The 54,608-nt window shown below is 69.9% G+C and carries 58 protein-coding genes and 1 pseudogene (2 of these 59 running past the window's edge); 28 read left to right on the forward strand and 31 right to left on the reverse strand.

Features of this window, described 5'->3' with window-relative positions:
• Window positions 1–1,274 carry the 3' portion of an ABC transporter ATP-binding protein gene (locus ABD355_RS15420; RefSeq protein ID WP_344400848.1) on the forward strand. The gene continues 517 nt to the left of window position 1, outside the view, so the window shows 1,274 of its 1,791 coding nt (coding positions 518–1,791); the start codon falls outside the window, past its left edge; the stop codon is at window positions 1,272–1,274.
• 122 nt (window positions 1,275–1,396) lie between these two features.
• Here the strand turns inward: ABD355_RS15420 and ABD355_RS15425 are convergent, their stop codons facing one another.
• Window positions 1,397–1,663, reverse strand: a complete 267-nt coding sequence (locus tag ABD355_RS15425) for a GlsB/YeaQ/YmgE family stress response membrane protein (RefSeq protein ID WP_115910834.1) — start codon at window positions 1,661–1,663, stop codon at window positions 1,397–1,399.
• Window positions 1,664–1,908: 245 nt separating this feature from the next.
• Here ABD355_RS15425 and ABD355_RS15430 point away from each other — a divergent pair, with 245 nt between their 5' ends.
• The 4 genes from ABD355_RS15430 (at window position 1,909) to ABD355_RS15445 (ending at window position 6,574) form a co-directional block, all read left to right on the forward strand.
• Entirely contained in the window at window positions 1,909–2,982 is a 1,074-nt protein-coding gene (locus ABD355_RS15430) for a TerD family protein (RefSeq protein ID WP_344400849.1), read from the forward strand.
• A gap of 135 nt (window positions 2,983–3,117) precedes the next feature.
• A complete protein-coding gene (locus tag ABD355_RS15435; protein ID WP_344400850.1) occupies window positions 3,118–3,480 on the forward strand; it encodes an ArsR/SmtB family transcription factor in 363 nt (120 codons plus the stop codon).
• A 135-nt stretch (window positions 3,481–3,615) separates the two neighbouring features.
• Window positions 3,616–4,287, forward strand: a complete 672-nt coding sequence (locus ABD355_RS15440) for a transglycosylase SLT domain-containing protein (RefSeq protein WP_344400851.1) — start codon at window positions 3,616–3,618, stop codon at window positions 4,285–4,287.
• A 589-nt stretch (window positions 4,288–4,876) separates the two neighbouring features.
• Window positions 4,877–6,574, forward strand: a complete 1,698-nt coding sequence (locus tag ABD355_RS15445) for an LCP family protein (RefSeq protein WP_344400852.1) — start codon at window positions 4,877–4,879, stop codon at window positions 6,572–6,574.
• Window positions 6,575–6,631: 57 nt separating this feature from the next.
• Here ABD355_RS15445 and ABD355_RS15450 read toward each other — a convergent pair whose 3' ends face one another.
• From ABD355_RS15450 to ABD355_RS15460, 3 genes are all read right to left on the reverse strand, one after another.
• Window positions 6,632–7,291 carry a double zinc ribbon domain-containing protein gene (locus ABD355_RS15450; RefSeq protein WP_344400853.1) on the reverse strand — a complete coding sequence of 220 codons (660 nt, stop codon included), beginning with the start codon at window positions 7,289–7,291 and terminating at the stop codon, window positions 6,632–6,634.
• 139 nt (window positions 7,292–7,430) lie between these two features.
• The gene (locus ABD355_RS15455; RefSeq protein WP_425585752.1) at window positions 7,431–7,646 is read right to left on the reverse strand and encodes a hypothetical protein; all 216 of its coding nucleotides are present in this window, start codon (window positions 7,644–7,646) and stop codon (window positions 7,431–7,433) included.
• A 25-nt stretch (window positions 7,647–7,671) separates the two neighbouring features.
• Window positions 7,672–8,082 carry a sec-independent translocase gene (locus ABD355_RS15460; protein WP_344400855.1) on the reverse strand — a complete coding sequence of 137 codons (411 nt, stop codon included), beginning with the start codon at window positions 8,080–8,082 and terminating at the stop codon, window positions 7,672–7,674.
• Window positions 8,083–8,235: 153 nt separating this feature from the next.
• On the opposite strand from ABD355_RS15460, the gene ABD355_RS15465 reads away from it, so the two are divergent.
• Window positions 8,236–8,811: a TerD family protein gene (locus ABD355_RS15465; RefSeq protein ID WP_344400856.1), complete on the forward strand. Its 576-nt coding sequence runs from the start codon at window positions 8,236–8,238 to the stop codon at window positions 8,809–8,811.
• A gap of 137 nt (window positions 8,812–8,948) precedes the next feature.
• On the opposite strand, the gene ABD355_RS15470 is transcribed toward ABD355_RS15465, so the two are convergent.
• Window positions 8,949–9,596 carry a phosphatase PAP2 family protein gene (locus tag ABD355_RS15470; RefSeq protein WP_344400858.1) on the reverse strand — a complete coding sequence of 216 codons (648 nt, stop codon included), beginning with the start codon at window positions 9,594–9,596 and terminating at the stop codon, window positions 8,949–8,951.
• Window positions 9,597–9,776: 180 nt separating this feature from the next.
• Here ABD355_RS15470 and ABD355_RS15475 point away from each other — a divergent pair, with 180 nt between their 5' ends.
• Window positions 9,777–10,160: a BlaI/MecI/CopY family transcriptional regulator gene (locus ABD355_RS15475; protein ID WP_344400859.1), complete on the forward strand. Its 384-nt coding sequence runs from the start codon at window positions 9,777–9,779 to the stop codon at window positions 10,158–10,160.
• A 5-nt stretch (window positions 10,161–10,165) separates the two neighbouring features.
• Complete coding sequence (locus ABD355_RS15480) at window positions 10,166–11,131, forward strand: M48 family metalloprotease (RefSeq protein ID WP_344400860.1); 966 nt, start codon at window positions 10,166–10,168, stop codon at window positions 11,129–11,131.
• 182 nt (window positions 11,132–11,313) lie between these two features.
• On the opposite strand, the gene ABD355_RS15485 is transcribed toward ABD355_RS15480, so the two are convergent.
• Entirely contained in the window at window positions 11,314–13,011 is a 1,698-nt protein-coding gene (locus ABD355_RS15485) for a purine-cytosine permease family protein (protein ID WP_344400861.1), read from the reverse strand.
• Window positions 13,012–13,414: 403 nt separating this feature from the next.
• The gene (locus ABD355_RS15490; protein ID WP_344400862.1) at window positions 13,415–14,518 is read right to left on the reverse strand and encodes a substrate-binding domain-containing protein; all 1,104 of its coding nucleotides are present in this window, start codon (window positions 14,516–14,518) and stop codon (window positions 13,415–13,417) included.
• An 89-nt stretch (window positions 14,519–14,607) separates the two neighbouring features.
• Here ABD355_RS15490 and ABD355_RS15495 point away from each other — a divergent pair, with 89 nt between their 5' ends.
• Window positions 14,608–15,066 carry a MarR family winged helix-turn-helix transcriptional regulator gene (locus ABD355_RS15495; protein ID WP_344400863.1) on the forward strand — a complete coding sequence of 153 codons (459 nt, stop codon included), beginning with the start codon at window positions 14,608–14,610 and terminating at the stop codon, window positions 15,064–15,066.
• A gap of 369 nt (window positions 15,067–15,435) precedes the next feature.
• Here the strand turns inward: ABD355_RS15495 and ABD355_RS15505 are convergent, their stop codons facing one another.
• From ABD355_RS15505 to ABD355_RS15520, 4 genes are all read right to left on the reverse strand, one after another.
• Complete coding sequence (locus ABD355_RS15505; protein WP_344400864.1) at window positions 15,436–15,714, reverse strand: hypothetical protein; 279 nt, start codon at window positions 15,712–15,714, stop codon at window positions 15,436–15,438.
• A gap of 91 nt (window positions 15,715–15,805) precedes the next feature.
• Window positions 15,806–16,099, reverse strand: coding sequence for a hypothetical protein (locus ABD355_RS15510; RefSeq protein ID WP_344400865.1), 294 nt, complete (start codon window positions 16,097–16,099; stop codon window positions 15,806–15,808).
• Window positions 16,100–16,122: 23 nt separating this feature from the next.
• Window positions 16,123–16,779: a hypothetical protein gene (locus tag ABD355_RS15515; protein WP_344400866.1), complete on the reverse strand. Its 657-nt coding sequence runs from the start codon at window positions 16,777–16,779 to the stop codon at window positions 16,123–16,125.
• 20 nt (window positions 16,780–16,799) lie between these two features.
• Window positions 16,800–17,933 carry a hypothetical protein gene (locus ABD355_RS15520; RefSeq protein ID WP_344400867.1) on the reverse strand — a complete coding sequence of 378 codons (1,134 nt, stop codon included), beginning with the start codon at window positions 17,931–17,933 and terminating at the stop codon, window positions 16,800–16,802.
• A gap of 1,367 nt (window positions 17,934–19,300) precedes the next feature.
• Here ABD355_RS15520 and ABD355_RS15525 point away from each other — a divergent pair.
• Complete coding sequence (locus ABD355_RS15525; RefSeq protein ID WP_344400868.1) at window positions 19,301–19,972, forward strand: DedA family protein; 672 nt, start codon at window positions 19,301–19,303, stop codon at window positions 19,970–19,972.
• 239 nt (window positions 19,973–20,211) lie between these two features.
• Here the strand turns inward: ABD355_RS15525 and ABD355_RS15530 are convergent, their stop codons facing one another.
• The 3 genes from ABD355_RS15530 to ABD355_RS15540 all read right to left on the reverse strand — a co-directional run bounded on the left by ABD355_RS15530 (window position 20,212) and on the right by ABD355_RS15540 (window position 21,934).
• The gene (locus ABD355_RS15530) at window positions 20,212–20,775 is read right to left on the reverse strand and encodes a hypothetical protein (protein ID WP_344400869.1); all 564 of its coding nucleotides are present in this window, start codon (window positions 20,773–20,775) and stop codon (window positions 20,212–20,214) included.
• A 64-nt stretch (window positions 20,776–20,839) separates the two neighbouring features.
• Window positions 20,840–20,989, reverse strand: a complete 150-nt coding sequence (locus ABD355_RS15535) for a hypothetical protein (RefSeq protein ID WP_344400870.1) — start codon at window positions 20,987–20,989, stop codon at window positions 20,840–20,842.
• A gap of 216 nt (window positions 20,990–21,205) precedes the next feature.
• Entirely contained in the window at window positions 21,206–21,934 is a 729-nt protein-coding gene (locus tag ABD355_RS15540) for an MgtC/SapB family protein (protein ID WP_344400871.1), read from the reverse strand.
• A 397-nt stretch (window positions 21,935–22,331) separates the two neighbouring features.
• On the opposite strand from ABD355_RS15540, the gene ABD355_RS15545 reads away from it, so the two are divergent.
• Entirely contained in the window at window positions 22,332–22,493 is a 162-nt protein-coding gene (locus ABD355_RS15545; RefSeq protein ID WP_344400872.1) for a hypothetical protein, read from the forward strand.
• A gap of 18 nt (window positions 22,494–22,511) precedes the next feature.
• Here the strand turns inward: ABD355_RS15545 and ABD355_RS15550 are convergent, their stop codons facing one another.
• From ABD355_RS15550 to ABD355_RS15575, 6 genes are all read right to left on the reverse strand, one after another.
• Window positions 22,512–23,237: an N-acyl homoserine lactonase family protein gene (locus ABD355_RS15550; protein WP_344400873.1), complete on the reverse strand. Its 726-nt coding sequence runs from the start codon at window positions 23,235–23,237 to the stop codon at window positions 22,512–22,514.
• Between the two features lie 267 nt (window positions 23,238–23,504).
• Window positions 23,505–26,012 carry an ATP-binding protein gene (locus ABD355_RS15555; RefSeq protein ID WP_344400874.1) on the reverse strand — a complete coding sequence of 836 codons (2,508 nt, stop codon included), beginning with the start codon at window positions 26,010–26,012 and terminating at the stop codon, window positions 23,505–23,507.
• Window positions 26,013–26,127: 115 nt separating this feature from the next.
• Window positions 26,128–26,937, reverse strand: coding sequence for an intradiol ring-cleavage dioxygenase (locus ABD355_RS15560; RefSeq protein ID WP_344400875.1), 810 nt, complete (start codon window positions 26,935–26,937; stop codon window positions 26,128–26,130).
• Between the two features lie 161 nt (window positions 26,938–27,098).
• Window positions 27,099–27,773: a pyridoxamine 5'-phosphate oxidase family protein gene (locus tag ABD355_RS15565; protein WP_344400876.1), complete on the reverse strand. Its 675-nt coding sequence runs from the start codon at window positions 27,771–27,773 to the stop codon at window positions 27,099–27,101.
• 23 nt (window positions 27,774–27,796) lie between these two features.
• Window positions 27,797–28,093 carry a hypothetical protein gene (locus ABD355_RS44695; RefSeq protein WP_425585740.1) on the reverse strand — a complete coding sequence of 99 codons (297 nt, stop codon included), beginning with the start codon at window positions 28,091–28,093 and terminating at the stop codon, window positions 27,797–27,799.
• Between the two features lie 56 nt (window positions 28,094–28,149).
• Entirely contained in the window at window positions 28,150–28,743 is a 594-nt protein-coding gene (locus ABD355_RS15575; protein WP_344400877.1) for a VOC family protein, read from the reverse strand.
• A gap of 167 nt (window positions 28,744–28,910) precedes the next feature.
• Between ABD355_RS15575 and ABD355_RS15580 the strand changes: the two genes are divergently transcribed.
• The 10 genes from ABD355_RS15580 (at window position 28,911) to ABD355_RS15620 (ending at window position 37,222) form a co-directional block, all read left to right on the forward strand.
• Window positions 28,911–29,456: a TetR/AcrR family transcriptional regulator gene (locus tag ABD355_RS15580; protein ID WP_344400878.1), complete on the forward strand. Its 546-nt coding sequence runs from the start codon at window positions 28,911–28,913 to the stop codon at window positions 29,454–29,456.
• 101 nt (window positions 29,457–29,557) lie between these two features.
• Window positions 29,558–31,003, forward strand: coding sequence for an MFS transporter (locus ABD355_RS15585; RefSeq protein ID WP_344400879.1), 1,446 nt, complete (start codon window positions 29,558–29,560; stop codon window positions 31,001–31,003).
• Between the two features lie 285 nt (window positions 31,004–31,288).
• The gene (locus tag ABD355_RS44700; protein WP_425585741.1) at window positions 31,289–31,570 is read left to right on the forward strand and encodes a hypothetical protein; all 282 of its coding nucleotides are present in this window, start codon (window positions 31,289–31,291) and stop codon (window positions 31,568–31,570) included.
• 76 nt (window positions 31,571–31,646) lie between these two features.
• Window positions 31,647–31,943 (forward strand): RICIN domain-containing protein, encoded by a 297-nt coding sequence (locus tag ABD355_RS44705; RefSeq protein WP_425585742.1) that lies wholly within the window; start codon window positions 31,647–31,649, stop codon window positions 31,941–31,943.
• A 256-nt stretch (window positions 31,944–32,199) separates the two neighbouring features.
• Window positions 32,200–32,532: a carboxymuconolactone decarboxylase family protein gene (locus tag ABD355_RS15595; protein WP_344400880.1), complete on the forward strand. Its 333-nt coding sequence runs from the start codon at window positions 32,200–32,202 to the stop codon at window positions 32,530–32,532.
• A 76-nt stretch (window positions 32,533–32,608) separates the two neighbouring features.
• The gene (locus ABD355_RS15600; RefSeq protein WP_344400881.1) at window positions 32,609–33,016 is read left to right on the forward strand and encodes a (R)-mandelonitrile lyase; all 408 of its coding nucleotides are present in this window, start codon (window positions 32,609–32,611) and stop codon (window positions 33,014–33,016) included.
• Window positions 33,017–33,044: 28 nt separating this feature from the next.
• Entirely contained in the window at window positions 33,045–34,061 is a 1,017-nt protein-coding gene (locus tag ABD355_RS15605) for a zinc-dependent alcohol dehydrogenase family protein (protein ID WP_344400882.1), read from the forward strand.
• A 75-nt stretch (window positions 34,062–34,136) separates the two neighbouring features.
• Window positions 34,137–34,508: a DUF2255 family protein gene (locus tag ABD355_RS15610; RefSeq protein WP_344400883.1), complete on the forward strand. Its 372-nt coding sequence runs from the start codon at window positions 34,137–34,139 to the stop codon at window positions 34,506–34,508.
• Between the two features lie 67 nt (window positions 34,509–34,575).
• Window positions 34,576–36,162, forward strand: coding sequence for a Na+/H+ antiporter (locus ABD355_RS15615; protein WP_344400884.1), 1,587 nt, complete (start codon window positions 34,576–34,578; stop codon window positions 36,160–36,162).
• Between the two features lie 73 nt (window positions 36,163–36,235).
• A complete protein-coding gene (locus ABD355_RS15620) occupies window positions 36,236–37,222 on the forward strand; it encodes an aldo/keto reductase (protein WP_344400885.1) in 987 nt (328 codons plus the stop codon).
• Between the two features lies 1 nt (window position 37,223).
• Here ABD355_RS15620 and ABD355_RS15625 read toward each other — a convergent pair whose 3' ends face one another.
• Entirely contained in the window at window positions 37,224–37,931 is a 708-nt protein-coding gene (locus ABD355_RS15625) for a B3/B4 domain-containing protein (RefSeq protein ID WP_344400886.1), read from the reverse strand.
• Window positions 37,932–38,183: 252 nt separating this feature from the next.
• Here ABD355_RS15625 and ABD355_RS15630 point away from each other — a divergent pair, with 252 nt between their 5' ends.
• Window positions 38,184–38,768 (forward strand): helix-turn-helix domain-containing protein, encoded by a 585-nt coding sequence (locus ABD355_RS15630; RefSeq protein WP_344400887.1) that lies wholly within the window; start codon window positions 38,184–38,186, stop codon window positions 38,766–38,768.
• 51 nt (window positions 38,769–38,819) lie between these two features.
• Complete coding sequence (locus ABD355_RS15635; protein WP_344400888.1) at window positions 38,820–39,737, forward strand: DUF6891 domain-containing protein; 918 nt, start codon at window positions 38,820–38,822, stop codon at window positions 39,735–39,737.
• 101 nt (window positions 39,738–39,838) lie between these two features.
• On the opposite strand, the gene ABD355_RS15640 is transcribed toward ABD355_RS15635, so the two are convergent.
• The 4 genes from ABD355_RS15640 to ABD355_RS15655 are packed head-to-tail and all read right to left on the reverse strand — an operon-like array spanning window position 39,839 to window position 42,977.
• Entirely contained in the window at window positions 39,839–41,083 is a 1,245-nt protein-coding gene (locus ABD355_RS15640; RefSeq protein ID WP_344400889.1) for a cytochrome P450 family protein, read from the reverse strand.
• Window positions 41,084–41,125: 42 nt separating this feature from the next.
• A complete protein-coding gene (locus ABD355_RS15645; protein WP_344400890.1) occupies window positions 41,126–41,599 on the reverse strand; it encodes a hypothetical protein in 474 nt (157 codons plus the stop codon).
• The gene (locus ABD355_RS15650) at window positions 41,596–42,459 is read right to left on the reverse strand and encodes a metallophosphoesterase family protein (protein WP_344400891.1); all 864 of its coding nucleotides are present in this window, start codon (window positions 42,457–42,459) and stop codon (window positions 41,596–41,598) included. Before ABD355_RS15650 ends, ABD355_RS15645 begins: the two co-directional genes overlap by 4 nt.
• Entirely contained in the window at window positions 42,456–42,977 is a 522-nt protein-coding gene (locus ABD355_RS15655; RefSeq protein ID WP_344400892.1) for a cupredoxin domain-containing protein, read from the reverse strand. The genes ABD355_RS15650 and ABD355_RS15655 overlap by 4 nt, the downstream gene beginning before the upstream one ends.
• 265 nt (window positions 42,978–43,242) lie before the next feature.
• Between ABD355_RS15655 and ABD355_RS15660 the strand changes: the two genes are divergently transcribed.
• The 3 genes from ABD355_RS15660 to ABD355_RS15670 are packed head-to-tail and all read left to right on the forward strand — an operon-like array spanning window position 43,243 to window position 45,131.
• Window positions 43,243–43,842 carry an RNA polymerase sigma factor gene (locus tag ABD355_RS15660; RefSeq protein ID WP_344400893.1) on the forward strand — a complete coding sequence of 200 codons (600 nt, stop codon included), beginning with the start codon at window positions 43,243–43,245 and terminating at the stop codon, window positions 43,840–43,842.
• Complete coding sequence (locus ABD355_RS15665; protein WP_344400894.1) at window positions 43,839–44,546, forward strand: Rieske (2Fe-2S) protein; 708 nt, start codon at window positions 43,839–43,841, stop codon at window positions 44,544–44,546. The genes ABD355_RS15660 and ABD355_RS15665 overlap by 4 nt, the downstream gene beginning before the upstream one ends.
• Before the next feature lie 42 nt (window positions 44,547–44,588).
• The gene (locus ABD355_RS15670; RefSeq protein ID WP_344400895.1) at window positions 44,589–45,131 is read left to right on the forward strand and encodes an MOSC domain-containing protein; all 543 of its coding nucleotides are present in this window, start codon (window positions 44,589–44,591) and stop codon (window positions 45,129–45,131) included.
• A gap of 27 nt (window positions 45,132–45,158) precedes the next feature.
• Here the strand turns inward: ABD355_RS15670 and ABD355_RS15675 are convergent, their stop codons facing one another.
• The 3 genes and pseudogenes from ABD355_RS15675 to ABD355_RS15685 all read right to left on the reverse strand — a co-directional run.
• On the reverse strand, window positions 45,159–45,824 hold the full coding sequence (locus tag ABD355_RS15675; RefSeq protein WP_344400896.1) for a TetR/AcrR family transcriptional regulator: 666 nt from the start codon (window positions 45,822–45,824) through the stop codon (window positions 45,159–45,161).
• A 15-nt stretch (window positions 45,825–45,839) separates the two neighbouring features.
• Window positions 45,840–46,598: an SDR family NAD(P)-dependent oxidoreductase gene (locus tag ABD355_RS15680; RefSeq protein ID WP_344400898.1), complete on the reverse strand. Its 759-nt coding sequence runs from the start codon at window positions 46,596–46,598 to the stop codon at window positions 45,840–45,842.
• Between the two features lie 173 nt (window positions 46,599–46,771).
• Window positions 46,772–47,101, reverse strand: a pseudogene (locus ABD355_RS15685) (glycoside hydrolase family 3 N-terminal domain-containing protein); the annotation flags it as partial.
• A gap of 91 nt (window positions 47,102–47,192) precedes the next feature.
• On the opposite strand from ABD355_RS15685, the gene ABD355_RS15690 reads away from it, so the two are divergent.
• Window positions 47,193–48,125 (forward strand): NADP-dependent oxidoreductase, encoded by a 933-nt coding sequence (locus ABD355_RS15690; protein ID WP_344401224.1) that lies wholly within the window; start codon window positions 47,193–47,195, stop codon window positions 48,123–48,125.
• A gap of 109 nt (window positions 48,126–48,234) precedes the next feature.
• On the opposite strand, the gene ABD355_RS15695 is transcribed toward ABD355_RS15690, so the two are convergent.
• Both ABD355_RS15695 and ABD355_RS15700 read right to left on the reverse strand, forming a co-directional pair.
• A complete protein-coding gene (locus tag ABD355_RS15695; protein WP_344400899.1) occupies window positions 48,235–49,086 on the reverse strand; it encodes an SCO6745 family protein in 852 nt (283 codons plus the stop codon).
• A 400-nt stretch (window positions 49,087–49,486) separates the two neighbouring features.
• The gene (locus tag ABD355_RS15700; protein ID WP_344400900.1) at window positions 49,487–51,787 is read right to left on the reverse strand and encodes an alpha-L-fucosidase; all 2,301 of its coding nucleotides are present in this window, start codon (window positions 51,785–51,787) and stop codon (window positions 49,487–49,489) included.
• Between the two features lie 396 nt (window positions 51,788–52,183).
• Between ABD355_RS15700 and ABD355_RS15705 the strand changes: the two genes are divergently transcribed.
• On the forward strand, window positions 52,184–53,620 hold the full coding sequence (locus ABD355_RS15705; RefSeq protein ID WP_344400901.1) for an RICIN domain-containing protein: 1,437 nt from the start codon (window positions 52,184–52,186) through the stop codon (window positions 53,618–53,620).
• 30 nt (window positions 53,621–53,650) lie between these two features.
• On the opposite strand, the gene ABD355_RS15710 is transcribed toward ABD355_RS15705, so the two are convergent.
• On the reverse strand, window positions 53,651–54,608 hold the 3' portion of the coding sequence (locus ABD355_RS15710) for an aspartate ammonia-lyase (RefSeq protein ID WP_344400902.1). Its footprint extends 458 nt past the window's final position; 958 of the gene's 1,416 nt are visible here — the last part of the coding sequence; its start codon lies off the right edge, out of view; the stop codon is at window positions 53,651–53,653.

Genomic DNA, 54,608 nt, shown 5'->3' on the forward strand with positions numbered 1-54,608 from the left:
CATCGCTGGCGATGCTGCCCGTCTTCGTCTGGATCAGCCGATCGGTCGGTGCGGAACGGCGGGCGATCACCCGCCGCCGCCAGGGACAGCTCGCCGCGCTCTCCTCGTTGGTCCAGGAGTCGCTCTCGGTCGACGGCTTCCTGCTCGGCCGGGTGCTGGGCCGCCGGGCAGCACTCACCGAGGAGTTCTCGCTCGAGTCGGAGCGCCTCACCGATCTGACCATCCGCTCCAGCATGGCAGGGCGGTGGCGGCAGTCGGTGATCCAACTGATCATGTTCACCATGCCGATCACCATCTACTGGCTGGCCGGTCTGACCGCGTCACACGGGGTGCCCGCGCTCTCCGTCGGCACACTGGTGGCCTTCACCTCCCTGCAGCAGTCGCTGTTCGCGCCCTCGGTACAGCTGCTCCAGACCGGAGTTGCCGTGCAGAGCTCCCTCTCCCTCTTCGAGCGCGTCTTCGAATACCTGGACCTGCCGGTGGACATCCCGGAACCCGAGCGGCCGGTGCCGCTGCCTCGCCCGCTCGGTCACGTCCGCCTGGAAGGCGTGAGCTTCGCCTACGGGGAGCGCACGGTGCTGCGCGACATCGATCTGGACCTCCCGCCCGGCACCCACCTGGGGGTCGTGGGCGCAACCGGCGCCGGGAAGACCACTCTCGGCTACCTTGTGCCGCGCCTGTACGACCCCCTCGCCGGCCGGGTCAGCATCGACGGCGTCGACGTCCGCGAGCTGAGCCTGGCCACGCTCACCGCCACCGTCGGCGTGGTCACCCAGCACACCTTCCTCTACCACGCGAGCATCGCGGACAACCTGCGCGCCGCCCGCCCCGATGCCACCGACGCGGACCTGGCCGCTGCGGCGCGCGCGGCGCAGCTCCATGACCTGGTGGAGAGCCTGCCGGAGGGCTACGACACCGTCGTGGGCGAGCAGGGGTACCGGTTCTCCGGCGGCGAGAAGCAGCGGCTGGCCATCGCCCGCGTGCTGCTGCGCGACCCCCGAGTGCTGGTACTCGACGAGGCCACCAGCGCGCTGGACACCCGCACCGAGCGGGCGGTCCAGGAGGCGCTGGACCGCTTGGCCGCCGGACGCACGACCATCACCATCGCGCACCGCCTCTCGACCGTGCGCCACGCCGACCAGATCGTCGTCCTCGACCAGGGCCGCATCGTCGAACGCGGCACCCACGCCGAACTCCTCGCCCTCGGCGGACGTTACGCCGCACTGGCCCGGTCCGCACACGACGAAGACGCCGCATCGGACACCTTGGTGTAGGACACAACGAGCTTCCCGGACCTGATGGTCCATCGCATCCCCTGTGCAGGGATGTCCGCCGGCGGACGTTGCGGGATCTGCTGCCGGCCATCTGTGACCGGGACGGCGGGCCGGTACGCGGGTCAGTCGCGTGAGTTGCCGAACAGGATCCGGTAGGCGATGAGCAGGACCAGGGAGCCGCCGATGGCCGCGCCCCAGGTGTAGAGGTCGAAGAAGTTCTTCTCCACCGGGCGGTCGAGGAAGCGCGCGGAGAGCCAGCCGCCGACGAAGGCACCGGCGACGCCGATGAGGGTGGTGCCGATCAGACCGCCCGGGTCGCGGCCGGGCAGCAGGATCTTCGCGATCGCTCCGGCGAGCAGGCCGAGGATGATCCAGCTGATGATGCCCACGGTGTTGTCCTCCAGTCGGGTCGGGCCGGGCGTGGTCCGCCGGGTCCCGATGCTGCGTGTTGCTCGTTTGCGCAAGCCTAGGAACAGTCGCGGCGCGTTGACGAGAGCCGGCTGGCCACTGCAGGCGAGCCGTTGAGGTTCTGTCACCTGATCAAGACATTTGCGCAATCCGGCAAGTGAAAGGGTTAGGGTCGAGTCGACCAGGAGGACCGCGGAAAGCGGAACGGCAACTGCGGAGGACGTGCATGAGTGTGTCCCTGACCAAGGGCGGCAACGTGTCGCTGAGCCAGCAGGCCCCGGGCCTGACTGCGGTGACGGTCGGGCTGGGCTGGCAGGCGAACACCGGCTACGACCTGGACGCCAGCGCACTGCTGTGCGACCAGTCCGGGAGAGTGCTTTCCGACCGGCACTTCGTCTTCTTCAACAACCTGACCAGCCCCGACGGTTCGGTCCGTCACTCCGGTGGCGGCAGCGCGGTCGGCGGGGACGACCAGCAGATCCAGGTCGACCTCGCCCTGGTCCCGGACCGGGTCACGAAGATCGTCTTTCTCGTCTCCCTCTACGAGGCCGCCTCCCGCGGCCAGAGCTTCGGACAGGTGCACCGCGCCCACATCCGCGTCCTCGACCGGGAAGCGGGCACCGAACTGGCCCGCTACGACCTCGCCTCCGGCGGCCTGTCGAGCGAAACGGCTCTGGTCGCGGGCGAGTTGTACCGGCACGGGGCGGAGTGGAAGTTCCGAGCGGTGGGCCAGGGTTATGCCTCCGGGCTGGCCGGCATCGCCACCGACTACGGCGTCGACGTCCTGCGCGACACACCGCCGAGCCCGGCTTCCGGCCCCGCCGTGAAGGTGAGCACTCCTGCTTACGTGCCGCCCGCGGCCCCCACCCCGACCGTCGTCTCCCCGCCGCCACCGGCGTTCGCCCCCACCCCACAACCCAGCGGGAGTTCACCCATGACGTGCTTCTTCGACCCCAACCACGGCCCCGGCACGACGACCGTGACCTGGTCCCCGCAGTGGGGCGTGCCCCGGCCGATCCAGGCGTGCGGCGGTTGCGCGCAGCGCGTGCAGAGCACGCCGCCGCCCTTCTACACGCCGCCCCAGCAGGGCTACCCGCAGCCCGCGCCGCAGGGCTATCCCCAGCAGGGCTACGGGCAGCCGTACGCGGACCACCAACAGCAGCAGGGCGGCGGTCGCCGCTTCGGCGCCGGAGCACTCATCGGCGCCGGTGCGGCCGGTCTGGTCGGCGGCGCGCTGCTGAACGAGGCGTTCGACGACGACGAACCGGACGTGATCGTCAACAACTACTACGAGGAATGACCGGCGGACTGCGGCCAGCCCGGCCTCCCATGGGGACGGCCGGGCCCCCGGCACTACCTGTACACCGAGGCGGTACGCCTACACTGGGTGCGCGCGTGTGCGGGCACTGTGACGAGGTTGGGGCGGGAGACGACTGTGGCGCAGAACGTCGGTGGCTGTGAGGATCCGTCCGCCGAGCTCCTGGCGGAGGCGGCCGAGGCGTTCGGACTGCTCGCCTCGTCGGCCCGGCTGCACATCATGTGGGCGCTGTCCCAGGGCGAGAGCGACGTCACGCATCTTGCCGACCGGGTCGGCGGTGCGCTGCCCGCGGTCAGCCAGCACCTGGCGAAGCTGAAGCTCGCCGGGCTCGTCCGTGCCCGCCGCGACGGCCGCCGGCAGGTCTACTACGTCGACGACCCGGACGTCGTGACCGTGGTCCGCGTGATGGTCGGGCAGCTGACCGCCCGGACGCGCAAGGCCGCCGCACCGGTGCGCCGGCTGAACGCGGCAGGTGTCTGAGACCACCGCGGCCGTTACGGCGGGGCCGAGCCGGACCATGCTGTGGCGCGGACACAGCGGCGCCTCACGCAGGTCTTAACGGGCCTGTTGTAGAAGGGTGCTGGCCAACGGGGCGGGGTGCAGGAGAGGCGAGGCATGTCCGAGTCGAAGACGCCGAAGCGCTGGCGGTGGCTCCCCGTTGTGGTCTTCGCTCTGGCGCTGTACGTCATGGTGCGTGCGGCCGGGACCCCGCAGGGCGACGCGCAACCCCGGGCACGAGCATCCGTCTCCACTCCGGCGGCTACGGCGGCTCCTTCGACCTCGGCGACGACCGCCTTCTCGTACGACCCTGCCGACTACGCCTCCCAGGTCCGCGCCCGGGCTCGACAGACGGGTGTCAGCGCCCAGTTGCTGATGGCGATCCTCTACAACGAGTCGTACAAGCCCCACGACCCGTCCCTGGAGCGGGCCTGGCAGAAGTACAAGCCGGACGCCGCCTTCGGCATCGCGAACATGCACCGCGCCACCTTCGAGGGGGTCAAGAAGGGCCGGGACTTCGCCGACCGGCGATGGGAGGAGCTGCCCGACGACCGGGACCTCGCGATCGAGGCCGAAGCCTGGTACCTGCACGACCTCGCGGCCCAGCTGCCGGCCACCTGGCGCGGCGCGTACACCAAGAACGAGCTGCTGGCCCTCGGCTACAACACGGGCGCGGGCAACATGCTCGCCTTCGCGCGCGGCGCGACCCCGGGCAGCCAGGCGCAGTCCTACCTGGACAAGCTGAACGCCAACTGGGCCAAGGCGGGTGGCGCGGTCGCAGCCGGCTGAAGCCGCGAGGGACACCGGCCCGGACGAGGCGGCAGTCGCGCGTTCTTCCTGATACGGGCCGGTTAATTGCAACATTGCGCAATAATCGAAGTGAACGGGGGTCGAGCCCGGTGTCGGGGGAGGAGGGCGTGCATGCCGCGCGGGGAGATTCAGCGAGTGCGGGCTGTGAATCTGCGGCTGGCCGCCGCCCTGGCCGAGGTCGAAGGGCTCTATTCGGCCTTACTGAGGGCGAGTTCTTCCAGGCGGCGCCGACGGCTCCGGGCGGAACTGGCGCGTGCCGCCGGCCGTCTCGCCGTACTGGCCGCCGAGCCGCCGACGCCCCGGTCCTCCGTCGTCGCCGTGCGGCGCTCACGCAGGGGGCGGCGCCGGGCTCTGGCCGAGCGTGGCGCCGCGTGGATCATCGCCCGGTATCAGGGTGGCGCACCTCCTCGGGCATGAGATCCCTCACCTGTGAATACGCCAGGATCTGGGCTGTACTGGCCATAAATTTGCTAGATTGCGCAACTATGCAATCGAGGTGGGATCCCTCTCACCTGCCCATACCCCGACGGCCCCCTCTGCCGGGCCCGACCCTTCATGGGAGTTGGAGATGAGTGACCCGTGGGACGGGCCGGGCGGTCGGGCCACGCGTAGCCGCAGCGGCCGGGTGCCCGGGCAGCGCGGGCCGGACGGGGCGCGCCCACGCGGCCCTGCGGCCTCCCACCCGCGCGGCCGTAGGGACTCGCGGCGCCCGGCCCGGCTGACGGGCCGCGGCAGGCGGGTGCTGAAGATCGCCACGATCTGCCTGTCCGTCCTGATCCTGGCCACCGCAGGCGCCGGCTGGTGGTTCTACCAGCATCTGAACGGCAACATCAACAGCGTCTCGCTCGACGGCAAGGGCGGCACGGAGAAGGCGGACGCCTTCGGCCGTACCCCGATCAACATCCTGGTGATGGGCTCCGACGGCCGGACCAGCGCGGTGGACTGCAAGCTCGGCGGCGGCTGTTCGAAGACCGGGGTGCAGACCGGCCACGGGAACGCGGACGTGGAGATGGTGGTGCACGTCTCCGCGGACCGTTCGAACGCCACCGTGATGAGCATCCCGCGGGACACCATGACCCACGTCCCGGGCTGCAGGGACAGCGTGACCGGCCAGTCCACGTCCGGCTACTACGGCCAGATCAACAGCGCGCTCCAGTACGGCCCCGCCTGTCAGGTGGCCACCGTGCACCAGCTCACCGGCATCCCCATCGACCACTTCGTCGAGCTCGACTTCTCCGGCGTGGTCAAGATGTCCGACGCGGTCGGCGGCGTCGACGTCTGCGTCAGCGACAACGTCTACGACACCTACTCGCATCTGAAGCTGTCCAAGGGCACCCACACCCTGAAGGGCGTCGCGGCCCTGGAGTTCGTCCGCTCCCGGCACGGCTTCGGGGACGGCAGCGACCTCGGCCGTACCGTCTCCCAGCACATCTTCCTGAGTGCGCTGATCCGCAACTTCAAGAGCGCGGGCACACTCACCGACCCCACCAAGGTCTACGACCTCGCGGACGCCGCCACCAAGGCGCTGACCGTCGACGACGGCCTCGGCAGCGTCAGGAAGCTGATCGCGCTCGCGGCCGACGTGGACAAGGTCCCCACCAAGCGGATGACGTTCACCACCATGCAGACCGCCCCCGACCCGGCCAACAGCGACCATGTGCTGGTGGGCGCGGGCGCCAAGAGCCTGTTCTCCACCATCGCGGGCGACCAGTCCCTGACCACCGGCTCCGGCGGCAGGTCCGCGGCGGCCTCCGCGACCGCGAAAGCCACCGCGACCGCCTCGGCCGTGCCCCCGTCGCAGATCGCCGTGACGGTGGAGAACGGGACCACGATCACCGGCCGCGCCTCGACGATCGCGAGGGCCCTGACCGACCAGGGCTTCAGCTCCGGCACGACCACGGCCAACGCCCCGAGCGCCGCGAACACCACCACCCTGACCTACGGCACGGGCCTGCAGACCGAGGCCCAGACGGCCGCCAAGGCGCTGGGGCTGTCCTCCTCCCACCTGAGGCAGGGCACAGGAACGGGGCTGACGCTGGTCATCGGCAGCGACTGGCCGAGCGGTGACAGCTATCCGGGCGGCACGTCCTCGCCCGCGCCCGCCGACACACAGGCCGCGGTCTCCAACGCGCACGCCTCGACCGCCGACCAGGCCAAGACCTGCGCCAAGGTCAGCCCCTACAAGACGGTGCAGATCAACGGCGTGCCGATGACCCCGGCGCAGGCGTACGCGGCTGCCAGGGCCGAGCCCGACTCCGACGCGTGAAGCGCGCGGGTCCGGTTGGGCCCGCCGCCGCGCGCGAGCGTTGAAACCGGCCGGCGGCTACTGGCGTGTGCCGCAGCCCGGGCAGAAGGCCGCGCCGTTCGGCACGACGCCGGAGCAGGAGGCGCACTGGTTGGACTGGGCGAGGTGGTAGCCGCAGCCGGAGCAGTACGCGGCTCCATGGGTCTCGGTACGGCACTGAGGGCAGACCAACTGCCGGGGCGCGGACGGGTCGTAGGTCTGCCCGGCCTGCTGCCCCGCGGCGTAGGACCGCTGCGAGGCCATGTCGTTCAGGCCACGCTGCTGGGCAGCCATGGCCTCGGCCGCGGTGTCGGGGGCGCAGTGCAGGCACAGTCCCTGGGCGGCGTTCCAGCAGCGTCCGCAGACGTAGTTGGTGCAGCGGGCGCAGCGGTTGAAGTGCCCCTGCGCATTGCTGATCGCCCGCTGGAAGGCGTGGTCGCGGGCCTGTCCCCAGCCGGCCCCCGCAAGCCCGTCCGCCGCCGACGTCACACCCCTGCCCGTGTTGCCGAGCAGGCTCCACGCGACGTCGGCCCCTTTCTGGAGCCAGCTGGCGGCCCGCTCGCCGACGTACGCCTCGAAGGGCGACCGCCAGGTGTCGTAGCAGCGGGAGCAGGAGAACTCGAACTGGAAACCGGCCCCGGTGCCGTTACGTTCGCACAGGTCGCGGTAGTTGTTGCTGAAGTAGATCTCACTGCTCATGTGGTCCCCCCACAGGTCGAGCCGTCGGCACACTGCCGTACGACGCAGGCGGAAGAGTACTGGTTCTCGATGGCCGAAAAGTCACCTCCTCGGCCCTGCGCCCGTCACCCGGTCCGCCGATCCCCCCGAGCCCCGTCCGTCAGGGGCTGGCTATGTCGAAGCCGTACCGTAGCGGTTCGCTCGTGACGCCGTAGTCGCGGCGGTAGAGGTACACCCCTTCCGCACGCAGGCCCTCCGGTCCGGCTTCCACCTGGCACGGATACGTCACCTGGACCACCCGCGGCCGGTCGGAGACCTTCAGCCGCAGTCCGTCCGCGGGCCCTCCGCTGAGCACCGCGGTCTCCCATCCCGTCATGCCGATCGTTTCCACGGCCATCAGTTTAGGGCTTGCGCAAGTCGATATGTGTTGCTGCGCCGCTCCCCGGTGCCGGATCCTCCTGCGGCGTCTCGTCAGCCGCTTCGCGCACCGCCTCGGCCACCTGTGCCAGTTCCGCCCTCGGGTCGAGGGCGCTGCGGACCTCGTCGAGCCCAAGGCCCTCGCCAAGGCCGTTGCCGTCGAGGACGTGCTTGCGTACGAACGTCTTCGGATGCAGGTCCTCGAACTCGAAGTCCTTGAACTCCGGGCCCAGTTCGGAGCGGATTTCCTCCTTGGCGCTCTCGGAGAGCTCCCGCACCTTGCGCAGGAACCCGGACACGTTCTGGATGATCTCCGGGAGTCTGTCCGGTCCGAACAGCAGGACGGCGAGGACCGCCAACGTGACCAGTTCCATCGGGCCCACATCGGAGAACATCTGGCACCCTTCGCCTTCGCCAGGTCGACCCGCCCGGCGCGGGAACCCTGTGGCCTCGATACTTTAGTGCTTGCGCAAGCGTGGGAACCGTCGCGGTGGTGTCGGCGTTCAAACCCAGTGACCGTGAAAAGTCCGCAGTCGGAAGGAAGAACCGTGGGAGTAAGCCTGGGCAAGGGCGGCAACGTGTCGCTGAGCAAGGAGGCGCCGGGATTGAGCGCGGTGCTCGTCGGTCTGGGCTGGGACGTACGGACGACGACGGGCGCCGACTACGACCTGGACGCCTCCGCGCTGCTGCTCGACGCGTCCGGCAAGGTCGCCTCCGACCAGCACTTCGTCTTCTACAACAACCTCACCAGCCCCGACCGTTCGGTCGAGCACACCGGCGACAACCTCACCGGTGAGGGTGAGGGCGACGACGAGTCCATCAAGGTCGACCTCGCCGCCGTACCGGCCGAGATCGAACGGATCGTCTTCCCGGTCTCGATCCACGAAGCGGAGTCGCGCGGCCAGAGCTTCGGACAGGTGCGCAACGCCTTCATCCGCGTGGTGAACCAGGCCGGCGGCCAGGAGATCGCCCGCTACGACCTCTCGGAGGACGCCTCGTCGGAGACGGCAATGGTCTTCGGGGAGCTGTACCGGTACGGCGGAGAGTGGAAGTTCCGCGCGGTGGGCCAGGGTTACGCGTCGGGCCTGCGCGGCATCGCGGCCGACTTCGGGGTCAACGTCTGACCGCCGCCTCCGGCCTCGTGGCAGGTCGGGGGGTCCTCCGTCGTGCCGTCGGTGGCCGGACTCCTGCTTGCAGGGAGCCGGCCGCCCACCCGGGGCGGTGCGACCGGGGGCTGTCGACGGTGTCCCTGGCCCCTGCGTCAGGAGGCGGCGTGGGCGCCGACGGGGGCGGCGGTCAGCACTGGCTCCAGTACGCCGGTGCGCAGGCGGGCGACGAGGGGGGCAGCGGCGCGGCCCAGGATCGCGCTGGTCAGATAGGCGGCCGGCAGGGCGAGGAGGGCTGCGCCGAGCACGTCGTGGGGGTAGTGGTCGCCGAGGTAGACGCGGGTGAAGCCCTCCAGGAGCGCAAAGGCGGCAGCGATCGCGGACAGGCGCCGGTCGAGCAGCCACAGTGCGGCCACGGTGGCGAACGCGGTGGTGCTGTGGCCACTGGGGAAGGCGTAGTCGCTGCGCGCGGGGCAGGCGTCGACGAAGTAGTCGTGCGGCAGCGAGTAGCAGGGCCGTACCTCGGCGATCAGCTTCTTGGCCACCTCGGCGAGCGCGAAGGCCGCCACCACGGCGACCGGTGCCGCCAGAGCGAGGGTCATGCTGCGCGTGTCACCACGGCGGGCCCGCCACCAGCCCAGCACCATGAGTACCGCGAACACGCCGAGCCCCGCGTTGGTCCACAGGGCGATCGGGGCGTTGAGCCAGCGGGTGTCGCGGGCGATGCCGGTGACGGTGGTGAACAGCGAGCCGTCGATGCCGGAGCCGTCGAAGGCGAGCTGGACAGCGGGGTGGACAGTCATCGGATGCGATCTCCCATGGTGGCGCGGGCTACAGGTCGGCCAGAAACGCCCCCCACCTCGATAGCATCTACTCGCTTGTAGAAGTTAAGGGTGTGGTGCGGCTCCCGGCCGCGGGCCGACGTCTACAAACTCGTAGAAGTTCTACAGGACTGTAGACGATGAACGGATGGTAGCCAACTCATGAACACCGGACGCGATCCGGGGGAACGCAGACCGGGCGGCGCGCTGGAGGCCGAGGTCCTGGCCCTACTGCAGTCCTCGCAGCAGGCGCTCACCCCCGGCGAGGTGCTCCGGCACCTGGAAGACGGCCTGGCCTACAGCACCGTGGTCACGGTGCTGTCCCGCATGTTCGACAAGGGACTGCTGACCCGCAGCAAGCAGGGCCGCGCCTACGCATACGCACCGGTCGCCGACGCCCACGGCCTCACGGCCCGCCGGATGCGGCAGGTCATGGAATCCGATTCGGACCGTGCCGCGGTTCTCACACGGTTCGTGGAAGACCTGCCCGCCGGGGACGAGCAGTTGCTGCGGCAGCTCCTCGGCGACCTGCCGGACCAGGAGTGAGTGGCATGGTCATGCATCTGCTGGTCTACCTCCCGCTGCTCTTTCCGGTTCCGGCCGCGCTGGCCGCCAGGACACTGGCCGACCGGCTGGAACCCCGGCTCGCGACCTGGCTGCTGACGAGCTGCGCTCTCGCCCTGTCCGCGCTGAGCTGCGCCGCACTGGGGGTCCTCGCCGTCGCGGGTCTGATACGCCTGCCGCTCACCGCCGACCTCGGTGACTGGTCGGCGGCCACCGTGCGCGCGGGGGATCCGGTGTCCGTGATCGAGGCGGTCGGGGCCGCACTGGTTCTGGCCGCGGCGACGGCAGCGGGGATGCGGATGCTGTGGCGCCGGATGCGGGCGCTGGCGGCCGCCGCGTTCGAAGCGGCCTGTCTGCCCGGCCACGGCGAGCTGGTCCTCGTCGACGACGAGGCTCCCGACGCGTACGCGCTGCCCGGCCTGCCGGGCCGGGTCGTGGTCTCCACCGGCATGATGGACGCCCTCGACGACGCCGACCGCGAGGCCATGCTCGCGCACGAACGTGCCCATCTGGCCTGCCACCACTACGCCTTCGCCGCCGCGGCCCACCTGGCCGCCGCCTGCAACCCCCTGCTGAAACCCGTCGCCACCGCCGTCGCCTACACCGTGGAGCGCTGGGCGGACGAGCGCGCCGCCACAGCCTGCGGCGACCGCCGCCAGGTCGCCCGCGCGGTCGGCAAGGCCGCACTGGCCACCGCTCATGCTCCGGCTCGTCGGCGTCTGCCCGAGGCGGTGTTCGGCCTGCTCGGCCGACGCCGCAACCCCCTTGAGGGCGCGGGGCCCATCCCGCGGCGCGTTGCCGCCCTGCTCGCCGAGCCCATCGCCTACTCGCCCCCGCTGAACTACCCGCTGCTGCCGCTGACCGGCGCCGCCGTCCTCGTGGGCGCCAGCGCCCTGTGCGCCTTCGCCGCCGCCCACGACCTGCATCTTGTCCTCAAACTGGCCGGCGCCTGACCGGTCCGCTGCCCCGCTCGATCCGCAAGCCGAGGGAGGCCTGCCGGCGCCGACGACCATGCCCAGTGCCGGGTTCTCCAGGCGGCTCGCCGTGAAGGGACATGCTTCGGCCGACATCGGCTCCGGCCCGTGTCGAAGGACGCGGGTCGGAGCCGATTACCCGTGGAGGTGAGAGTGGGGGGTCAGTCCGTGGATCGGACGGTCGGCATGGCGAGTACGACTGGTCCGGTACCGGCGCCGCTCTTGCAGGAGTCGTGGCAGTCCTTCTCCAGGCTGCAGCACAGGGAGCAGATGGCCCCGGAGTGGAAGGGGCAGTTGGCCACGTCGGGCCGCTCGAAGTCGGTGGTGCACACGGTGCAGGTGAGGGTGACCGCCGACGGCAGGCCGTCGGCGCCGAGCAGCGGCTCCTCCAAGTCGTCGACACGGGCGATGTAGTACTTGCCCCTGGTCAGCACCGCGAAGAGCGGCGAGAGCACCATGGCCAGGAACAGGGCGATGAACGGGGAGTACGCCTTGCCGTAGTCGCCGAAGGCGTTGAAGTACGCCGCGATGGAGACGGCCGAGGCGATGAGCATCGAACCGAAGCCGACAGGGTTGAAGTTGTGGAGGTGGGCGCGCTTGAACTCGATGTACGAGGGGCTGAGCTTCAGCGGCTTGTTGATGACGAGGTCGGCGACGACCGCGCCGATCCAGGCGATGGCGACGTTGGAGTAGAAGCCGAGCACCGTGTTGAGGAAGCCGAACACGCCGCCCTCCATCAGGGCCAGGGCGACCCCGACGTTGAGGAAGATGTAGACGACCCGGCCGGGGTGACGGTGGGTCAGCCGGGAGAAGAAGTTCGACCAGGACAACGAACCCGAGTACGCGTTCGTCGAGTTGATCTTTATCTGGGAGAGGATCACGAAGAACGTGGCCAGACCCAGGGCCACGGGCGCGGCGAAGGTCTTGAAGCCGTGCACGTACTGCTGGATGGGCTCGTTGGCCTTGGACAGGCCCACACTGCCGGCGATGTAGAAGGCGAGGAAGGCCCCGCCGATCTGCTTGGCCGCACCGAGCACCACCCAGCCCGGGCCGGCCGAGAGCACCGCGCCCCACCACTTCTTGCTGTTCTCGGGCGTCTTGTCGGGCATGAACCGCAGATAGTCGACCTGCTCGCCGATCTGCGCGATCAGGGACAGAGCCACGCCGGCACCCGCGCCGACGCCGAGCATGCTGATGCTCGAGCCGGTGGGGGAGTTGCCGGCGAAGTGCGTGAACTGCGAGAACTTGCCCGGCTCCTGGACGGCGATGGACACGAACGGCGCGACCATCAGCACCAGCCAGACCGGCTGCGTCCACACCTGCATCTTGGACAGCGCCGTCATGCCGTAGATGACCAGCGGCAGGATGATGAGGGAGCAGATCAAGTAGCCGACGGCGAGCGGTATGTGCAGCCCCAGCTCCAGCGCCTGCGCCATGATCGAGCCTTCGAGGGCGAAGAAGATGAAGGTGAAGCTCGCGTAGATGACCGAGGTGAGCGTGGACCCGAGGTAGCCGAAGCCCGCGCCCCGGGTCAACAGGTCCATGTCGATGGAGTACTTCGCCGAGTAGTACGAGATCGGGATGCCGGTCAGGAAGATGACCACTGCCGCGGCGAGGATGGCCACCATGGCGCTGGAGAAGCCGTTGGAGATGGCGATGGAGCCGCCGATGGCGAAGTCGGCGAGGTAAGCGATGCCGCCCAGGGCCGTGGTTGCCACCACGTACGGGGTCCAGCGACGGAAGGACTTCGGCGCGTAGCGCAGCGAGTAGTCCTCCAACGTGTCGTTCTGCGCCCAGTTGTTGTACGTCCGTCCGCCCGCACTCGCCGGTGGCGCTTCCTTGTCGACGATCTCCGTCACGACTCTTCCCTCTTCCGGACGCAGGGCCACGACCCGGATGACCCGGGTGTTTTCAGGGAAGAGTCAGGTCTTTCTGTTTCTTGAGCGTTTCGCGTTCTTTAAAGGGGAGTTCTTTGACGAGCCCTTTATGTGACGCGCGTAGAAATAGGCGACAAACTTGTGGCCTGCGGATTCTGGACGCGATTGACCCGTCGAACGGCCGGGTGGGCGGGTGCTGTTCACGGAGGGGCGAACTCCGTGATTGTGTACGGTCCGACCGTTGATTGTGCCTGTCTCGCGGATGGCGAATTGCCACGCTCGATACTTCCCGTAGAAAGTATTTCTGCGGCAGGGTATTGTCAACGGCCACGCCGGACAGCGGCCTCAGAGGCGCGCTGGCCAGCCCCAACTGGAGGGCGAGGGGTCAGAGTTGGGCGACGATGTGGAAGTCGAAGGCGTCCGCCCGTGCCAGATACAACCGTTGGGCGAGATGGTTGCCGTCCAGCCGCAGCACGCCCCGCGGGCCCTCGTAGGACACCGTGTCTGCGACGGCACACATCGCCCGTACATCCAGCGACCGCGTCCGCTCGGCCAGCGCCGCCAGCAGCCGTACCCCTTCGAAGCAGGACTCGCCGAGGCTCCCCACGACGGGTGCCTGTACCCCGAACCGGGCCGCGTAACGGGCGCTGAAGTCCAGGCTCTCCGCGGTCGCGAGCGTCTCGAAGAACCCGGCCGTCGCCCAGAGCCCGTCGGTGGCCTCGGCACCGGTGGCCAGCAGGATGTTCTCGTCCATGTGGGTGCTCAGGCGCAGACACCTCTGGTGAAGACCGTATGCGGCGAACGCCCGGTTGAAGCGGGCCGCGTCGTCCCCGATCAGCAGCATCAGCACCGCGTCGGCCTCGCTCCGCTCGATCCGGCGCAGCACCGGCCCGAACTCGTGCGTCCCCAGCGGCACGAAGACCTCGTCCCGCACCCGGCCACCACAGGCGCGGGCATAGCGTCGCGCGGCACGAGCGGTCACCCGCGGCCACACATAGTCGTTGCCCACCGTGCACCAACGGTGCGCCCCGGTCGCCTCGGCCAACAGCCGCATCGCAGGGAGCAGTTGGGCGGCGTCGGTCTCGCCGGTCAGGAAGACTCCCGGGGTGCGCTCGCCGCCCTCGTACTGGGCGGTGTAGACGTACGGCACCCGGCCGGCGATCCGCGGCAGCAGCGCCTGGCGGACCGCCGAGGTGTGCCAGCCCAGCACTCCGTCGACGGCGCCCAGCGACACCAGGGCCTCGACCTCGACGGCCACCTGCTCGGGCGATCCCCCGCCGTCCACCGTGACGAGCCGGACCTCCCGGTCCAGCACGCCGCCCGCGGCGTTGAGCTCCTCCACGGCCAGTTGCGCGGCAAGTTCGCACGACGGGCCGAAGACCCCCGCCGGCCCCTGCAACGGCACGACCAGAGCCACGACCAGCGTCGTGCTCGAGTCGCGGTTCCCTCTGGGCGACACCGGATGCACAGACCACCTCCGTGAGGGCATAGGGCGCGCGGATCCCGGTCCGGGCCCCGGCGCCCTCGCAGAGGCTCGTAATCTGACCAGACAGTAGACCTAGTGGAAGGACACCGGCAATGCCGTCCGAATCCTCCTCGCCGGACCTTGCCCACCTGCTCAGCCATGCCGAGCGACGCCTCGTGCAGCGCTTGGCGGGGGTGCTGGCGCAGGAGGGCTGCTCGGTGGAGGAGTGGCGGGTCCTGGCGGCCGTCGCCGACGGGCAGGGCCATCCGATGACCGAGATCGCCGAGCACGTCCTCATGCCGGCGCCCAGTCTGACCAAGCTGGTCGACCGCATGGTCGCCGCAAACCTGGTCTACCGTCGCCCCGACCCCGTCGACCGCCGCCGCGTCCTGCTCCACCTGACCGCCCGCGGCCGCATCCTCCACGACCGCGCCGCCCTTCGCGTCCACGGCGACCAGACCCGGCTCCTCGACGCCGCGGGCGACCAGGGAGAACTCGCCCGACTGCTGTCTGTCCTCACGGCGACGGTGGACGGGCTGCCCGCGGTCGTGCCAAGTCGCACGCAGGGGTGAGTGTGCAGCCGGCGTAGGGGCGGGATGACGGGGGCCAGGAAGGCGGCGATGCCTTGGCCTTCGGCGAAGGATGCGTAGCCTGCGTCCAGCCCCGGCGGCGGTAGGAGGGCACGGCCCGGTCCGAACGGACCGAGGTGAGCAGCCGGGAACGGCCTTCGGGCGCGTCCGGGTTGACCGCTTCGAGGAGGCCGGCAGCGAGCCCGGGGCCGCGGTCTACCGGGCGGACGGCGAGTTCGTCGATCTCACGGGCGCCGCACAGCCACTCCACCGTGCGCTCGCCGAGGGTGGTCGACGCAGTCGCGAACCCGACGAGCTCTTCGCTCGTCCTCGTCCCAGGGCGGGGCCCGGAAAGCGGCGGCCACCGCCCGGCTACCGCTGCGACGGGGGTGCAGCGCCGCGTACTCCGGGGGCGCGCTGACGGGGCGATCGACACATCCGGCGGTCGGCGACGGTGACGGTGACGTCAGGATGGATGTCGCTGTCGGCACCGAGGGACTCGGCGGCGGCACTGACGGCTGCGCCATCGGCGGGGTGCTCGACGACGCGAGCGAGGTAGCCGGACAGTTCGGCCAGTGCGTTCGCGCCGTCGTCGAGGCGTCGGACGGCTTGCGCGTCCCGCTTGGGCGGCACAGAGGCCGTGCAGGTCATCACTACCCCCTTGAACTGTTGTTCACCGGCGTCCCGAGCATGGACGCGGCCCTGCTCGACGAGTTGTCCGGCGACATCAACAGAGACGGGGTCAGCGACGGCCGCGCCGGTCCGTGCTCCGGTCGCGGGCGTCCTCGATGGTGGTGCGGCGCAGCTTCGTGAGGAGCGGCTCGATGTCCTCGACATGGGCACCGCCCTTGAGTTCCTGGTAGATCCTGTCGGCGATCTCCTTCTGTCGCCAGGTCTGGCCTGCCACCAACTCCTCGCCGAGCTCGGCGAGTTGGGCTGCGCGTCGCCGGGCGGCGGGGTCGTCCTGGTCCTGGCGGTCTCCCAAACCGTGGGTGTGGAAGGCGCCGTGAGTGCTGTGGGCGTCGTAGGAAGTCATGGTCGCTCTCCGGTTCCGTCGGCTCAGTTCTGGCCGGTCTGCCTGCGCTTCTTGGCCCGGCGTGCGTCGCCGAGGCCGCTGAACGGGTTGGTGGTCAGGTCGACCGCGGTCTTGCGCACATCCACGGAGTGGTGCTCGTTGAAGTGCAGGACCCAGGCGAGAATCAGCAGCCGGTTCATGCGGGGGTCATGGACCGTGACTTCGTACTCGGCCCGGACTCCCGCGCGCCGGGCGAAGTCGAAACCCTCGGACTGCGGCCCGCAGAAGCGGTGTTGTGCGGACAGAATGGCGTCGACGCTCGGGCGGCTGAGATACCAGTTGATGACCGGAGCACGGCGCAGTTTGGTGTTCAGGCCCTTCGGCTGTCCGGTCAGTTCCCCGAGGTCGTTCTGGACAAGGGTCCACGCGCCGGTATGCCGGTGCCAGTCCGGGGACCGCACCTCGCCGATCTGCCTGCGGTCGGCCGAGAACGGCATCCACGGGGTGACGAAGCCCAGGGTCTCGTCCGGGCGGTCCGCAGGGAACACCCGGTATTCGGGCAGGGAGTGGTGCGGGGAATCCTTGTGCATCAGGATCACGGGCGCCTTCTGCCCGACTCCCCGCACCTGCCAGGTGGTGTGCGAGCGGCTGTAGTCGGCCGAGACCGTGAACTCGTGCAGGGGCTGGAGCATCCGGTTCATCGGGTTCCCTCTGGATGTGTTCACGCCGCGGGCAGCAGGCCGATGCGGGACGCGCCCATGGCCGGGGACCAGCCGCCGCCCTTCTCGAACTCGAAGCCGCGCTGTTCCACGTCGTCGATGAGGCTGCCGATGGACGGGGGTGATTCCATGAAGTCGATGGCCTTCTGGACGCCTTCCTTGATGGCGTCCACCGCGTCGGAAATCTTCGCGAAGATCGTCTGGATCATGCCGATCGCGTTGATGATGAGCCTGACGGTTTTGTACATGTTGTAGAGCCTGTCGGCGGTCCAGAAGCCCGCGACGACGTCCGCGAGCGGGTCTTCGGGCCCGAGGCCGACCGCTTCGATGGCGGCGTCGCCGGCGATCATCTCCGCGAACTGCTCGACGAGTTTCTTGATCCCGTCCTCCATCAGCTTGCCGATCTCGCTGAGCGCCTCCCAGACGAGTCCGACGACGACGTGGTAGCCGTCCTTGAACGCCTTCGAGGCGAGCTTGGAGGCGTCGCCGATGCCGCCGATGCCCATGGTCCAGCGGAACATGTACGAGTCGAAGTTGGTCGCGGTCTCCCCGGACCACTCACTGCCGAGTCTCCAGGAGCCCTTGCGCAGCGTTCCGGCGACCGTGTACGCCGCGTCGCCCAACTCGTCGTAGGCGTCGCTCAGATACTTCAGCCGACCGTACTCGCCGAAGAGGGGCGTGAGCATCAGCTCGATCAGGCTCTGGCCGGTGCACCACTGGAAGGCGTGCTCCGCGGCCTTGAGGTCGGAACTGTTCCGGGCCACCAGGAGCGCGGTGTGGATGCTCTTCGACGTCGTGTCGTCGGCGTCGTCCAATTTCTTGAGTTCGACGTCCTCGTCGGTGAAGTTGCCGAGGTGGGAGGCGCCGGGGAGCGTGGAGATGTCCGGGAAGGAGAAGGAGGACTGCGGGTATATGTTGCGCAGTTCTATCGCGGTGTTCTGGTCGACGTGGGTGTAGGCGGCAGCCGTGCTGTGGATCTTGTCGTCGATCACGCCCATGCCCCGCTGGCACTGCGCGAACTTGTCGCCGAAGAACGCCGAGACGTCAGGCACGAACGCCCGCGCCACCACGAGCACTCCGTCGAGACCGTCGACCTGAGCACACTCGTTGTGGCTCCACTGCACGAGCCTGCCCAAGTGATCGCCTTGGCTCTTCGTCAGATTCCCGTATGCGTGAAAGTCGCTCTGCGCGGGCGCGCGGAAGCCTGTCACGGCCATTCCCCCGATTGACGTCATGTCAGTGTCCTGTGCTGCGACGGGACACTACATGTCGTAGGGGTGGATTTGGCGGCCGTTGGCATGTCCATAAGCAAATGTTGACGGCTTGACCTGGGGAGACGATGGCGGCCACACGCATCGCCGTGAGGTAGAACGACAGGGCCGGAACGCCAAGCCCGGGAGTGGAACATGAGGGCCTACATCTGCCGCGCGGCGCTCATACTCGCGGTGGTGTCGGCGTGGGCCGGGTGCGGTGCGTTCGGGAAGGGGCCTCCCACGCCGGTCGCGACAGGCCCGGTGACGATGCCCGATCTGGTCGGGAAGAACGCCGAGCAGGCCGAGGACCAACGGGAGAAGCTCGGTGTGCCCAAGGGTCGATCAAGCTGCGGGCGGATGACGGGCACCATGTGGTGGTGCTGGTGGCATCGAACTGGGATGTGAACACCCCATCAGTGAAGGCGGGCGCGCAGCTCGGAGTGAAGCAGGTGCTCGTGCTCGGCGTGGGGAAGCCGACGAGGCGCGAGCGTCATCACGGCCACCTGCTCCAGCTGGTTGTCCCGTGTGGGTGTGACACGGCCTGGTGAGTGTCATTGCGGCGAAGCACGCGCGGGCGTACGGCAGTTGTGGGTTCTGCAAGCCGATCAGCCGCACACTCGGCCCGTTGCTGGGCGGGTTTGCTGGTGTGCCCTTCCTCGCCCGACCGGGGCGCCGGCCGCGGCGACAGCGGCCCTCTCGGTCGGCGTGGGTTCCTCCCGGTCTCGGGCCGGGAGGCCGGGTTCGGTACCGTCGCCACCGGTGCCGCCGTGTCGGTGTTCGCCGCCGGCGCCGCCATGCTCCAGCTGAAGGCCGGCCGGGCGCTGGTGCGACGCTGCCGGGGTGGCCGGCGTGCTGCCCGCAGCCCTCCCGTCGGCGCCGGGACCGGCCTGATCACCGCGCACGGCTTCGCCTCCCTGGTTTCCTCGACTCCTCAGGCGGTCGAACGCCGACAGCCCAGGGGTTCGCGCAATGATCGCCGGAGTGGAGGCTCGTCAAGAGTCGCCTGCCGTTCGGTGGCGCCACTGATCTTGCCGGGGGCTTCGGAAAAGCCGCAGAGTTCGTGCCCGCTGGTTGTCGCCGGGTGAACTCGCAGGTCGTCTGCTTGGTGGTGTGGCGTGGCGACGGATGGTGCCCACGGGTGCCACGTGACCTCGCCGGCCCCTGGGCGCGACTGATCCGTGTCCGTCAGCAGTGGTCGGCGTACCGCAGCGCAGTGCACCCGGTAGCCTCGGCTGCAGAGGTGATCCGCGATGACCGCACCTCCCTTGCCCGGTGTCTTTGCCGACCTCGCCCCGCTTCTCGACCACTGGGGTTACGGGGCGGTCGGTGGCCTGCTCTTCCTGGAGGACTTCGGTGTGCCGGTTCCCGGGGAGACGATGCTGATCGCTGCCGCCGTGTATGCGGGAGCGGGGCGGCTGAACGTCGTAGCGGTCGCCGTGATCGCCTTCGTCGCCGCCGTGTGCGGTGACAACATCGGCTACGTCATCGGCCGTTACGGCGGCCACCGCCTCGTGACGCGATTCGGCCGCTACGTGCTGCTGACCCCGGCGCGGGTCGCCAAGGCGGAGGCGTTCTTCGTCCGCAACGGCGGCAAAGTCGTCACGGTCGCCCGCTTCATCGAGGGCCTGCGTCAGGCGAACGGCATCGTGGCCGGACTCAGCGAGATGCCCTGGCGCCGCTTCCTCTTCTTCAACGCCCTGGGGGCAGCCCTGTGGGTGGGGGTGTGGGTGACCCTCGGCGACGTCGCCGGAGACCACATCGGCACCCTGTACCCGGCCATCCAGCGTTACGAGTTGTACGTCCTCGCCGCAGCCGGCGTGGCCCTCGCCGTGGTGGTCGTTCGCCACCTGCGCCGTCGTCGGGCCACGGACACGGGCCGACCGTCTCCGGACCCGGACGATCGGCAGACTCCAGCTCGCTGACCCTGGGCGCGACTGATCGGTGTCCGTCAGCAGCGGTCGGAGTGCTCCTTTGTGACGATGTCGGTGAGGTGGGTGCGCAGGATGAGGGACGAGGTGGGCCAGGGGAGGGGGGCAGGAGCGTGGGCAGGAGCGGAGCCGTCGCCAGTCGTACGGCGGATGGCCGAGCTTCGGGCGGTGCCGGTCGTAGCCGTTGATCAGTGCCCGACCGCCGATGCACACCACGATGCCCATCCGCCCGGCTACATCGACGGCGGGTCCTCCGGGCGCCCAAAGACCGCCGACCGCGACCGTCCACGGCCAGTAGCCGAGCAGGGGGTGGACGGCTGGCTGATGCCAGATCTTGGTGGGGCGACGGCCTGTTGACGGGTGAAGAAACCCGACCGCAGTTCGGCCCACCACTGCACGAGGCCGAAGACCAGCCAGCCCACGCCGGAGGCCAGACCCCTCCACAGGCCCGAGGGTCCGGCCGGCGGTGTCGTGCCCATCCGCCACACCCCCAGCGCGACGGCGACCGCCAGCAGCGGATCGCCGACGAGCGCCGCCACGAACCCGGTGCGAAAGCCCATCAGGCGCCGCTCCAGCATCAGCGCCAGCACCCACAGGCCACCCGGTGTGACAGCCGGCATTTCCAGGGCGGCCGCCCAAGGCCCGTGCTCCAGCGGCACCCCCAGCCAGGGAAGATACTGTCCGGTCACATCAGACACGATCCCCCGGCGCGACCGCTCCATGCCGTTCACGCCCCGGCTCGCGCGGGTCAAGCAGGGCAGGTCGAGCGTGACGGTACCGCCGTGCGCGGTGGCCACCGCCTGTACGAAGGCGAGTCCCAGGCCGGAGCCCCGTCTTCGACGGCGGCGTGACGTGGACGGCTCAGTGCCCCTGGCGCAGGGCGTTGTCCACGAGGTTGCCGACGGCCGGCCGCAGCCAACGGGCGTCGACGTAGACGCTCACGCGGGTGGCGCCGACGGCCGGGACGCGTCGGGTCCGCTCCGTGGTGCGTCGGTGCAGCGCCCGGCACACCTCGACGCCGTCCAGCCCGGCAGCTAGACGTCGAGAACCACGGCGTCCACACGCGGGTCCCGGGCGGCGGCCAGGCCGGATGCGCCGTCGTAGCGGCCCTCGGCGCCCTGCCCGGGGTGGGCAGAGCGATGTACCACCTGGATGCGGCAGCAGCTTGAGGCATTCATCGGCCGGCCCGCTCGCCACGAGGCCACCGAGCGGCGAAGGTGCTCGCACCTATTCGTCGGTGGCCGCGGTCATCTCGACATCGATCACGCCGTCGTTCTGGAACAGCTCGGAGGTGAGTGGGCCGGCGTCGGCGGTGCCCTCCAGTTCGAGCAGGACGCGTGCGGCGGGATCGGTTCGGCCGGGCAGACGGTCGACCTTGACCTGGAGGATGCGGAAGCCGCGCCGGGTGCAGGTCTCCATGAGCTGGGGCAGCAGGGCCGTGCCCGTGCGGTACGTCATGCGCAGTTCGAACGTCGACGCGGTCGCGCCGGGTATCAGACGGTCGGCCAGCAGGGGATAGCCCCGCACGACGAGGAAGTGCAGGGCGGTGACGGCGCAGGCGAGGATGGGCAGGCCGCCTCCGCAGGCCATGCCGACCGCGCAGGTGAGCCAGATCGTCGCGGCGGTGGTCAGACCGCGGACGGCGTCCCGTCGTACGAAGATGAGGCCGCCGCCGATGAAGCCGATACCGGAGACGATCTGGGCCGCCACCCGCGAGGGATCGAAGGAGACGTTGTCCAGGCCGAGCACGCTGGTGAAGCCGTGCTGGGAGACCTCCATCATCAAGGCACTGGCGATCCCGACCAGGGTGTGGGTGCGCAGGCCCGCGCTTTTCTGCTGGGCCGCCCGTTCCCAGCCGATGAGGCTGGACAGCAGCAGAGCGAGCCCCAGTTCGGCCAGCTGACGCAGACCCTGTCCGTTGTTCACGTCCCACAGGGGGACCGCCAGTCCGGTCACACGCACCTCCCGTCCACCCAGGGCGTCTACCCCGAGGGCACAGACCAAGGCTGTGACGAGTCCGACAGGTCAGGACCACGGACGCTGACGGCACCACGCGGCGATGGAGCAAGGGTGCGTGCCGCGCTGGACATGCCCAGGGCCTAGGTGGCGGACGGGACGCGCGAGTGGGTGGCCTCGGCGAGGCAGGTCGGGCCGGTGTCGGCTCGTAGGAGCTGATCACGTACAGAGCTTCGTCGTTGGCGATCTGCGGCTCCCCGGAACCGCATGCGGCGGTCGCGCACAGCAGGGCCCCGGCCAGTGCGGCGACGGAGAGGGGCCGACCGGCGGCACCACGGGCACACTGCACAGCTCGGGCCGGGCCGCGCTCGCGGGGATCACCGAAGCTCTCGTCTCCATGGATGCTCCCGCCACCCCTGCCCGCGGCACGTCGGTGGCCGGCTGGTCGGCGTACAGGGACGAGGTCGTTCTCTCATGGCTCGACGGGATCGTCATGGTTCCTCCGTACGGCGCCGAGCAGTGCGAGCCGCTCATGAGCCGCATCCACGAACGTGGGTGAAGGGCGCCGGATGCCCGTCTAGTCCGACCTGGCTTGGGAGGTGCTCTGCGACGGTTCCCAGACCGAGCAGTCGTGGGCGAAGAGAACGCGTCGTGGGTCGAAGTCGGCGAGTCGCTCCATCCAGTGCCGGTAGGCGGGAAGCGGCTGTGCCACGCCGTCACGTGCCGCTTGCCGGGCCAGCTGGTCTGATGCGTAGTGCGAAGCGAAGTCGTGTGCCTGGCCGGCGAGGACCACCGTGCCGTCTCCTTGTCGAAGAACCAGCGACTGATGCCCTTGGGTGTGCCCTGGTGTCGGAATGATCCAGACGCCCGGCCGGACCTCGGCCTCACCGGAGAGTTCCTCGTAGGACGCGGCGGGGAAATCGATCAGTTCGTCGAAGGTGTAGTCAGCGTTGCGGGCAGTGGCCAACTCGATGTCCTGGACCAGGACGGGCTTGCCGCCCAGGAGAGGGTTGCCGCCGCAGTGGTCGAAGTGGAGGTGGCAGTTCGCGACGAGTGAGATGTCGCCAAGAGCGACTCCGGCCGCGGCCAGCGCATCCCGCAGGTCTCGCCGTCGGGGCCGGTAGTGGGCTTCGGTCTCGGGGTCCGCCTTGCCGATGCCGGTGTCGAAGAGGATCAGGCCGTGATCGTGTCGCACCAGATAGGCGAGCACAGGTTCGACCCGCGGCTGTGGTCCGCCGGTCTCCGACGCGGGCCGGATGAAGTACCCCAGATCGAGCCGACGCACCGCCATGTTCTTCCCCATGCGGCCAGTCTCGCGGGCTTGGACGTTCCGGTCGGCCGGTCTGCCGAGAGCAGAACCACGACCGCCGCCTTCGGCCCCACCGAGGGCGGCGGTCAGCGACGTAAGCCCGCACCATCGGGCCGAGTCTTGCGCGAGGCCAACTGCTTACAGGGGAGCCCCGGGAACCCACCGACCTGGTCGGATGACCAGTCGGGTCGCCTTCGGCGGACGAGCCGGATGTGTGCGGACCCATCCGCCGCACGACCCCGGAGCGAGGCCGGTGATACGTCACACGGAGGTGTCTCCGGCCTTGGCCCGTGCGGCCACCCACAGGGCGATCCGTGTGCGGGACCGCAAGCCCAGCTTGTCGCGCACCTTGTCCAGGTGGGTGGCGACCGTATGGATCGAAAGACCGAGCCGCTCGGCGATCTGACGGTTGGTCAGCCCGTCGGCGACGAGCTCGGCCACCATGAACTCCCTTCCGGTGAGCGTCGATCGGCCGTCTACGATCCCTACGGCGTGCGTCGCCGCTCGGTGGTCGTCGCTTCTTGTCCGCAGGGCGTACGCGACAAGCCGATCCGGGGGCAGGCGGCGCCCGCCGCTGGCCGCCGCGTCCCGGGCCGATGCCGGCAGCCGCGTGCTGATACGGGTCACCGTTCGTTCCACCTGGCGTCGCCATGGCACCTCGGAGACGGTGTCGAGGCGGCGGCGCGCCTGTGCGCTCGCCTCGTACAACAGGAGGGCCCGGCGCGTGTCTCCGCTCTCGGCGGCCACGAGCGCCAGGCCCTCCACCGGGTAGAGCGCATGAAAACTTGCTTGGGGGACGATCCGCAGCACCTCGCCGAACAGCGCCTCGGCGCTTTCCAGCTGTCCCAGGGCCAGCCGCACGGCGCCCGCCGTGTGCAGAGCGGCGGCGACCTGGTTCCACGGGGCGTGGCGTTTGAGCACGGGCAGGCAGCGGGACATGAGGGTGTCGGCCTCCGGCGCCCCGTCTGCTTGGAGCAGCGCCCAGGCCAGGTGATGGGTGCACCACGCGGTGTCCCTGGGTCTGCCCAGCGTGCCGACGACCTCCAGGCACTCCCGCAGATCGTCTACGGCTGCGTCGAATTCCCCTCGGCACAGCCGCGCCGCGGCCCGCGCGTCCAGGGCGTTGGCAAGTCCGGCGGGGTGGCGGCGCGTGCGCTCCACGGCCACCGCTTGCTCGCCGAGGTGCAGCGCCTGCGCCGGATCGGCCCGCTGGCAGGCCACGCGCGCGGCGAGCGCCGGTACCGCCCCGCCGAGCGTCCTGACGCCGTCTTCTCGCAGTAGTCCCGTCAGCAACGCGCGGGCGGCGGACGGCTGCTCCTGCTCGTAGTGCACGCGTGCCAGTTCCAGTTCCAGCCGCGGGCGCGAGACGCCGTCGTGACCGGTGGTGTCGGCCAGAGCCGCCGCGAGGTTGTCCCGTTCCGCGGCCAGCGGGCTGCCGGCCTGGTCGGGGAACACCTCGTCGTGGGCTCGGTCGGTCAGTCCGTTCAGCCATACGAGGACCCGGTGCCGGGTGCTGTGCAACTCGCCGGATGCGAGCAGGCGCTCCAGGGCGTAGGCGCGGATGGTGCTCAGCTGTCTGAATCGTGCGGTCTCCGCGTCTCCCGCCGCGTCTCCCGGGAGTCGAGCGATGAGGGACTTGGCCTCGAGGGCGCACAGGATGCCGAGTACCCGCGACGGGACGACACCCCCGTCGGCGCAGACCGTCCGCGCCGCCGCCGTGTCGAACCCGCCGACGAGGACCGCGAGACGCCGGAAGACGGCCTGTTCGGCCGGATCGAGCAGGCGGTGGCTCCAGTCGATCGCGGCCGCCAGCTCGCTGTGGCGGCCGGGGCCGGTCCTGTGCCCGTTCGACAGCAGGGACAGCTGGGCCAACTGGTCGCCCAGGCCTGCCAGGATGTCGCGTGGCGGAAGCGTTCCGGCCCGGCGGGCCGCCAACTCGACGGCGAGCGTCAGGCCGTCCAGCCGTCGGCAGATCTCGGCAACCGTCCGGCCGTTTCCGCGATCCAGCGTGAACCCCGGTGAGCAGTTCGAGGCACGCTCGACGAACAGCCGGACGGCATCCGCCCGCAGCAGGACGTCCGGGTCGTCTCCTGCGTCGGCCGGCGGCAGCGACAGCTCACCGACGCGCAGCACGGTCTCACCGGGCACCCGCAGGGCCTCCCGGCTGGTGGCGAGGATCCGTAGCCGAGGGCAGTGACTCAGCAGGGTCGCGATCAGCCGGGCGCACGGCTCGGCAAGATGCTCGCAGTTGTCCAGGATCAGCAGCCGACGGGCGTCGCCGATCGCGTGGACCAGGACGTCGACATCCGATCGCCCGGCCCGTTCACCCACGGCCAGGGCGGCGGCGACGGACTGTGCCAGTGCGGCGCCGTCACGCAGCGCGTCGAGTTCGACCAGGTCGACCCGCCCGTGGCGGCCGGGCAGGCCGCTGGCGAACTCCAGCGCCAACCGCGTCTTTCCGACGCCGCCGGCACCGGTCAGCGTCAGGAGCCGCGACGTCCGCACCAGCGTGCGCAGCCGTGACAGCTCTGCCCGCCGGCCGACGAAGGAGTCGAGGGCCGGTGGCAGGCCGCGGCCCTGGGCGGTGGTCGCCGGCGAGGGGGCGGTGCTCTGGGCGGGCGGTGACGCGGCCGTCTGCGCCCGGCCGGCATCCGGGCGCGCCGAGCGTTGCCGGAACGCCCGTTGTCTGCATGCGCCGGAGCAGTAGCGAGCCGGTCGACCCCTGCGGGGGCGACCGGCCAGCGGGGCACCGCACGACTCACATGTCATGCTCCGGTCATCCCCGCATTCGAGCCGCCCATTCACGGATGCGAGGCTCACGTCCGTCATCGGCCCACTGGGATACGCGACTCCGGGCGGCATGAACGGGCGGAAGGAGGCACTGTCAGGGCACGGCGTCGGGATCGATGCCGAGCACGACGGTGCCGGTCACTCCCTTGCCGAGGTCGCTGCCGACCTGTGTGAGCGTCAGCAGGGTGGAGGACCCGCCGTTGCGGTAGATGCCGTCCCTGGCGTTGAGCGTGCGCGTGGCCGTGTTGTTCCGGTAGGGGGCCAAGGCGGCGACCCTGCTGTTGTACGTCTCCGGGAAGTAGAGCTGACCGGTGTGGGAGACGTGGCCTCCCTGGTACTTGCCGTTGGCGACGGTGCCACCGACATGCGTCTTCACATGGATGTGGAGGGCACGGCCGACGTACCAGCCGGGGTAGATGCTGGTGAATTCGGCGACGCCGCCGGAGTCGGTCAGTTGCACGCCGCGCAGGAAGGTCGTGTCCGGGGTGGAGCCGCCGGCCACATAGCCGGAGTAGACGCCAAGAGCGTCGCAGTGCCAGATGTCCACCGCCGTGCCGGGCAGCACGGAGCAGTTCGCGGTGTCGATCACCTTGACGCGGAGGGTGAGGGGCACGCCGGACTTGCCCTCGGTGATGTCCTTGCGGACCGTGTCCAGATCCAGGTAGTACGGCCCCTCGGTCTGCTCGGGCGTGAGGACGCAGTCGGCGGCCTGCCGGGCCGGGGCGGCACCGTTCCGGCCTGCGGCCACGGCCGCCTGCCCGGACGCGAGCCCCAGAGCGGCCGCTCCGAGGGTCGCACCGCCCAGGGCGGCGATGACGGTTCTGCGGCTCGCACCGCCCGAACCGCCGGCCGGCTCGGGTGCGCGCTCGCGTTCTGTGGAATGGGGGCGGGGGGTGTCAGTCATGCTGTGAGAATGACGCGCGCGGCGGTGCGGGGGATCGACCGGATGACCGGTGAATCGGGCGTGTTACGAAACGCACGACGCCGACGTCCGCTCTCCCGACGACCCCGGCTTGCCGAGCCGCATGCTCGGGGTGTTGCCGTAGCGGACTCGCAGGCTGGTCGTCAGCGGGCAGGCAGCCGCCTCCCCGACTCGGCCGCGGCGCCGAAGTAGTCGCCGCCCTTGCGCTTGACGTCGTCCGTGCCCCACGCCTGTTCACCGTTGGCGGCCGTGTCGCCGTTTCCGTTCGCGCTCTGCCGCAGTGGTGCCTTGACCAGCCGCGGTATGTGCTTCGAGCAGTGGATGTAGGCCTCCTCGACCTCCACCTCCACCCACATCTGGGGGCGGCGGCCCGGCACCGGGTCGACCGGCAGATGCGGATACCTCCGGCGCATCGCCTCGTCCGCGACCAACTGCGCCCGGCCGTTGACGTGCAGGCCGATACGGTCCTGAGAGAAGTCGATCATCAGGATGCCGACGTGCGGGTTCTCCCGGATGTTGCCGAGCGAGGCCATGACTCCGTTCCCGCGGTACTCCGGGTACGCCAGGGTCGCCTCGTCGAGCACTCCGAGAAAACCGGGCGGTCCGGCCCGGAACGTGTTGTCGCACTCGCCGTGGCGGTCCGCCGTGGCGAGGAAGAACATCTCCTGGCGGGCCACGAACTCCTGCATCCGCGGGTTCAGCCGATCCAGTACCTGCTCGTCGTAGAAACGGTCCGCGCGGTCGAGGGTGTCCAACTCACGCTGCATCTGGTGTTCGCCGTGGCTACCGGGCCGGTCGACCCGCTCGTCGTGATCCAACGATCCTCCTGACAGCGATTCCTTCAGGGCGCCAGCCGAGGAGCGCCACGGCCGCGTAGGAGAGCGTAGAGCAGACCGCTCGCACCACCCTTCGAGGGGCGGCCGCGGGCCGCCTTCCGGTGGCCTGTTTTCATGGCAGACCACCGAGCGCGACGGCGCACACGATCCTGCGCACCCGGCCCTTGGCGCGCGCAGCGCGGCACACCGCCGTCAGCACGCTCGCGCCCTGCCCGGATGAGCGCGTCGATCAGCTCGACGGGCATCTCGGCTTTGCCGAATCCTCCGACCAGCACGGTCGCCCCGTACTCGATGCCCGGCACGGCCTCCTCGGCGTCCGTTCAGCACGGGGGACAGCGTCCGAGAGCGGTAGGAGAGGTCACCCGGTGACGTGGAACTCGTTCCCGCCGGCGTCGAGGAACTCGCCGGGCTCCCGGTCGGGTTGGGTGACCTCCAGCCGCAGCCTGTTCCGCGCCTCCTTGGGCGCCGCAGGCGGTCCCATCACCAGTGAGACCGTGCTGGTGGGCCGTCGGCGCAGCCGGACGCCCCAGTCGTGGGACTCGACCGCGTGCCAGTCCGCCTGGGACTGCCAGAAGGCCCACTGCGCAGAGCGGTCCTCCTCCGTGACGTCGAGGCAGATCGCGACGAGCCCGGAGTCGGCGAGCACGCCGGGGTGCCCGGGGCGCAGCACGCAGAACTCGTTGCCCTCCGGATCGGCCAGCACATCCCACGGGACGTCCCCTTGGCCGATGTCGACTCGCGTCGCACCGAGTGTGAGCAGGCGCGCCACCTCGGCCTCCCAGTCCGGCCCCCCGGCCAGGTCGAGGTGCAGTCGGTTCTTGCGCGCCGTCTTCGGCTGCGCGGTCGGCACGAATCGCAACTGCAGGCCGCCCGTTCGCCCCCGCGTCGCATCCGACCAGAAGCGGTCCATGCGCGCGACATCCAGCGCGTCGATCACGATCCCCGTCAGCATCCCAACCCCCGAAAATAGGTGTCGAACCTGTCGCCGTCTCATTCTCGCCGCAGCTGTCGGCGTCAGCGCCGGCGCCCCTGTCGGGAACGCGCTGCCGCCCCGGTGGCGGCACCAGTAATGATCGGCTCAGATTGACACCGCTCGGATGCAAGTGGTTGATTACTTCCATGGAGGCAAGGACACGACAGCGTTCCACCGCCGAGGAGCGCCGGGCCACGGTCATGCGTACGGCGATCAAGACGTTCGCCGAGCGTGGGTACTACGGGACCTCGACGATGGACGTGGCCAAGGCCGCCGGCATCTCGCAGGGCTACCTGTACCGGTTGTTCAAGGACAAGGAGACGCTCTTCGCGTCCCTGGTCGACCACTGCTCCGCCCGTCTGCGGGAGAGCGCCGCCGCGGCGGCCGCAGCGGTGCAGACCACCGACCCGGAAGCGGTCCTCAAGGCGCTGACGGCCTCCTATGACGAGGTCATCGCCGACCGGGACGTGCTCATGATCCTCCTGCATGCGCAGTGCAGCGCGAGCGAGCCGGTCATCGGTGAGGCGGTGCGGACCTGCTATGCCGAGCAGGTCGAGTACGTCCGCGCCTTGTCCGGCGCCTCCGACGAGCAGATCCGCAGCTATTTCGCCCACGGCCTGCTCAGCAATGTCCTGGTCGCGATCGATGCGGCCTCCGTCGATGCACCCTGGGCGCGCACGCTGCGCGCTTAGTGGACGCAGCCCTGCCGGGCCGCCCCGGGCGGCCCTTTCTTTTGCCCCTAGATGTAAGCGGTCAACCGCTTACATAAGTGCCCTGAGAGAGGTTCCACCTCATGTCGCCCGACCCCAAGCCCCGCTCGACCGGGCTTCTGCTCGCCCTGCTGGCGTTCGCCCAGTTCGTCAGCGCTATCGACTACAACATCGTCTATGTCGCCCTGCCCGAGATCGGACGCGAGGTCGGCTTCGACGCGCAGAACCTGCAGTGGGTCGTCAGCGGCTACGCGGTCGCCTTCGGCGGCTTCCTGCTGCTCGGCGGCCGGGCCGCCGACCTCCTCGGCCATCGCCGCATGTTCACCACCGCCCTGGTCCTGTACGGCCTGTCCTGCATGGCCGGCGGACTGGCCACCGAGCCGGGGCTGCTCGTGGCCGCCCGCGCGGTCCAGGGCCTCGGCGGCGCCCTGCTGTTGCCTGCCACGCTCTCCCTGATCGGCACCACCTTCAGCGAGGGCGCCGAACGCAACCGGGCCCTCGCGATCTGGGGCGGCGCCGGAGCCGTCGGTCTGGCACTGGGCTCCCTGCTGGGCGGCATCCTGACCAACTACCTCGGCTGGGAGTCCGTCTTCTACGTCAACGTCCCCCTCGCCCTGGGCGCCGCCGCAGCAGCTTTCTCGATCATCGCCAAGGACGCGCCGCGTGAGCGGGGCCGCAGCTTCGACCTGACCGGCGCGCTGACCGCCACGGTCGGCTTCACCGCGCTCGTCTTCGGCGTCGTGCAGGGCCCCGAGGCCGGCTGGGGCTCCGCCGAGACGCTCATCGCCCTCCTGGGCGGTGCGCTGTTCATCGGACTGTTCCTGATCGTCGAGTCCCGCACCGCGCACCCGTTGATGCCGCTGCGCCTGTTCCGCAACCGCAGCCTGGTCGCCGCGATGGGCATCACCTTCGTCTTCATGGGCACCTTCGGCGCGCAGTACTACTTCTTCACCGTCTACCTGCAGAACGTGCGTGGCTACGGCGCCCTGGCCACCGGCCTGGCGTTCCTGCCCTCAGCACTGGTGGGCATGGTCGGCACCAGGCTGAGCGAGAAGCTGCTCGGCAAGGTCGGCGCCCGCACGACGATCGTCACCGGTCTGCTCGTGGGCGCCGCCGGCATGGCCGTCCTGGCGCTGGGCATGTCCCCGAACGGCGGCTACCCGGCCCTGCTGCCCGGCGTCGTCCTGCTCAGCCTCGGCCAGGGCATCGCCTGGACCGCGATGTTCGTCGCGGCGACCAGCGGCGTCGACGCCCGCCACCAGGGCATCGCCTCGGCCATGGCCTCCACCACTCAGCAGATCGGCTCTGCCGTCGGCCTGGCGATCCTGGTCGCCATCGCCAACAGCGGCGTCGAGGTCACCACGGGCCCGGGCCTCGTCCCCGGCCTGCGCACCGCGGGGTTCACCGCCGGCGCCCTCACCCTCCTCGGTGTGGCCATCGCCCTGACCCTGCGCCGCCCCGGCACCACCCCTCCGGCGCCCACCACGACGCAGACCCCGCAGAAGACGGAAACCAGCATCCCCGCCTGAGCCGAGGACGTCGCCGATCGCCCCGTCCATCGCCAGGGCGATCGGGCTCGACGTCGTGCCGGCGAGGTCGGCGTCGGCACGACGTGCAGACGACCCCCGTCTCCCCGCCGGGACGCTGGTGACGGAACACGGCGGCCTGCCCGGCCCCGAACAGGGTGCCCGTGCCGTCGCGTTGGCATCCCGGTCACCATCCAGCAGCCGCTGCTGCACGACAACCACCGGCTGCGCCTTGCCGACCTCTACGGCGACCGCGTCGCGCTCGTCGCCCGACAGAACGGCACCGACATGGCCTCCGGTGGTGGAGCCACCGTCCTGACAGGCGCCTACCCCAAGGTTGTCGCCGGTGGCGCGGACGCCCACGACGGCACCTCCAAGTTCCTCGCCTACCACTACTACGACGGCGACAACTCCGGCCGGGAGACCCTCGGCATCCGGCAGGTGACCTTCGCCAACGGCTGGCCGGTCCTCGCCGGCACTCAGCGCTGCGAACAACCACCTGCTGAACCGCAACAGCGCCAAGTGCGCGCACGTCTGGTCGCTGTCCACGGCGGGCGGGGGCAGCGATGAACTCCGGCAACTGCAACTCCGGGGCCAACCAGCAGTGGGTGCCCACCGCCGTCGGCTCCGACTACGAGCTCCAGCGGTGGCCGTCCAGTCCACCTGCACCTCGGCCTCGCACCAACTGCGGACGAGAACGGCGGTGATCGGCGGCTACGTCACCTCCACCAACGTCAACAGCGGCAAGTGCCTTGAGGTCGCGGGCTCGTCGACGGCCAACGGGGCGGCCCTGGACCAGTCGACCTGCAACACCAACCAGCAGTGGATGGTCGTCCGAAGATCAAGTTCCGGGCTCCGCGGTGACCGGCGGCTGCTGCGCGGGGTCGCCGTGGCGGGTCCGTGCGTGCCGGTCGAGGGTGAGGCCACCGACAAGGGAGGTTGATCCGGGGTCGCCGGGGCGAGTCCACGAAGGGGGGGAAGGATTCTTCCCTGGATAACTCCTTCCGTCGGTGGAATTCTCCCCTTTGCGGGTTCGCGCCCGAGGGGGAAGGCTCGTCCGTGTGACGGCGACCTGGGCCGCCCCACCGTGAACCCGACGAGACGGGCAAGGCTCCCGGCCCCGGGACAAGTGCTCTCGGAAGGTACGGCCGAAAGCCGGACGCCCCGAATCCCTGAACGCACGCTAGGAGCACCACCTCATGCCCGAACGGAAGAAGTTCGCACCGCCGGCGATCCAGGAATTCGCCCCCAAGCTCGCCGAGCTGACCGACACCGTCCTGTTCGGGGACGTATGGGAACGGCCGGGGCTGTCCCCGCGCGATCGCAGCCTGGTCACCGTCACCGCTCTCGCCTCCCTCTACCGCACCGACCAGCTCGGCTTCCACCTCGGCAAGGCGCTGGAGAACGGCGTGACCAAGGACGAGCTGACCGAGGCCATCACCCATTTGGCCTTCTACGCGGGATGGCCCAACGCGATGACCGCGATGAACCAGCTCAAGGCGATCGTGGAGTCGTCCGAGCGGGCCGGCTGAGACCCACTCCCGACTCCCCACGGCCCGCACCCCACACCGTGGGCCGTCCCCCACACCGCGGCAAGGAAAAGACACCATGCAACTGCTGAAGCCGCCCCCCACCGCGAAGCTTCCCGCCGAGTGGTTCACCGGCGACGCCTACGCCGACGTGATCCACCGAGGCGAAGCGCCTTCCAGGCTGCGGGCCAACATGGTCCGCTTCACCCCCGGAGCCCGCACCGCCTGGCACTCCCACGCCCTGGGCCAGACCCTGTACATCGTCGAGGGCATCGCGCTGGTGCAGTCCCGCGGCGGCGACCTCGTCGAAGCGCATCCGGGCGACGTCGTCCACACGCCGCCGGGTGAGGAGCACTGGCACGGTGCCGCGTCCGACAGGTTCATGGTCCATCTCGCGCTGTGGGAGACGGACGACGCCACCTGGCTCGAGCACGTCTCGGACGCCGAGTACAACGGCCCGCGCGTCAGCACCCGGACCCGTCCCTGACACCCCTGCGGAAGACCGGAGAAGCATCATGCGAGCAACCATCATTCACGCGCCCGGCGACATCCGGGTCGAGGACCGCCCCGAGCCGAAGATCACCGCACCCACGGACGCGGTCATCCGCACCGTCGCCACCTGTGTGTGCGGCTCCGACCTCTGGAACTACCGGGGCATCAACCCGGTCACCAAGCCCGAGCCGATCGGCCACGAGTACGTCGGCATCGTCGAGGAAGTCGGCGACGACGTCACCCACGTCAAGCCCGGCCAGTTCGTCATCGGCTCCTTCATCGCCTCCGACAACACCTGCCCGAACTGCCGGGCCGGCTACCAGACCAACTGTCTGCACCGGGACTTCCCCAACGGCTGCCAGGCCGAGTACATCCGCATCCCCCTCGCCGACGGCACCCTGGTCGCCACACCGGACCAGCCGTCCGAGGACCTGATCCCCAGTCTGCTCACCCTGTCCGACGTCATGGGCACCGGCTGGTACGCCGCCCGGGCCGCCGAGGTCAAGCCCGGTGCGACGGCCGTGGTCGTCGGAGACGGCGCGGTCGGCCTCTCCGGCGTCATCGCCGCGAAGGAGCTGGGCGCCGAGCGCATCATCGCCATGAGCCGGCACGAGAGCCGGCAGAAACTGGCCCTGGAGTTCGGTGCCACCGACATCGTCGCCGAACGAGGCGAGGACGGCGTCGCCCGCGTCAAGGAACTCACGAACGGCGTCGGCGCCGACTCCGTCCTCGAATGCGTCGGCACCCCGCAGTCCATGCACCAGGCCCTGCAGTCCACCCGCCCGGGCGGCAACGTCGGCTTCGTCGGAGTGCCCCACGACGTGCAGATCGACGGCCAGGAGCTCTTCTTCTCCCACGTCGGCCTGCGCGGTGGCCCCGCCCCCGTGCGCGCCTACCTCCCCGACCTGATCAACCGCGTCTTCGAGGGCCGTATCGACCCGGGCAAGGTCTTCGACCTCACCCTGCCCCTGGACGAGGTCGCCGAAGGCTACAAGGCCATGGACGAACGCCGCGCCATCAAGGCCCTGCTGCGTCCCTGACCCGTCGAAGGCGCCCTCGCCGCAACCGGCCGATCAGCGTGACCACAACCCACCGATCAGACGGGTGAAACACCGATGACGACGTGGACCAGCGACGAACTCAACCGCATCGCCTCCTCGGACGAGTTGGAGATGGCTCCGCTCCGACGCGACGGCACCCGGCGCACGCCTGTGCCGATCTGGGTCGTCGGGGACGGCGACGCCCTCTACATCCGCTCCTTCCGCGGTACGGACGGCGGCTGGTGGCGCACGGCCACGGCACGTCACGAGGCGCAGATCCGCTCCGGCGGCGTGAGCAAGGACGTCACGCTCGTCGAGGTGGCGGACCCCGAGGTCAACGACCGCATCGACACCGCCTACCGCACCAAGTACGGCCGCTTCGGCGACTCCTACGTCAATCCCTTGATCGCCGCACGGTCGACGACGCTCCGACTGGTGCCGAGATGAGCCGTACGACCCTGGTGGACGCCGCCGAGCTGACACCGGCAGCCGCTGCGTCACAGGAGCAAGCGCGGTGATCGGTCTCGAACTCGTCGTCCTGCTGGGCGCGGCCCTGCTGGTCGGCAACGTCCTGGGGCAGCGCCTGGGCGTCGCACCTCCCGTGATGCTGCTGGTCGTGGGTGCTCTGATCGGCCTCGTGCCGGCCGTACGCCAGACCCAACTCCCGCCGGAAGTCGTGTTGTTGCTCTTCCTTCCCGTGCTGCTGTACTGGGAGAGCCTGACCACGTCGAGCAGGGAGATCCGCTCGAACCTGCGCGGCATCGTCCTGCTCAGCACCGTGCTGGTGATCCTCACCGCGGGGGCCGTGGCGATCGCCGGCCACGCGCTCGGACTGCCGTGGGGCCCGGCGTGGGTGCTCGGCGCGGCCGTGGCGCCCACCGACGCCACAGCCGTCGGAGCCCTGGCCGGCGCCCTGCCGCGCCGCGAGATCACCGTCCTGCGGGCCGAGAGCCTCGTCAACGACGGCACCGCACTGGTCATCTACGGCCTGGCGGTCGGTATCACCGTCGGCGAGGAACACCTCACCCTTCCGCATGTGGGTGCACTCTTCCTGCTCGCCTACGGCGGCGGAGCGGCGGTCGGCGTGGCGGTGGCGTGGGTCAACATGAACCTGCGGCAGCGCCTGGACGACCCCCTGCTGGGCAATCTCGTCATGATCCTGGCACCGTTCACGGCCTACCTCCTGGCCGAGTTGATCCAGGCCTCGGGAGTCCTCGCGGTCGTGGTCAGCGGTCTGATCATGGCCCAGGTGGCGCCACGGCTCATCCGTGCCGAGCACCGACGGCAGGCACTGGCGTTCTGGCCCCTGGCCACCTTCATCATCAACGGGGCCCTTTTCGTCCTGGTCGGAGTGGAACTGCAGTACGCACTGCGCCACTTGAGCCGCTCCGACCTCGCCGACGCCCTGATCGCGGTCGCAGTCGTCAGCGGCGCACTCGTATGTGTCCGGTTCGTGTTCCTGTTTGTCTCCGCCTACCTGGTCCGCGCTGTCGACCGCCGTCCGCAGCAACGGCTGCGGAGAATCAGCCACCGGGCGCGCGTGGTCAGCGGGTTCGCGGGATTCCGGGGCGCGGTGTCGCTCGCCGTGGCCCTCTCGGTTCCCGAGACCCTCGACTCGGGTGCGCCCTTCCCCGACCGTGCCTTCATCGTGTTCGTCACCTCCGGTGTCATCGTGGTGACGCTCGTGGTGCAGGGACTGCTGCTGCCGGGCGTGGTGCGCTGGGCCCGGCTGCCGCGCGACACCTCCGTCGACGAGGAGCACCTCCTCGCCGAGACCACGGCGACCGAGGAGGCCATCAGGGCGCTGCCCCGACTCGCCGCCGACCAGGGTGCCGACCCGAAGGTCGCGGAGTGGCTGCGTCAAGAGTACGAGGCGCATTTGGCGACCGTACGGGCCAGGGGAGCGGGCACCGACGACGATCCCGCCCTGCTCCACAACCGCCACTACACCGGCCTGCGCCTCGCCCTCATCGCCCACAAACGCGCGACCGTCGTCCGGCTGCGTGACGAGCAGCGGATCGACGACACCGTGCTGCGTCGGCTCCAGGCGTCCCTGGACAACGAAGAGGTGCGGCTCGCCGGACGCGAACTGGTGGAGTGAACCGCGTCCGGCTCCGACCGCCAACACATCGAAGGGCGAAAGCATTTGACGCACCGTCATGCAAGGAGAAGAGATGCACACGCGAACACTCGGACATGACCTCCGCGTCTCGGCCGTCGGCCTCGGCGCCATGGGAATGTCCCAGAGCTACGGCCCCAACCCCGGCGATCGCAGCGACATGATCGCCGTACTCCGTGGCGCCGTCGACCGTGGAGTCACCTTCTTCGACACCGCGGAGGTGTACGGCCCCTACGTCAACGAGGAACTCGTCGGAGAGGCTCTCGCACCGGTGCGCGACCAGGTGGTGATCGCCACCAAGTTCGGGTTCCGCATCGAAGACGGCGCCTCCGTCGGACTCAACAGCCGGCCCGAGCAGATCCGTGCCGTTGCGGCCGCTTCTCTCAAGCGGCTCGGAGTCGAGCGGCTCGACCTGTTCTACCAGCACCGTGTCGATCCGGAGGTGCCGATCGAAGACGTCGCCGGCACGGTGGGTGAACTCGTGCAGGAAGGCAAGGTCCGCTGCTTCGGGCTCTCCGAGGCCGGCGCGCAGACCATCCGTCGTGCCCACTCGGTCCATCCGGTGACCGCGGTGCAGAGCGAGTACTCGCTGTGGACCCGCGACCCCGAGCCGGAGGTCCTGCCGACGTGCGCGGAGCTCGGGATCGGTTTCGTGCCCTTCAGTCCGCTCGGCAAGGGGTTCCTCACCGGGGCCGTGGACCCGTCGACGTCGTTCGCGGCCGGTGACGTCCGCACGACCATTCCACGGTTCACGGCCGAGAACCGGGCGGCGAACCAGGCTCTCGTCGAGCACATCGCACAGCTCGCGCGGTCCAAGGACGCCACGCCGGGACAGGTCGCCCTCGCCTGGCTCCTCGCACAGCGTCCGTCGATCGTTCCCATCCCCGGAACGCGACGGATCGCCCGCGTCGAGGAGAACACCGCCGCCACCCGCCTGCCGCTCTCCGCGGACGAACTGGCCGACCTGAACGAGCTCGCCGGCCGTGTCGGGGTGCGGGGAAACCGCTACAACGAGTACCACATGTCGCTGGTCGGCAAGTAGCTCAGGCGGTGGCCTCCGGCTGCGCCGGGCTGAGGTAGGACACCGCGGTCCGGTGGGAGTGCGGGGCGAGCAGGCCCTCCAGTTCGTCGGCCGCGACCTTGAGGAGGTTGCCGTCCCGGTCGGCGTGCAGGGTTTCGAGGATGAAGGCGACGTGCGTGGAGTCCTCGGTGACGCGGGTGCGGTGGGCGTCGCGGTGGTTCCAATGGCGGGTCAGGACCCCTGTTGCGTCGGCGTAGATGATCTCGCCGGGCTTGGGGTGCTCGACGGTGTCGGGTTCGCCGAGCGGGGTGAAGGACTCGGTGCCGTCCGCGTGGCGGATGTCGACGGCGTCCGTGACATGGTCGAGGTCGAAGGCGCCGGCGGGCAGGCCGTGCCGTACGGAGACGGCGTTGTAGGAGTCGACGGCGGGGTTGATGCGCGGCAGGCTCCCCTTCTTCGCGAGGCGGCGGCCGAGCGCATCGACGCTGGGGCGGATCCGGCGGGGGTTGGTGCCGAAGGAGCGGTAGGCGGTGTGCCAGGCCTCGATGCGGGGGTCGGTCTCGTCGGCGGGCTGCCAGGTGCCGTCGGCCAGTTGTTGCTCCAGTTCCTCGACGGCCGCGGCGGTGTGCGGCCAGGACTCACGGCCGCGCAGGCCGGAGGCGGTGACCAGGGCGATCAGGGTGTCGGGGAAGGCTTCGGCGACGGCGGGGGAGATGCGGAAGGCGGGCATGGGCGGTGTTTTCCGTTTCCTGCGGGCGGGGGCGGTCAGGACTTCCCGGGACCGATGCGGTCGAAGCGACACCCCAGCCCACGGCGGCGCATCCGTACGCGAGGGAGCTGCCCAGGGCCAGCGGCAGAGCGATCACAGAACAATCCCTTACCATCCAGTGGAACGACCAGACCGTACATCGAAACGACCGGGTGTTACAACCGATCGACCGTACGGTGCATTGGAATGTCCAGGTGTAAGGGAAGTGACGAGGTGGCGGAGACAGCCGCAGCGCTGCGAACGGTCGCGCACAACGTCCGGGCGGCACGTATGCGCGCGGGCCTGTCCTTGGACGAACTCAGCCGCCGTGCCCAGGTCAGCAAGGGCGCCCTCGTGGGACTGGAGAAAGCCCAGGGCAACCCCAACCTGGCCACGCTGGTCCGGCTGGCCGACACCCTGGGCATCTCGGTGTCCGCCCTGATGCAGGGATCGCCCGAAGGCCGGGTACGGATCGTGGCCGCCGACGCCGTGGCTCCCCTGTGGACGGGGGAGCGGGGTGGCGAGGCCCGGCTCGTGCTGACGACCTCGGGACCGGCTCCGGTCGAGGTCTGGCGCTGGCGACTGGAACCGGGCGAGGACTACCCCAGCCACCCCCACCAGGCAGGGGTCGTGGAGACCGTCAGCGTCACCTCCGGCCGGATGACCCTGGTCGTCGACGGCACCGAGCACACCGTCGAGGCCGGCCAGACCGCCACCTTCGACGGCGACTCCCCGCACACCTACCGCGGCGCGGGGACCGAGACCTGCCACCTCGTCATGACGGTCCACCTTCCGCCCGGCCCGGCACCGACGACCTGACCCGGGGCCCGGCACCCGTCACCACTGAGAGGGCTGTGTCAGAGTCTGCGCATGCTCGAGATCGTGGTGAATACCGAGAACCGGGAGCGGCACGTCCGTGTGTCCGCCGATGAACTGGCCGGGTTGGTCCAAAGAATCGGCGGTGACGGTGACCGGTTCCTGGTGGTCCAGCGGATACCCGACCTGCCCGACGTCTTCACCCAGGTCTGGCACGAGGCCGGTGCTGACTACACGCTGGAGCACCGAGACGGTGCCGCCGGGCGACACTTCCAGGCGCTGGTCGGCGGGCCCGAAGCCGTGATCGCGGCGATTACCGGCTGGGCCCGCCAGGAGGCCGGTTGGGACGGTGGTCTGGCTTGGTCGCTGCTGGACCTGGGCCCCGCCCGTGAAGTGCCGCCGCTCGACCTCGCCGAAAACGAGCGCATGGAGTTGGAGCAGCGCGTCCGCGAGGTGCTGGTCGGCGGGTACGCCTCCCGCGCCGAACTGGCCGAGATCGCCGAGGAGTACCTGGTCAGCGAGGACCGTCGGCCGGTTTCGCGCGAGCAATCGCAGGCGCTGGCCGACCGGTTGTGGCTGGAGCGGGTCGCCGAGCAAGCTGCATGGCAGGGCGAGACCGACCCCGAGCGACTCACCCGTGCGTTCACTGCCCTGCAGGAGGCCGGGATCACGGCCCGCGAGAACTTCACCTGCTGCCGCAGCTGCGGCCAGTCCGAGATCGGCGGCGAAGGCGGCCCCGACGCCCGTGGTTTCGTCTACTTCCACACCCAGTGCACGGACTCCGCCGCAGCCGGCCACGGACTGATGCTCCTCTACGGCGGCTTCGACGGCTCGTCCGCGACCACTGCAGCCATCGGCCGCGAGGTCGTGGTCGCCCTCGAAGCAGCCGGCCTGCACACCGAATGGGACGGTGACCCCGGCCGGGCCATCACCGTCACCCCTTTGGACTGGCGCCGCCGCCTGGTCGGTTAGGGCCCGGCCCTCCCTCCCAGATCCTCGATCGACAAGCGGGTCCACGCCCCACTCGGCGTGGAGCGCGGACCCGCATACCTGTCCCTCGTGTCGGAGGGTGCTCAGCGAAGGCGTACCGGGAGGGAGCGGTGACCGTTGGAGATGAAGGAGTCCACCGGCTCCAACTCGTCCTGCGACACCGCGAGTTGCAGATCCGGGAAACGCTCGAAGAGCGCCGGCAGCGCGATCCGCGCCTCCAGCCGCCCCAGCGGGGCGCCCAGGCAGAAGTGCACTCCGTAGCCGAAGGCCAGGTGCTCCTTGTCGACGCGGGTGACATCGAAGCGGTCCGCGTCGTCGCCGTACTTGCCGGGGTGGCGTCCGGCTGCGGCGTACGCGGCCAGGATGGCCTCACCCTTGCCGATCACGACGCCTTCGGGACCGCCGAACTCGCTCATCGCCAGATCCTCCACGGCGTATCGCAGCGGCAGGCTGGCGACCGGCGCCTCGACGCGCAGCGTCTCCTCGATCACGTCGTCCCAGGAGGCGTGGCCGCTGCGGACGAGCGCGAGTTGGTCGGGGTGGCTGAGCAGTGCGTGAATGGCGTTGTCGATGAGGTTGACCGTGGTCTCGTGGCCCGCGCTGACCATGAGCATGAGGGTGTCGAGGAGTTCCTGCTCGCTGAGGCGGCCCCCGCCCTCGTCGTCGCGCGACGCGATGAGGGCGGACGTCAGGTCGTCGCCGGGTGACTCCCTTTTGGAGGCGACGAGTTTGGCGAGCGCCGCGTAGAACCGCGTGTAGATGTCGGTGACCTCCTCCGGTGTGGCGGAGGTGTGGAAGACGCCGTCCACAACGGCCCGTAGCTCTGCACCCTGGTCCTCGGGCAGGCCGAACAGTTCGCTGATGACCTGGATCGGCAACGGGTAGCAGAGCCCCTCGCGCAGATCGACGACCCGCCCGTCCTGTCCGGCCTGCTCGACCCGGTCCAGCAGGTCCTTGGTGATCGCTTCGACACGAGGCTGGAGCGCGGCGGTGCGACGTGCGGTGAACGCCTTGGAGACCAGGGCCCGCAGGCGTTTGTGCTCGCCGCCGTACGCGGTGAACATGTTCTGCACCGCGACCCAGGTGAACAGCGGCCAGTCCGGGGCGATTTCGCCGTTGATCCAGCGGGTCCAGTGGCGGCGCGGGTCCTTGGAGACACGAGGGTCGGTCAGCAGGCGCTTGAGCAGATCGGGGGAGCTGACGGCCCAAGCCGCAACCCCGTCGGGGAGTTCGACCAAGGTCACCGGTCCGCGCTCGCGGACACGGGCGGCTTCGCCGTGAATGTCGCGACCGGCCGGGTCGATCACTAAGGGGTCGGGATGCCCCATCGCAGCCTCACAGAGTCTCGAACGTCGATACGAAGCGTTACGCTACTTCGCCGTAGCGTCGTCGGGCGAGACCTCCAAGGCGACCGCCCGGGCCCGCGCGCTCAACCTGCCGGTCAATGTCCGCAGCAGCGCAGGTGTCAGGAGAGCCAGGACGGTGAGCTCGGCCAGCACGCTGAGCAGTGCCTGGGGCGAGGGCTGCAACCCGCGTTCGGTGAAGCCGAACACACCGGTCGTCCGGGACGCACCGAAGCCGATGAGGGCTCCGAGCGCAACTCCCGCGGCCGGCACCCGCAGGGTCACTGGCATCCCGGTCGGCGGGCTGACCAGCAGCAGAGCGGCCAGGGCAAAGGAGGCGGCGGCCTGGATCAGGAACATGACGCCGATGGCGTGGATGTAGCGGTAGCCGTCGATGTACAGCTGGGCGTGAATGGTGCCGCCGACCGCGAGGGCGGCGACGACGGCCAGCCGGACACCGATGCGCGTGGCCGCCCCGGTGGTCGTAGGAGCGATGGTCACGCGAGCCTCCGGTCGGTGACGGCGAGCGCCTCGGCGCCGCGTTCGTAGGTGACGGTGCGGATGCCGAGGGCGGCTTTCAGCTGCCGGGCGGGCAGGACCTGGGGCGTGGGCGCCGGGCCGTGGCCAGGGGCGGGCAGGGGGTAGGCGGTGGTCGTCGCGGAGTGGAAGGTGACGCTGCCCTCGGTGCGGCTGAACAGCTGATGGACGTGACCGTTGAGGCAGGTCACCGAGGCGAAGCGCTTGAGGAGCGCCAGCACCTGCAGGGCGTCGTCGGTGCTCCAGCCCCATGCGGGGTACATGGCGAACAGCGGGATGTGGCTGAACACCACGACCGGCGTGTCGGAGCCGAGGCCCGCGAGGTCCTTGCGTACGAAGTCGATCTGCTCGGTCCCGAGATGCCCGAGCTTCTCCAGTGCCAGCGTGTTGACCAGCGCGAGGAAGTGCACGCCATGGGTGTCGAAGCTGAACCAGCCGTCCCCCGCGGTGTTGTGGCCGAAGGCCCGTCGGTAGGCCCGCCCGGCGTCCCCGACCGAGTCGTGCTCGCCGGGCACGGTGAACACCCGGTCGGTGACGAGTCCGGTCATCATCTGTTTGACCTGGTCGAACTGGGCAGGGGTGGACAGGTGGGTCAGGTCGCCGGTGTGAATGACGAAGTCCGGCCGGAATCCCAGGGCGTTGATCTGGTCGATCGCCCGGGTGAAGGATCCGGTGACATCGGTGTTGGCAGGGCCCTGGAAGCCGATGTGGCTGATGACCTCGCCACCGACGACGGTGAGGACCACGGCGGAGCCGAACCACCCCGCGTGCCGCATGAGCTGACGGCGTGTCATACCCGTTCCCGAGGAGTTCTGGTCCGTCATGGGGTCACCGTCACCGTGGCGGTCATGAACGGATGGATGGTGCACAGATAGGCGTAGCTGCCGGCTGTGGTGAAGGTGTACGAGTAGCTCTTCCCGGTGCCCAGTGCCGGGGACCGAAGCGGCCCGTCGGCGTTGTGACTGGTGACCGTGTGGGCGTCGGTGTCCTGATTGGTCCAGGTCACGGTCGTGCCTGGCTTCACTGTCAGGTTGGCAGGGGCGAAGGCGAAGTTCTTGATGGCCACCGTGGTACCGGCGACCGGGGCCGCCGAGGTGCCGCCCGCCGGAGGGCTCATGGTCATGCCCGGCATCGCCGACGCGCCGGACGCCGCCGCACCGGTGCCGCTCGCACCGGGAGTCCCGGCGAGGGGCTGATGTGCGCCCGGTGAGATCGCGGTGTCGGGAGGTGCAGCGGCCGAATGGCCGGGGCCGGCACACGCGGCCAGCAGCAGGGTGGGGGCGACCAGCAGCACGGTGAGCGCCGGCGCTGTCAGCCGATGAGCAGCAAGATCCGAAAACATGGTCTCCCGTTCCTGGGTTCCTGAACTTCCTGAGGTCCCTGAGGTTTCTGGACTCGTTGAAGCGCTGTGAACGGCTCTGTTCAGGGGATACGGGAGCGGGTTACACCCCTCCGGCCGCTGCCTGGCACGGGCGTGTAACCCGGGGCCGTATCTGTTGGTGAGGGATTCGCCAACGGGGCGAGGCCAAGGGCGGGTTGGACCGGGTGGGGGCGCACTATGATGCGATGTGATCGCTCTTCGGGTGAGTCGGGCGTGGAGGTCGGCCGTGCGTGCGGCTCGGCGGGATGACTCCGAGCCGGGGCCCCTGCGTCCGAAGGCACGGGCGCGTCCGACGATGCTGGGCAGCGCGAAGTACCCCAGCTGGGAGGCGATCTACGCCGACAACGTGCCGCGCCTGTACCGGCTGATGTTCGCCCGGGTCGGCAACCGACCGGACGCCGAGGACCTGACCTCGCAGGTGTTCCTTACCGTCTACGGGCGGCTGCGCACCGGCGCGACGGTCGGTGAGGTACGCGCCTATCTGCTGGCCGCCGCCCGCACCGTACTGGTCGAGCACTGGCGACGCACCCTCGGCCACCAGGTCACCGAGATCGACCCGAGCGAGGTCGACCTGGAGAACTTCGCGGCACCCGGCCGGTTGGACGAGCCCGGCGACGCGCAGGAGCGCATCACCCGGATTCTCGACGCACTGCCCGAACGATCGCGCGCGATCCTCGAACTGCGGTTCCTGCGGGGCTACACGATCCGCCAGGCGGCCGCCGAACTCGGGGTCTCGGTGGCGAACGCGAAGGTCCTGCAGCATCGCGCCCTGCGCCATGCCGCGGGCCTGGGCAAGGAGAACGACCTGGAAGGGGACGCGTCATGAAGTCCGCGGTGGACCGCTACGTCGAGCGCCTGCTGGGCCGGCGCCGACCCAAACCGTTCGCCCCCTCCCAGGAAGATCTGGCGATCACCCGCACGGCCATCGAGCTGCTCGGCGCGAGCCCGGAGGCCGCCGGGCCACGGGAGGAATTCGTACAGGATCTGCAGCGTCGTATCGCCACCCTCGACACCACTGCCGAGTCGGCTCCGCCGCGGCCGGTGACCTGGCGTGCCCCCGGACGCCGGCGGTTCCTGGCGGCCACCGCGCTGGCGGCCACCGGCACGGTCGCGGGAGCGGCCGTCGATCATGCGGTGACGGGGCGGAGCGCCGGCGATTCCGGCGCCGGTGCCGGAGAGATCACCCCGACGCACGGGACCTGGCAGAACGTGGCGGCTTCCACCGACGTGTCCGAAGGTGCGGTGCTCTCCTTCGATCTGGGTACCGTCACAGGGTTCGTGCGCCGGGTCTCCGGCCGCGTCCAGGCGGTCTCCGGGATCTGCACCCACCAGGCCTGCCGCCTGGCCCTTTCGCCCGCCCGCGACACCCTCGCCTGCCCCTGCCACGGCGCCACCTTCGCCCTGACCGGCGAGTCGCTCACCCACCCCAGGTCGGTACGTCCGCTGCCCCGGCTGCCCCGGATGGCAGTGCGCGAGACCGCCGGCCGCATCCAGGTCTACGCCCCGGCGCGCACCGAATTCCCTGGCTAGGCTGGTGGCTGATCACGGTTACCGACGAGGGGGTCCGGACGTATGAGCGGGACAGTGACGGCGGTCAGCAGCAACGGGGATTACTCGTTCACCAAGCCGAACCGGGACAGCGTCAGGCTGCTCGCCGGGCTCGGTGTGGAGGGAGACGTGCACGCCGGTGTGACGGTCAAGCACCGCTCGCGCGTCGCGCAGGATCCCACCCAGCCGAATCTGCGCCAGGTCCACCTCATTCATGAAGAGCTCTTCGCCGAGGTCCGTGAAGAGGGGTTCAAGGTGGCGCCCGGCGAACTCGGCGAGAACATCACCACGCGCGGCATCGATCTGCTCGGTCTGCCGGTCGGCACATTGCTGCGCATCGGCGCCTCCGCGGTCCTGGAAGTCACCGGCCTGCGCAACCCCTGCCTGCAGATCGACAACTTCCAGGACGGGCTGCTCAAGCAGGTCGTCGGCCGTGACGAGGCGGGGAACATCGTGCGCAAGGCCGGAATCATGAGCATCGTGAGGGAAGGCGGCGTGGTGTCCCCCGGAGACACGATCGACATGGAGCTTCCCAGCGGTCCGCACCGCCCCCTGGACCGGGTCTGACCAGCGTCCCGTCCGGCGCCCTGGCGGTCACTCCGTCGGCGCGTTCCACAGCGCCCTGAGTTCTGCCCAGCTCGGTGCCGGGCCCGTCAGGGCGGCGGGCTCGTCCTGGGGCGTGGTGCGCAGCCCGGCGAGGACCAGGTCGAGGTAGCGCAGGTGCAGCGCGCGGGCACGCTCGCCGGCGACGGGGATGCGCGCGGTGAGGTGTTCGAGCAGCAACGGGACGTCGGCGGAGGTGAAGTCGGTGCGCAGCACGCCTGCCCGGTGCGCCTCGCCCACCAGGTCGTCGAGGACGGCCCGGAGCCGGTCGGCGGCGTTCACGGTGTCGTCGGTGGCGGGCAGGCGGCCACCGATCAGCGGGAGAAGCGGACTGCCCGGCTCCTGGGCCGACAGCACGTCCCGCAGGAAGCGGGCGAACGCGGACCAGGGGTCGGACTCCTCTGCGATGGCCGCTCGTGCCTGCGCGACCAGTTGTTCCATCGCTGCGATCCGCATCCGCTGGGCCAGCAGTTCCTTGCTGGGATAGCGGCGGTAGAGACTGCCCATCCCGATCCCGGCACGGCGGGCGATCTCGGAGACGGGAGCGTCCCAGCCGCGCTCGGCGAAGACCTCGCGCGCGGCCTGGAAGAGGCGCGTGTCATTGCGGTCCGCCTCCCGCTGTCGGCCTCGCGGTTTGCCTGCATACGTGTCACCCATGGCGCGGATTCTGCCTCAGGGGCGTCCCACGCCGTGTCCGCCGTCGACGGTGACGACCGAGCCCGTGACGAAACCGGCCTCCGCGCCCACCAGCATCGCGATCGCCCCGGCCACGTCCTCCGGCTCCGCGACCCGCCCGAGCGGGGTGCGTTCGGCCAAACGCTGCTGGATCTCCGCCGGCAGTCCGGCGCTCGCCTCGGTACGTACGTAGCCGGGCGCCACGACGTTGACGTTGATGCCGAGCGGGCCGGCCTCGTAGGCGACGAACCGGGCGAAGGTGTTCAGCGCGGCCTTGGCGGTGCCGTGCGCGGCCATGCCCACGGTGGGCGGGCCGTCGGCCATTGCGCTGGAGACGTACACGATCCGGCCCCCGCCCTGGGCGCCCATGACGGCCAGCGCCCGCTGGGTGAGGGTGTAGACGGACGCGAGTTCGTTCGTCACCTTGGCGTTGAAGTCGTCCCAGGACAGGCTGGGCAGTGGGGTCGGGGTGAAGCGGGCACCGGCGTTGCAGACGAGGACGTCCAGGCGCCCGTCGGCCGCGGAGCGTTCCAGCAGTTCGGCCGCCTGACGGGGGTCGTACACATCGGCCTGCACGGCGAAGGCCTCGCCGCCTTCGGTCTCGATCTGCTTGACCACCTGGTCTGCCGCTTCGCGGTTCGAGAAGTAGTTGACGGCCACGCGGTGGCCGCGGGCCGCCAGCGCACGCGAGGTGGCCGCGCCGATTCCCCGGCTGCCACCGGTGACCAGGGCCGTCGGCTTGCTCGTCGTCTTCAATGTGTCCTCCGAGTCGGCGGAACGGTGTGTTCTGCACCGTCCATCCTATCGGAGCGGAGCGCTCCGCTCAAAAAGGTGGCGGGACCGCCTCCGCGGGTCGGACCGGAGAGCGGACGGTGCTGCTCAACCGGATGTCGGTGCTGCAGGCGCCCAGTCGCACAGGGAAGGAGGGGATCGGCGCCGGCCGGCATGCCGTCCACGTCGGCGTGGGAGTTCATGACCGAGCGGGCGCCGCCCTCTCGTATCGCCGTCTCGAACGGCGGCAGGATCACGTCGGCGAACTCCCGCGGGCCCATGGAGACGGGGGCGTGGTCGCGGGCGGCCTTCGAGGCCGAGTAGCCGGCGAAGTGCTTGAAGGTGGCGATGATGCCGGCGCTCTCCAGGTCGCGCACGTACGCCGTGCCGGTCGTGGCGACGAGGTACGGGTCGCCGACGCGGCGCATGCTCGCGCCGATGGCGTGGGCCATGCGCTCGACGAGGCCGGGGTTGAAGGCGGCCGCCCAGGGCTCACCGCAGGTTTCGGCAAGTGAGAGGAGCTCAGGCGGAATGTGTCCCTTCGGGCTCGTGTTGCTCCCGGACATGAGCGAAGCAGTGGTGGCAAGCACGTACGGCGGTCCCGAGGCCCTGTCCGTGGTCGATGTGACCGTCCCGGAGCCGGGGCCGGGCCAGGTACGTATCGCGGTCCGTGCCGCAGGCGTCAATCCCTTCGACTACAAGGTGTACAGCGGTGCCTTCGGAACCGACCCGGCGCGGCTGCCGCTGCGGCTGGGCACCGAGGCCTCCGGTGTCGTGACCGCGGTGGGCGCCGACGCGACAGGTCCCGCGGGTCCGGTGGAGGTCGGCGACGAGGTGATCGCCTATCGCGCAGCCGGCGCCTACGCCGCCGAACTCGTCGTACCGGCTTCGTCAGTGGTGCCCAAGCCAGCCCGACTCTCCTGGGAACAGGCCGGCGGACTGATGGCCGCCGGAGTCACCGCCGTGCACACCCTCGAAGCGATCGGACTGGGCAAGGGCGAGACGGTGCTGATCCACGGCGCCGCCGGAGGAGTCGGCCTGACGGCCGTGCAACTGGCGGTGGCACGCGCAGCCACCGTTCTCGCAACGGCGAGCGAGGCGAAGCACGAGCTGCTGCGCGACCTGGGCGCGATCCCGATCGCGTACGGGCCCGGGCTGGCCGACCGCGTACGGGCGGCGGCGCCGGGCGGCGTCGACGCGGCGGCCGACCTGGTCGGCACCGACGAGGCGGTGGACGTCTCCGTGGAACTCGTGGCCGACCGTTCCCGCATCGCCACCATCGCCGGCTTCGAGCGCGGCGCCCGGGCCGGCATCAAACTCCTCGGCGGCGCGCCCGGCGCGGACCCGGGTACGCAGGTCCGGGCCGCGGCCCGACTGCAGCTCACCGCAGAGGCGGAGGCAGGACGGCTGCGCATCCTGATCGCCGACACCCACCCGCTGCGCGAAGCCGCCGCCGCACATCGCCAGATCATGAGCGGTCACATCACCGGGAAGATCGTTCTGATCCCGTAGCGCCGCCGGGAGCTGGATCTGGAGGCGTTCGCGACGCTCGGACACGACCGGGCGTCGGCGCGGGAGATCGCGCCGTCTCGAAAACCTCGTCCCGTCGGTTTGCTGGGCGTCACTGTGAGCCGGTGGCCACCAGCGTCGCGGTGATGGGTTCGAGTTCGGTGATCAGTTCGTCGAGTTCGGCGGGGGAGAGGGCTTCGTAGGGCGGGGTGGCGAGTTCGTCGGTGAGGGCTTCGATGCGGTGTTTGACCTCGCGGCCGGCGTCGGTGAAGTGGCTCTCGGTGTCGATGAGCCCGCGTTCGCGCAGGCCGTCCATGACCGCGGCCAGCCGCTGTTTCGGCAGGTGATGGATGCGTCCGAACGACTCCGGGGGATGGATGCCCTGTTCCAGCGCGGACAGGACATGCGCTTCCGTGCCGCCGATGCGTGCTCCGACGAGGGCGGCGATGTGTCCGTCGCCGCGGTGCTCGCGCAGCATGGTCGCGGAATGCCACAGGCGGGCGACGGGGTCGCTCGGCACCGCAAGGGTGCGCATGCCGGCGTACATCACCCTGCCTTCGGTGGGGGCGCTCGTGGCTGCCTTGGTGGTCAGGTCGGCGGCGCGCACCAGGCCGGGGGAGTCGGCCAGCTCGTCGCCGAGGATGCGCCGTAGGGAGGCCGCGCTGCCCCGTTCCCGCGCGGCGACGGACGCCTCGGGCGGGATGGTCTCCCAGGCGCTGGGGATGTGCCGTGCGGCTTCTCCGTCGGCGAAGTTGTAGAAGGCCGCGTGCACGACGTGGGCCTCCACGCGTCCCAGCGGGGCGGCCCGGCTGGCGAAGTAGCCGTCCCAGTAGGTGCGGTGGCCGAGCGCGACCAACTCCTCGTTGCACTCGGCGGCGCAGTAGGTGACCAGGCAGATCGGCTCCAGGAGCTCGAACATGCGACGGGCGATGTGAGTCACCGGCTGCAAACGCGTCGTACCCATCGGGCTCTCCTTCGTTTCTGTGTACCGACTTGGACCGTCCGGCACCCGGAAACTCATCGGTGACCGAAGGAAAGCAGCGTAGAGGCGCCGTCGCGCTGCGAAACGATCCCGATGATCGACGTCCCTGCTGCCGTGCTGGATTCGTTGCACGGGCTCGCGTTCGGCGACGCCTTCGGTGACCGGTGGTTCGGCGTGCGGCACCGTCGACCAGGACGTCTCGCCCTGCGCTTCGCGGCGGCCTACGCCGACGACACGCACCGCGGGTACGGATCCCCGATGCATGATGTACTCCGCCGGATCGGGGCGGGCGAGCCCTGGCAGGAGGTGGTCACCGGGCAACGGAGACCGCCCTGGTCCCTGGAGGTGACCGGACAGGGCAGTCGAATCCGCAACGGGGGTGTCAGAGCGCGACGATCTGCCAGTCCTGGTTGGCGCCGCCGGTGGTCGGCCACTGGATGACGTCGGCGCCGTCCGACGTGGACGCGTTGGCGACGTCGGCGCACCAGCCGGTGCGGACGTTGACGAGCCGGTAGTAGCCGCTGCTGCTGGAGGGGACCAGCTTCCACCACTGGTTGTCGCTGCCGGAGTCGCCCCACTGGTCGAGGCTCGCGCCCTGGGCGGAACCGCCGGGGCTGTCGAGGATCTTGCCGCTCTTGACGTTGGACAGCCGGTAGGAGCCGTCGGTGTCGGGCAGCAGCTTCCACTGCTGGTTGGTGCCGCCGGTCCAGGGCCACTGGATGGCCAGGGCGCCGTCGGCGGTCGAGGCGTCCTTGACGTCCATCACCTTGCCGCTGTTGCGGTTGACCAGCTTGAAGGTGCCCAAGTCCGCGGTGAACGGCCGGTCGTAGACCTCCAGGCTGCGGATGGACGCCCACACGGCGGAGGGCAGGCCGGTGACCGTGACCCGGACGTAGCGCGCCTGCGCGCGGAAGAGGGCGACCTGGACCTGGCTGGTGCCGGTGGTGGCGGTCAGGTCGGCCAGCGTGGTCCAGGTGGCGTTGTCGGTGGAACCCTCGATCCGGTAGCGGTAGTTGGCACCGTCCTTCTCCCAGGCGAGGCGGGTTCCGGTCAGGGAGCGGGTGGAGCCCAGGTCGACCTTGAGCCAGTGGCCGGTGTTGCCGTCGTTGGCACACCAGCGCGTGGAGGTGGACCCGTCGACGGCGTTCGCCGCGGTGTTGCCCTTGGACGTCTCCTCGCTGTCGGCGGTGGCGGTCTTGCCTGCGGCGATGTCGCCCGGCTGCACGGAGCGGTCCAGCGTGACGCCGACGACGCTGTCCTCCGGGTGGGTGGTCCGGTCGATGCCGGCGACGGCGACCCGGCCGTCACCTCCGACGGTGAAGGACAGGCTGGTGCCGGAGCGCACGTCGAACACGCGGGTGACCTGGGCGTCCCCGATCGAGGGGGTGGTGAACGAGGTGCCGCTGTAGCCGGGCAGCAGGTGGACGTAGAAGGTGTTGTCCCTGTACGTGTAGCCGTACTGGCCGTCCACGGGGTCCCACGGGCCGCCGCGGGTTCGGTAGACGGACTGGCCGCAGGCGGTCATGAAGGTGCCGATCTGGCGCAGCAGGCTCGCCTGGCCGGAGGAGACGGTGCCGTGCCGGTCCGGGCCGACGTTGACCATCGCGGTCATGTTGCGCACCCAGCAGTTGACCAGGATGTTCATGGCGGTGCCGTAACTCATCACCTTGCCGTCGGAGTTGTAGCCCCAGGAGCTTCCGACGGTGAAGACCTTCTCGACGAGATTGCCGGTGCGTATCGCCCCGCTGGGTACCCCGGAACCCTCGTCATTGATGTAGTCGCCCATCCAACCGGACCGCAGGTTCGCGACAATGTCGGGCTGATGCTTGCGCACCATGCCCATCAGACCCAGCGGCTTGCCGCCGGCGTCGGTCTCGCCGTAAGCGGCGTCCACCGGCCACTGGTTGGCGGTGTCGCGGTACTGGCCGGGCTCCCAGAAGAACGCTGCGTCGGCGTCGCTGCCCTTCTCCGCCAGCCAACCGCCGTCCCACCACAAGTCGTCGATGACGCCGTACTGGGTGACCAGCTCCTTGACCGACTCGTACACCTCGGTCTTCATGATCCGTGCGTTCTCCTTGTGCGCGGGGTCGGTCGTGTAACCCCACGGGTTGGTCGCGCAGTCGGTGCCGGTGACGTCGTAGTAGCCCGGATAGCGCCAGTCGATCGGCGAGTAGTACAGGCCGACCTTCAGTCCGGCCGCCCGGACCGCCGCGACGTAGTCCTTGACGAAGTCCCGGTTCAGCGGTGCCTGCCCGGCGCTCCAGGCGTTGGGGTGGTTCAGCGGCCACAGGGCGAACCCGTCGTGGTGGCGGGTGGTCAGGGTCACGTACTTCGCTCCGAAGTCCTTGGCCAACTGCGCCCAGGCCGTGGGGTCGTAGGCGTCCGCCGTGAACTGCTCACTCGTCGCGTCGGTGACGTACTTCTGGTAGTTCGCCGGTGTGATCGGGGCGTTGTGCATCCACCACTCGCCCTTGGCAGGGCCCGAGTAGACACCCCAGTGGATGAACATCCCCAGCTTGGCGTCCTGCAGCCACTGCACCTTGGAGTCCGGCTGCTGCTCGAGGCCCATGTCGGTCTTCGGGATCCGCAGGGGAGGCAGCGGCAGCGGGTTGGCGGTCGCGGCGTACGCGGGGGCCGCCATCACGGTCGGGCCTACGACGGCGGCCACGGTCGCTGCGGCCATTCCGGCGAGTACCGAACGACGTGAGAGAGCTCTGGGCACAGTTGTTTCCTCCTGCTCGTTGGTGTTCGGATCGCTTCAGCGTCGGGGGGACCTGGGCGGGCAACGGAGCCTCCGGAAGACATCGGATGCATTAAGGGTGATCGGTGAGGCTGTTGTCCAGAGGTGGGGAGAAGTTTCCGTATCGCTCAAGGAGTTGGGGAGGCGATCCGAAAAGTGCGGAGACAGTCATGGGATGACTAGGGGCGTTCCGTCCGGGAGTCGTCGGGAGGATCGATCGCGTCAGAACCGTTGACCGGGGTCCAGGCGACCTCTACCGTGCTCGAACGAAAACAAATGCCATTCAACATTTTCCAACATCTTGCCGGCTGTGAGTGCCCTTCCACAAAGGAAAACCGCATGGACCGTCGTGCCCGCTTGCTTCTGCCGGCCGCACTCCTGGGCCTCTTCGCACTCCTGGTCACCGGCGCCCCCGCGCAGGCCGCTTCGGTCACCGTGACGAACGCGACCCAGTTCACCGACACCACCGGAGCCGTGGTTCAGGCCCACGGCGGCGGTGTGATCAGGGTCGGCGCGTACTACTACTGGTTCGGCGAGAACCGCAACCCCGACAACACCTTCAAGGCCGTCTCGGTCTACCGCTCCACGGACCTGAAGACCTGGGAGTTCCGCAACAACGTCCTGACCCGGAACAGCGCTGCGGAGCTGGCGGTCGCCAACGTCGAGCGGCCGAAGGTGATCTTCAACAGCGCCACCGGCAAGTTCGTGATGTGGATGCACAAGGAGAACGGCACCGACTACACCCAGGCCCGTGCCGCCGTCGCGGTCTCGGACACGGTCGACGGCAACTACACCTACCTGGGCAGTTCCCGGCCGCTCGGCATCACCTCCCGGGACATGACCCTCTACCAGGACGACGACGGCACGGCCTACCTGATCTCGTCCGCCAACGAGAACGCCGACCTCGACATCTTCAAGCTGACCGCCGACTACACCGGGGTCGACAGCCTGGTCGCCAACCCCTGGCCCGGCACCTTCCGCGAGGCGCCGGCGCTCTTCAAGCGGGACGGTGTCTACTTCATGCTCACCTCCGCCAACAGCGGATGGAAGCCCAACCAGCAGCGCTACGCCACCGCCACCAGCCTCGCCGGTCCCTGGACGGCCATGACGGACGTAGGCAACGACACCGCCTACGGTTCCCAGACCGCCTACGTCCTCCCTGTCCAGGGCACCTCGGGCACCTCGTACCTGTACATGGGCGACCGCTGGGGCAACTCCTTCGGCGGCACGGTCAACGACTCCCAGTACATCTGGCTGCCGCTGACCTTCCCCACCGGCAGGACCATGGACCTGCCGTGGTACCCGCAGATCGCCGTCGACACGGCGGCCGGAACCGTCACCGGCGTGGGCGGCGGCCCCTACTACAACCTCGTCGCTCGGCACAGCGGCAGATGCGTCGACGTCTCGGACAACTCCGCCGCCGACAGCGCGTTCACGGTGCAGTGGGCCTGCAGCGGCGGCCTCAACCAGCAGTGGCGGCTGACGGACGCGGGCGGCGGCTACGTCCAGGTCATCGCCGAGCACAGCGGCAAGTGCCTGGACGTCTCGGGCGGTTCGACCGCCGACGGTGCCTTCGTGAACCAGTACCACTGCACCGGTGGCACCAACCAGCAGTGGCTGCTGCAGGACCAGGGCAACGGCTACGTCCACCTCGTCGCCCGGCACAGTGGCAAGTGCCTGGACGTGAAGGACGCCTCCAGCGCCGATGGCGCCCGCCTCATCCAGTGGCCCTGCGGCACCGGCGCCAACCAGCAGTTCCAGCAACGCACGGCCTGAGCGTGCGGTGGCTGCTCCGGTGGGGGCGGGTCATCGCACGGCAACCGATGGTGGGGCGGAGTGCCCGGTGAGGTTCTCGGGCCGCAGGATCACCTCCAGTTGCTCGGGGGTGAGCAGACCGGCCTCGGCGGCGAGGTCCTTGACCAGGCGGCCGGTGGCCAGGGCCCGGCGGGCGAGCGTGGTGCTCGCGGCGTAGCCGATGTGCGGCGCGAGTGCGGTGACCAGGCCGACCGAGCGGTGGACCGTGTCGTGGAGGTGGGCGCGGTTGGCGGTGATGCCGGGGATGCAGCGGGTGGCCAGCGTGTCGCTGGCCGCGCGCAGGTGGGTCAGGGAGCGCAGCAGGCTGTAGGCGATGACCGGTTCGAAGGCGTTGAGCTGGAGCTGCCCTGCCTCGGCGGCCATGGTCACGGTCAGGTCGTTGCCGATGACCTCGAAGGCGACCTGGTTGACGACTTCGGGAATCACCGGATTGACCTTGCCGGGCATGATCGACGAACCCGCCTGCACCGGGGGCAGGTTGATCTCGCCGAGTCCGGCGGTGGGCCCGGAGGAGGTCAGGCGCAGGTCGTTGCAGGTCTTGGAGAGCTTCACGGCCACGCGCTTGAGCACGCCGGACAGCTGGACGAAGGCACCGCAGTCCTGGGTGGCTTCGATGAAGTCGCCTGCGGGCCGGACGGGTTCACCGCTGATCTCGGCGAGGTACGCGCAGGCGAGTTCGGCGTAGCGGGGGTGGCCGTTGATGCCGGTGCCGATGGCGGTACCGCCGAGGTTGGACTCCAGCAGCAGGGCGGCCGCCTCGCTCAGGCGCCGGCGATCCTCCTCGATCATGACGGCGTACGTGGTGAACTCCTGGCCCAGCGTCATGGGCACGGCGTCCTGGAGTTGCGTACGACCGATCTTCAGCACGTCGCTGAACTCCGCCGCCTTCTCGGCGAACGCCGTGGTCAGTGCTCCCAGTGAGTCGCCGAGCCGGCGCAGTGCGGTGACC

Source organism: Streptomyces longisporus (genome assembly GCF_039532765.1).
In the GTDB taxonomy this organism is placed as follows: Bacteria; Actinomycetota; Actinomycetes; order Streptomycetales; family Streptomycetaceae; genus Streptomyces; species Streptomyces longisporus.

Excerpts from the sequence above, each read along its gene's own strand:
- ABD355_RS15610 (WP_344400883.1), top strand. The coding sequence starts at position 34,137 with ATGACGACGTGGACCAGCGACGAACTCAACCGCATCGCCTCCTCGGAC.
- ABD355_RS15670 (WP_344400895.1), top strand. The coding sequence starts at position 44,589 with ATGAGCGGGACAGTGACGGCGGTCAGCAGCAACGGGGATTACTCGTTC.
- ABD355_RS15625 (WP_344400886.1), bottom strand. The coding sequence starts at position 37,931 with ATGCCCGCCTTCCGCATCTCCCCCGCCGTCGCCGAAGCCTTCCCCGAC.
- ABD355_RS15640 (WP_344400889.1), bottom strand. The coding sequence starts at position 41,083 with ATGGGGCATCCCGACCCCTTAGTGATCGACCCGGCCGGTCGCGACATT.
- ABD355_RS15555 (WP_344400874.1), bottom strand. The coding sequence starts at position 26,012 with ATGACATGTGAGTCGTGCGGTGCCCCGCTGGCCGGTCGCCCCCGCAGG.
- ABD355_RS15635 (WP_344400888.1), top strand. The coding sequence starts at position 38,820 with ATGCTCGAGATCGTGGTGAATACCGAGAACCGGGAGCGGCACGTCCGT.
- ABD355_RS15665 (WP_344400894.1), top strand. The coding sequence starts at position 43,839 with ATGAAGTCCGCGGTGGACCGCTACGTCGAGCGCCTGCTGGGCCGGCGC.
- ABD355_RS15620 (WP_344400885.1), top strand. The coding sequence starts at position 36,236 with ATGCACACGCGAACACTCGGACATGACCTCCGCGTCTCGGCCGTCGGC.
- ABD355_RS15575 (WP_344400877.1), bottom strand. The coding sequence starts at position 28,743 with ATGCTGACGGGGATCGTGATCGACGCGCTGGATGTCGCGCGCATGGAC.
- ABD355_RS15475 (WP_344400859.1), top strand. The coding sequence starts at position 9,777 with ATGAACACCGGACGCGATCCGGGGGAACGCAGACCGGGCGGCGCGCTG.
- ABD355_RS15495 (WP_344400863.1), top strand. The coding sequence starts at position 14,608 with ATGCCGTCCGAATCCTCCTCGCCGGACCTTGCCCACCTGCTCAGCCAT.
- ABD355_RS15545 (WP_344400872.1), top strand. The coding sequence starts at position 22,332 with ATGGATGCTCCCGCCACCCCTGCCCGCGGCACGTCGGTGGCCGGCTGG.
- ABD355_RS15490 (WP_344400862.1), bottom strand. The coding sequence starts at position 14,518 with ATGCCCTCACGGAGGTGGTCTGTGCATCCGGTGTCGCCCAGAGGGAAC.
- ABD355_RS44700 (WP_425585741.1), top strand. The coding sequence starts at position 31,289 with ATGGCCTCCGGTGGTGGAGCCACCGTCCTGACAGGCGCCTACCCCAAG.
- ABD355_RS15585 (WP_344400879.1), top strand. The coding sequence starts at position 29,558 with ATGTCGCCCGACCCCAAGCCCCGCTCGACCGGGCTTCTGCTCGCCCTG.
- ABD355_RS15510 (WP_344400865.1), bottom strand. The coding sequence starts at position 16,099 with ATGACTTCCTACGACGCCCACAGCACTCACGGCGCCTTCCACACCCAC.
- ABD355_RS15600 (WP_344400881.1), top strand. The coding sequence starts at position 32,609 with ATGCAACTGCTGAAGCCGCCCCCCACCGCGAAGCTTCCCGCCGAGTGG.
- ABD355_RS15605 (WP_344400882.1), top strand. The coding sequence starts at position 33,045 with ATGCGAGCAACCATCATTCACGCGCCCGGCGACATCCGGGTCGAGGAC.
- ABD355_RS15695 (WP_344400899.1), bottom strand. The coding sequence starts at position 49,086 with ATGGGTACGACGCGTTTGCAGCCGGTGACTCACATCGCCCGTCGCATG.
- ABD355_RS15650 (WP_344400891.1), bottom strand. The coding sequence starts at position 42,459 with ATGACGGACCAGAACTCCTCGGGAACGGGTATGACACGCCGTCAGCTC.
- ABD355_RS15515 (WP_344400866.1), bottom strand. The coding sequence starts at position 16,779 with ATGAACCGGATGCTCCAGCCCCTGCACGAGTTCACGGTCTCGGCCGAC.
- ABD355_RS15595 (WP_344400880.1), top strand. The coding sequence starts at position 32,200 with ATGCCCGAACGGAAGAAGTTCGCACCGCCGGCGATCCAGGAATTCGCC.
- ABD355_RS15560 (WP_344400875.1), bottom strand. The coding sequence starts at position 26,937 with ATGACTGACACCCCCCGCCCCCATTCCACAGAACGCGAGCGCGCACCC.
- ABD355_RS15440 (WP_344400851.1), top strand. The coding sequence starts at position 3,616 with ATGTCCGAGTCGAAGACGCCGAAGCGCTGGCGGTGGCTCCCCGTTGTG.
- ABD355_RS15705 (WP_344400901.1), top strand. The coding sequence starts at position 52,184 with ATGGACCGTCGTGCCCGCTTGCTTCTGCCGGCCGCACTCCTGGGCCTC.
- ABD355_RS15470 (WP_344400858.1), bottom strand. The coding sequence starts at position 9,596 with ATGACTGTCCACCCCGCTGTCCAGCTCGCCTTCGACGGCTCCGGCATC.
- ABD355_RS15525 (WP_344400868.1), top strand. The coding sequence starts at position 19,301 with ATGACCGCACCTCCCTTGCCCGGTGTCTTTGCCGACCTCGCCCCGCTT.
- ABD355_RS15505 (WP_344400864.1), bottom strand. The coding sequence starts at position 15,714 with ATGACCTGCACGGCCTCTGTGCCGCCCAAGCGGGACGCGCAAGCCGTC.
- ABD355_RS15580 (WP_344400878.1), top strand. The coding sequence starts at position 28,911 with ATGGAGGCAAGGACACGACAGCGTTCCACCGCCGAGGAGCGCCGGGCC.
- ABD355_RS15550 (WP_344400873.1), bottom strand. The coding sequence starts at position 23,237 with ATGGGGAAGAACATGGCGGTGCGTCGGCTCGATCTGGGGTACTTCATC.
- ABD355_RS15455 (WP_425585752.1), bottom strand. The coding sequence starts at position 7,646 with ATGACGGGATGGGAGACCGCGGTGCTCAGCGGAGGGCCCGCGGACGGA.
- ABD355_RS15655 (WP_344400892.1), bottom strand. The coding sequence starts at position 42,977 with ATGTTTTCGGATCTTGCTGCTCATCGGCTGACAGCGCCGGCGCTCACC.
- ABD355_RS15430 (WP_344400849.1), top strand. The coding sequence starts at position 1,909 with ATGAGTGTGTCCCTGACCAAGGGCGGCAACGTGTCGCTGAGCCAGCAG.
- ABD355_RS15700 (WP_344400900.1), bottom strand. The coding sequence starts at position 51,787 with ATGGCCGCAGCGACCGTGGCCGCCGTCGTAGGCCCGACCGTGATGGCG.
- ABD355_RS15450 (WP_344400853.1), bottom strand. The coding sequence starts at position 7,291 with ATGAGCAGTGAGATCTACTTCAGCAACAACTACCGCGACCTGTGCGAA.
- ABD355_RS15480 (WP_344400860.1), top strand. The coding sequence starts at position 10,166 with ATGGTCATGCATCTGCTGGTCTACCTCCCGCTGCTCTTTCCGGTTCCG.
- ABD355_RS15675 (WP_344400896.1), bottom strand. The coding sequence starts at position 45,824 with ATGGGTGACACGTATGCAGGCAAACCGCGAGGCCGACAGCGGGAGGCG.
- ABD355_RS15445 (WP_344400852.1), top strand. The coding sequence starts at position 4,877 with ATGAGTGACCCGTGGGACGGGCCGGGCGGTCGGGCCACGCGTAGCCGC.
- ABD355_RS15460 (WP_344400855.1), bottom strand. The coding sequence starts at position 8,082 with ATGTTCTCCGATGTGGGCCCGATGGAACTGGTCACGTTGGCGGTCCTC.